The organism is Neobacillus sp. Soil_C_43 (genome assembly GCF_057656715.1).
In genome coordinates, this window is record NZ_JBDGJV010000006.1 from 173,014 (window position 1) to 220,003 (window position 46,990).

The 46,990-nt window shown below is 36.5% G+C and carries 48 protein-coding genes (1 of these 48 cut by a window edge); 22 read left to right on the plus strand and 26 right to left on the minus strand.

What is annotated here, in order from left to right:
• The 3 genes from AC3A54_RS10820 to hmpA form a co-directional block, all read right to left on the minus strand.
• Window positions 1-1,213, minus strand: the 5' portion of a protein-coding gene (locus AC3A54_RS10820) for a sugar phosphate nucleotidyltransferase (RefSeq protein WP_487654472.1). The gene continues 143 nt to the left of window position 1, outside the view; only the first 1,213 of its 1,356 coding nucleotides appear in the window; its start codon is at window positions 1,211-1,213; the stop codon falls past the left edge of the window.
• Between the two features lie 151 nt (window positions 1,214-1,364).
• Window positions 1,365-2,828 carry a SulP family inorganic anion transporter gene (locus AC3A54_RS10825; RefSeq protein WP_487654473.1) on the minus strand — a complete coding sequence of 488 codons (1,464 nt, stop codon included), beginning with the start codon at window positions 2,826-2,828 and terminating at the stop codon, window positions 1,365-1,367.
• 257 nt (window positions 2,829-3,085) lie between these two features.
• Complete coding sequence (gene hmpA / locus AC3A54_RS10830) at window positions 3,086-4,366, minus strand: NO-inducible flavohemoprotein (RefSeq protein WP_487654474.1); 1,281 nt, start codon at window positions 4,364-4,366, stop codon at window positions 3,086-3,088.
• Window positions 4,367-4,552: 186 nt separating this feature from the next.
• Here hmpA and AC3A54_RS10835 point away from each other — a divergent pair, with 186 nt between their 5' ends.
• Both AC3A54_RS10835 and AC3A54_RS10840 read left to right on the plus strand, forming a co-directional pair.
• Window positions 4,553-5,176 carry a DUF421 domain-containing protein gene (locus AC3A54_RS10835; protein ID WP_487654475.1) on the plus strand — a complete coding sequence of 208 codons (624 nt, stop codon included), beginning with the start codon at window positions 4,553-4,555 and terminating at the stop codon, window positions 5,174-5,176.
• Between the two features lie 114 nt (window positions 5,177-5,290).
• A complete protein-coding gene (locus AC3A54_RS10840) occupies window positions 5,291-5,467 on the plus strand; it encodes a hypothetical protein (protein WP_308079256.1) in 177 nt (58 codons plus the stop codon).
• A 78-nt stretch (window positions 5,468-5,545) separates the two neighbouring features.
• On the opposite strand, the gene AC3A54_RS10845 is transcribed toward AC3A54_RS10840, so the two are convergent.
• The 3 genes from AC3A54_RS10845 to map form a co-directional block, all read right to left on the minus strand.
• The gene (locus tag AC3A54_RS10845; RefSeq protein ID WP_335533852.1) at window positions 5,546-6,895 is read right to left on the minus strand and encodes a TrkH family potassium uptake protein; all 1,350 of its coding nucleotides are present in this window, start codon (window positions 6,893-6,895) and stop codon (window positions 5,546-5,548) included.
• Window positions 6,896-7,130: 235 nt separating this feature from the next.
• Complete coding sequence (locus AC3A54_RS10850) at window positions 7,131-8,438, minus strand: hemolysin family protein (RefSeq protein WP_335549006.1); 1,308 nt, start codon at window positions 8,436-8,438, stop codon at window positions 7,131-7,133.
• Between the two features lie 244 nt (window positions 8,439-8,682).
• Window positions 8,683-9,423: a type I methionyl aminopeptidase gene (gene map / locus AC3A54_RS10855; protein WP_487654476.1), complete on the minus strand. Its 741-nt coding sequence runs from the start codon at window positions 9,421-9,423 to the stop codon at window positions 8,683-8,685.
• A gap of 394 nt (window positions 9,424-9,817) precedes the next feature.
• Between map and hemQ the strand changes: the two genes are divergently transcribed.
• On the plus strand, window positions 9,818-10,561 hold the full coding sequence (hemQ, locus tag AC3A54_RS10860) for a hydrogen peroxide-dependent heme synthase (RefSeq protein WP_487654477.1): 744 nt from the start codon (window positions 9,818-9,820) through the stop codon (window positions 10,559-10,561).
• A gap of 63 nt (window positions 10,562-10,624) precedes the next feature.
• Here hemQ and AC3A54_RS10865 read toward each other — a convergent pair whose 3' ends face one another.
• From AC3A54_RS10865 to AC3A54_RS10875, 3 genes are all read right to left on the minus strand, one after another.
• Entirely contained in the window at window positions 10,625-11,845 is a 1,221-nt protein-coding gene (locus AC3A54_RS10865; protein WP_487654478.1) for an MFS transporter, read from the minus strand.
• Window positions 11,846-12,157: 312 nt separating this feature from the next.
• Complete coding sequence (locus AC3A54_RS10870; RefSeq protein WP_487654479.1) at window positions 12,158-13,972, minus strand: ABC transporter substrate-binding protein; 1,815 nt, start codon at window positions 13,970-13,972, stop codon at window positions 12,158-12,160.
• A gap of 121 nt (window positions 13,973-14,093) precedes the next feature.
• Window positions 14,094-15,590 (minus strand): pyruvate kinase, encoded by a 1,497-nt coding sequence (locus AC3A54_RS10875; RefSeq protein ID WP_487654480.1) that lies wholly within the window; start codon window positions 15,588-15,590, stop codon window positions 14,094-14,096.
• Between the two features lie 370 nt (window positions 15,591-15,960).
• Here AC3A54_RS10875 and AC3A54_RS10880 point away from each other — a divergent pair, with 370 nt between their 5' ends.
• Window positions 15,961-16,548 (plus strand): VanZ family protein, encoded by a 588-nt coding sequence (locus tag AC3A54_RS10880; RefSeq protein WP_487654481.1) that lies wholly within the window; start codon window positions 15,961-15,963, stop codon window positions 16,546-16,548.
• 20 nt (window positions 16,549-16,568) lie between these two features.
• Here the strand turns inward: AC3A54_RS10880 and AC3A54_RS10885 are convergent, their stop codons facing one another.
• Both AC3A54_RS10885 and AC3A54_RS10890 read right to left on the minus strand, forming a co-directional pair.
• Window positions 16,569-17,927 (minus strand): arsenic transporter, encoded by a 1,359-nt coding sequence (locus AC3A54_RS10885; protein WP_487654482.1) that lies wholly within the window; start codon window positions 17,925-17,927, stop codon window positions 16,569-16,571.
• A 222-nt stretch (window positions 17,928-18,149) separates the two neighbouring features.
• Complete coding sequence (locus AC3A54_RS10890) at window positions 18,150-19,124, minus strand: hypothetical protein (RefSeq protein ID WP_487654483.1); 975 nt, start codon at window positions 19,122-19,124, stop codon at window positions 18,150-18,152.
• 300 nt (window positions 19,125-19,424) lie between these two features.
• On the opposite strand from AC3A54_RS10890, the gene AC3A54_RS10895 reads away from it, so the two are divergent.
• The 4 genes from AC3A54_RS10895 (at window position 19,425) to AC3A54_RS10910 (ending at window position 23,264) form a co-directional block, all read left to right on the plus strand.
• Window positions 19,425-20,495, plus strand: a complete 1,071-nt coding sequence (locus AC3A54_RS10895; protein ID WP_487654484.1) for a CotH kinase family protein — start codon at window positions 19,425-19,427, stop codon at window positions 20,493-20,495.
• A 153-nt stretch (window positions 20,496-20,648) separates the two neighbouring features.
• A complete protein-coding gene (locus AC3A54_RS10900) occupies window positions 20,649-21,161 on the plus strand; it encodes an LOTUS domain-containing protein (protein ID WP_487654485.1) in 513 nt (170 codons plus the stop codon).
• Between the two features lie 59 nt (window positions 21,162-21,220).
• A complete protein-coding gene (locus AC3A54_RS10905) occupies window positions 21,221-22,405 on the plus strand; it encodes a hypothetical protein (protein ID WP_487654486.1) in 1,185 nt (394 codons plus the stop codon).
• Between the two features lie 190 nt (window positions 22,406-22,595).
• Window positions 22,596-23,264 carry a DUF2642 domain-containing protein gene (locus AC3A54_RS10910; protein WP_487654487.1) on the plus strand — a complete coding sequence of 223 codons (669 nt, stop codon included), beginning with the start codon at window positions 22,596-22,598 and terminating at the stop codon, window positions 23,262-23,264.
• A 78-nt stretch (window positions 23,265-23,342) separates the two neighbouring features.
• Here the strand turns inward: AC3A54_RS10910 and AC3A54_RS10915 are convergent, their stop codons facing one another.
• The 3 genes from AC3A54_RS10915 to AC3A54_RS10925 form a co-directional block, all read right to left on the minus strand.
• The gene (locus tag AC3A54_RS10915; RefSeq protein ID WP_487654488.1) at window positions 23,343-23,990 is read right to left on the minus strand and encodes a phosphatase PAP2 family protein; all 648 of its coding nucleotides are present in this window, start codon (window positions 23,988-23,990) and stop codon (window positions 23,343-23,345) included.
• Between the two features lie 138 nt (window positions 23,991-24,128).
• Window positions 24,129-25,211 carry an NAD(P)H-dependent flavin oxidoreductase gene (locus AC3A54_RS10920; RefSeq protein ID WP_487654489.1) on the minus strand — a complete coding sequence of 361 codons (1,083 nt, stop codon included), beginning with the start codon at window positions 25,209-25,211 and terminating at the stop codon, window positions 24,129-24,131.
• Window positions 25,212-25,346: 135 nt separating this feature from the next.
• Entirely contained in the window at window positions 25,347-25,718 is a 372-nt protein-coding gene (locus AC3A54_RS10925) for a DUF2500 domain-containing protein (RefSeq protein ID WP_487654490.1), read from the minus strand.
• Between the two features lie 844 nt (window positions 25,719-26,562).
• Between AC3A54_RS10925 and AC3A54_RS10930 the strand changes: the two genes are divergently transcribed.
• From AC3A54_RS10930 to AC3A54_RS10980, 11 genes are all read left to right on the plus strand, one after another.
• Complete coding sequence (locus AC3A54_RS10930; RefSeq protein ID WP_487654491.1) at window positions 26,563-26,955, plus strand: thiol-disulfide oxidoreductase DCC family protein; 393 nt, start codon at window positions 26,563-26,565, stop codon at window positions 26,953-26,955.
• Between the two features lie 140 nt (window positions 26,956-27,095).
• Window positions 27,096-28,286, plus strand: a complete 1,191-nt coding sequence (locus tag AC3A54_RS10935; protein WP_487654492.1) for a M14 family metallopeptidase — start codon at window positions 27,096-27,098, stop codon at window positions 28,284-28,286.
• 463 nt (window positions 28,287-28,749) lie between these two features.
• Window positions 28,750-30,174 (plus strand): PTS system trehalose-specific EIIBC component, encoded by a 1,425-nt coding sequence (treP, locus tag AC3A54_RS10940; protein ID WP_487654493.1) that lies wholly within the window; start codon window positions 28,750-28,752, stop codon window positions 30,172-30,174.
• An 82-nt stretch (window positions 30,175-30,256) separates the two neighbouring features.
• The gene (gene treC, locus AC3A54_RS10945; protein WP_487654494.1) at window positions 30,257-31,924 is read left to right on the plus strand and encodes an alpha,alpha-phosphotrehalase; all 1,668 of its coding nucleotides are present in this window, start codon (window positions 30,257-30,259) and stop codon (window positions 31,922-31,924) included.
• Between the two features lie 14 nt (window positions 31,925-31,938).
• Window positions 31,939-32,652 carry a trehalose operon repressor gene (treR, locus tag AC3A54_RS10950; protein WP_335531156.1) on the plus strand — a complete coding sequence of 238 codons (714 nt, stop codon included), beginning with the start codon at window positions 31,939-31,941 and terminating at the stop codon, window positions 32,650-32,652.
• A 123-nt stretch (window positions 32,653-32,775) separates the two neighbouring features.
• Complete coding sequence (locus tag AC3A54_RS10955) at window positions 32,776-33,453, plus strand: SOS response-associated peptidase (RefSeq protein WP_487654495.1); 678 nt, start codon at window positions 32,776-32,778, stop codon at window positions 33,451-33,453.
• 228 nt (window positions 33,454-33,681) lie between these two features.
• Window positions 33,682-33,912: a hypothetical protein gene (locus AC3A54_RS10960; RefSeq protein WP_487654496.1), complete on the plus strand. Its 231-nt coding sequence runs from the start codon at window positions 33,682-33,684 to the stop codon at window positions 33,910-33,912.
• Window positions 33,913-33,981: 69 nt separating this feature from the next.
• On the plus strand, window positions 33,982-34,200 hold the full coding sequence (locus tag AC3A54_RS10965; protein WP_487654526.1) for a hypothetical protein: 219 nt from the start codon (window positions 33,982-33,984) through the stop codon (window positions 34,198-34,200).
• A 29-nt stretch (window positions 34,201-34,229) separates the two neighbouring features.
• Window positions 34,230-34,463, plus strand: coding sequence for a hypothetical protein (locus tag AC3A54_RS10970; RefSeq protein WP_308079282.1), 234 nt, complete (start codon window positions 34,230-34,232; stop codon window positions 34,461-34,463).
• 197 nt (window positions 34,464-34,660) lie between these two features.
• Window positions 34,661-34,831 (plus strand): Spo0E family sporulation regulatory protein-aspartic acid phosphatase, encoded by a 171-nt coding sequence (locus tag AC3A54_RS10975; RefSeq protein ID WP_487654497.1) that lies wholly within the window; start codon window positions 34,661-34,663, stop codon window positions 34,829-34,831.
• A gap of 88 nt (window positions 34,832-34,919) precedes the next feature.
• Window positions 34,920-35,543, plus strand: coding sequence for an RraA family protein (locus AC3A54_RS10980; protein ID WP_335549251.1), 624 nt, complete (start codon window positions 34,920-34,922; stop codon window positions 35,541-35,543).
• A gap of 51 nt (window positions 35,544-35,594) precedes the next feature.
• Here AC3A54_RS10980 and AC3A54_RS10985 read toward each other — a convergent pair whose 3' ends face one another.
• From AC3A54_RS10985 to AC3A54_RS11025, 9 genes are all read right to left on the minus strand, one after another.
• Complete coding sequence (locus tag AC3A54_RS10985; protein WP_487654498.1) at window positions 35,595-36,200, minus strand: hypothetical protein; 606 nt, start codon at window positions 36,198-36,200, stop codon at window positions 35,595-35,597.
• Window positions 36,201-36,285: 85 nt separating this feature from the next.
• Entirely contained in the window at window positions 36,286-36,531 is a 246-nt protein-coding gene (locus tag AC3A54_RS10990; protein ID WP_335549249.1) for a hypothetical protein, read from the minus strand.
• Between the two features lie 148 nt (window positions 36,532-36,679).
• On the minus strand, window positions 36,680-37,162 hold the full coding sequence (locus AC3A54_RS10995) for a hypothetical protein (protein ID WP_487654499.1): 483 nt from the start codon (window positions 37,160-37,162) through the stop codon (window positions 36,680-36,682).
• Window positions 37,163-37,205: 43 nt separating this feature from the next.
• The gene (locus tag AC3A54_RS11000; protein ID WP_487654500.1) at window positions 37,206-37,643 is read right to left on the minus strand and encodes an N-acetyltransferase family protein; all 438 of its coding nucleotides are present in this window, start codon (window positions 37,641-37,643) and stop codon (window positions 37,206-37,208) included.
• 403 nt (window positions 37,644-38,046) lie between these two features.
• On the minus strand, window positions 38,047-38,469 hold the full coding sequence (locus tag AC3A54_RS11005; protein ID WP_487654501.1) for a hypothetical protein: 423 nt from the start codon (window positions 38,467-38,469) through the stop codon (window positions 38,047-38,049).
• Between the two features lie 104 nt (window positions 38,470-38,573).
• Window positions 38,574-38,879 carry a replicative helicase loader/inhibitor gene (locus AC3A54_RS11010; protein ID WP_487654502.1) on the minus strand — a complete coding sequence of 102 codons (306 nt, stop codon included), beginning with the start codon at window positions 38,877-38,879 and terminating at the stop codon, window positions 38,574-38,576.
• Between the two features lie 127 nt (window positions 38,880-39,006).
• Complete coding sequence (locus tag AC3A54_RS11015) at window positions 39,007-39,831, minus strand: alpha/beta fold hydrolase (protein ID WP_487654503.1); 825 nt, start codon at window positions 39,829-39,831, stop codon at window positions 39,007-39,009.
• A gap of 24 nt (window positions 39,832-39,855) precedes the next feature.
• Complete coding sequence (locus AC3A54_RS11020; RefSeq protein WP_487654504.1) at window positions 39,856-40,371, minus strand: YcxB family protein; 516 nt, start codon at window positions 40,369-40,371, stop codon at window positions 39,856-39,858.
• Window positions 40,372-40,655: 284 nt separating this feature from the next.
• Window positions 40,656-41,057 carry an SET domain-containing protein gene (locus AC3A54_RS11025; RefSeq protein WP_308079294.1) on the minus strand — a complete coding sequence of 134 codons (402 nt, stop codon included), beginning with the start codon at window positions 41,055-41,057 and terminating at the stop codon, window positions 40,656-40,658.
• Window positions 41,058-41,260: 203 nt separating this feature from the next.
• Between AC3A54_RS11025 and AC3A54_RS11030 the strand changes: the two genes are divergently transcribed.
• On the plus strand, window positions 41,261-41,665 hold the full coding sequence (locus AC3A54_RS11030) for a hypothetical protein (protein ID WP_487654505.1): 405 nt from the start codon (window positions 41,261-41,263) through the stop codon (window positions 41,663-41,665).
• 363 nt (window positions 41,666-42,028) lie between these two features.
• Window positions 42,029-42,919 (plus strand): alpha/beta hydrolase, encoded by an 891-nt coding sequence (locus AC3A54_RS11035; protein WP_487654506.1) that lies wholly within the window; start codon window positions 42,029-42,031, stop codon window positions 42,917-42,919.
• A gap of 157 nt (window positions 42,920-43,076) precedes the next feature.
• On the opposite strand, the gene AC3A54_RS11040 is transcribed toward AC3A54_RS11035, so the two are convergent.
• Both AC3A54_RS11040 and AC3A54_RS11045 read right to left on the minus strand, forming a co-directional pair.
• Window positions 43,077-44,207, minus strand: coding sequence for an acyltransferase family protein (locus AC3A54_RS11040; RefSeq protein ID WP_487654507.1), 1,131 nt, complete (start codon window positions 44,205-44,207; stop codon window positions 43,077-43,079).
• A gap of 123 nt (window positions 44,208-44,330) precedes the next feature.
• Window positions 44,331-45,320, minus strand: a complete 990-nt coding sequence (locus AC3A54_RS11045; protein ID WP_487654508.1) for a quinone oxidoreductase family protein — start codon at window positions 45,318-45,320, stop codon at window positions 44,331-44,333.
• Between the two features lie 303 nt (window positions 45,321-45,623).
• On the opposite strand from AC3A54_RS11045, the gene AC3A54_RS11050 reads away from it, so the two are divergent.
• Window positions 45,624-46,535 (plus strand): DMT family transporter, encoded by a 912-nt coding sequence (locus AC3A54_RS11050; RefSeq protein ID WP_487654509.1) that lies wholly within the window; start codon window positions 45,624-45,626, stop codon window positions 46,533-46,535.
• 235 nt (window positions 46,536-46,770) lie between these two features.
• Here AC3A54_RS11050 and AC3A54_RS11055 read toward each other — a convergent pair.
• The coding region (locus tag AC3A54_RS11055; protein WP_487654510.1) for a hypothetical protein at window positions 46,771-46,990 on the minus strand (220 nt) is incomplete at its 5' end.

A 46,990-nucleotide genomic window follows, 5' to 3' on the forward strand; every position in this document is an offset into this window, starting at 1 on the left:
CTAGAACATCACCACCATTAATAGTAAATAACTGATCATCTAATATAAATTCCGCAGTTCCCGAAATAACGGTCCATGTTTCTTGCCTTAAATTATGTGTTTGATAACTCATATTTTTACCTGGTGTTACTTTGATGAGTTTCGTTTGGCTCTCCTTCCCTTCCTTCGTCGTTGATCGAGATAAAATCCTGTAATCTCCCCATCTTTTTTCTTCATACATCGGTTGGTTGTTTTGTATTACTCGTTTTATATCTACTGATTTATTTTTATCGGCGATAAGAATGCCATCAAGTCCGGCTACGATGATACTATCTGAAATTCCGATTACTTGTATGGGCAATGGAAGTTCATTAACAATGTAAGTTTCAGTTGAATCTTCTGAAATACCACCATTACCAATGATTTTGGTCTTTAATTGTTCAGTAATTGCTGTCCAAGAACCTAAGTCTTTCCACAGTCCGTTATATGGGATAACGATCGAATTAGTTGATTTTTCAACCACCTCATAATCGAAACTATTTATCGATAAATGCTTATAGACATCCAACATTTCCTTAAAATCAGTAGGTAATCCCTTACTCTTTAGATAAGAAAGAATAAATTTTAAATGGAAGGCAAAAACACCACAATTCCAAAGTGCTTTCTTCTTTAACAGGCTTTTTGCTTCAATGCAATTTGGTTTTTCAACAAATTGGCTTATTGGAAAATAGGATTCTTTATTGTTCATTACCGGTACAATATACCCAAATTGATTAGATGGTAGTTGAGGTGGAACACCTAAAAGTGCAAGATTTGCATCAGAATGATTTATGATATCTGGAATTTTTTTTACTAGTTGGTAAAAGGTTAAATCCACAAGAGAATCCACTGGTAACACACAAATCGTTTCATCCTCGGTTACTTGTAAATTGGAATGAAAGAAGGTACATGCTAGAGATACAGATGGAAACGTTCCCCTTTGCCCGGGTTCACATATAATCTTGATTTCATCACCGATTTGATTTCTGATCATTTCTAATTGATTTTGACATGTTACAATATAAGTAGAAGGAAGAAGGCCAACTGATTCTAATTGTCGGCAAACCCTTTGGATCATGGACTCATATATTCCGTTTTCATCTAGTAATAATTTGAGAAATTGCTTTGATCTCACTTGGTTAGATAATGGCCACAGTCTTTTTCCTGAGCCGCCTGATAGCAAAAGTATTTTCATAAATCCCTCCTAACGGAACCAAGAATCCTTAGGTTATCTTATGAAGAACTTATTAAAGGGGGACTTGGTCAAAAGAATCAAATTGCTCACAAAAGGGACCAAAATAAAAAACACGCTGATTTTTCAGCGTGTTATATCTTTTATTAATGGTTTACCACTTTATCCCTGGCTTATTATGAACGGCAATTCTTTCAAGGAGTTTATTACTTTCAGTATTTAAACCTTTTAGAGTTACCTTAACTCCGTTTTGATGATATTTAAGGATAACTTTATCGATAGCACCCACAGCGGAATCGTCCCAAAGATGGGCTTTAGATAGATCTAGATCGATTTCCTGTACATCTTCTTTATAATCAAAGCTATTAACAAAATCTGTTACAGAGGCAAAAAAGAGTTGTCCTGATACTTGATATACTTTTTTATGAGAGCCTTTGGAGGAAATGGTACTTACTTTGACTTTTGAAATCTTCGCTGCGAAGAAAATCGCACTCAATAGGATTCCTACTAAAACACCTTTTGATAAATCATGTGTTTCAATGACAGTTATTACCGTTACAATCATCACAAGTGTATCAGTTATTGGAACCTTTTTCATGGATTTGAAGCATGACCAATCAAAAGTTCCAATGGATACCATGATCATAACACCAACTAAAGCGGCCATAGGAATTTGTACAAGGATTCCTTTTAATAAAACAATTAGAATCATTAAAAATGCACCTGCAGTCAATGTAGAGAAACGGCCTCTTCCCCCAGATTTGACATTGATGCCGGATTGGCCAATCATCGCACAACCAGCCATCCCGCCAAAGAAAGCAGAAACAATATTCGCAATTCCTTGACCGCGTGCTTCTTTATTTTTATCACTTTCCGTGTCTGTCAAATCATCAATAATCTGAGCAGTTAATAATGACTCGACTAATCCCACTATAGCAATGGATAATGAATATGGCAATATGATTTGTAAAGTCTCGAAGTTTACTGGTATGTCAGGAAGTAAAAATACAGGTAGTTTAGAGGTTAATTCTCCCATATCCCCAACGGTACGAACATCACTACCCGTAAAGATTGCAATAGCTGTAATGACTAGAATCGCTACAAGTGGTGATGGAACAGCCTTTGTAAACCGGGGTAAAATGTAAATAATCGCAAGAGCTCCTGCCACCATCGCATACATTTGCCATGATTCGCCTACAAAATGAGGTAATTGGGCAGCAAAAATTAAGATTGCTAAAGCATTAACAAATCCAATCATTACCGAGCGAGGGACAAATTTCATTAGGCTTCCTAATTTTAATGCCCCCATAATGATTTGAATGATACCTGTTAATATGGTCGCTGCAAGTAAGTATTGCAAGCCATGATCTTTCACTAGTGTCGTCATCAATAAAGCTGTTGCACCAGTAGCTGCCGAAATCATTGCAGGACGACCACCTACGAACGCAATCGTAACCGCAATACAAAAAGAAGCGTATAAACCAACCATTGGGTCGACACCAGCGATAATTGAAAAGGAAATAGCTTCTGGAATTAAGGCCATAGCAACAACAATACCAGCCAAAACATCTCCCTTTACATTTCCAAACCATGAATATTTAATTGTACTTAAATTCAATATGTAGTACCTCTCCCTTTATTTGTTTTTTATATGACTTTCAACTCTCATGAAAGTCGGGACCGTTGTGAACAAAAGCAAGTATATAATAATGTGACAACTTTGTGAAATATAATGTAAACGGACCCATTTGCAAATATCTTCGTTTTCCTCCGTTTTTCTTCGGATATCTGCATTACATCACCTTTTTCAGGTACTAGCCAAATAAAGAATGGCAAGATGAAATTATTTCATCTTGCCATTCTTTATCATTCTACCTATTCTAAGCTTCCAAATGATCCGAAGAATTCGTAATGAATGCGTTCTTCAGGGATACCCCACTGGTTTAATGATCTATTTACTACTTTCATAAATGGTTCAGGTCCGCAAAAGTAAAAGTCTGCTTCCTTTGTCGGTATGAATTTTTGAAGTAGTTCAAGGCTAATATATCCTTCTTTATCAAAATTGTTCATTTCTCTATCTTGATCAGTGGGCTTCTCATAAATAACAAAGGATTTTACATTTCTATGCTCTGCAGACATATCATTTACATGTTTTTTAAATGCATGTAGGTTACTATTGATCGCGGCATGTATATAGTAAATTTCCCGATTTGGATTTTCTTTGATCGTCGTATTTAACATACACATCATTGGTGTCAGACCAACCCCACCGCTAATTAACACCAATGGTAGGGTAGATTCCGTATCCAAATAAAAGTCACCAGCAGGTGCAGTAATCGGAATAATGTCTCCTTCCTTTACATGGGTATGCAAATAGGTGGAAACGATTCCTGCTGGGATCGTTTGATCTTTTGAATCTTCCCTTTTCACACTTATCCTATAATAGTCTAAACCTGGGCTATCTGATAAGCTGTATTGACGTAAATGGGTAAATTCCTCTCCAACATGATCCATTTTTACTGTTATGTATTGTCCCGGAATAAAAACGGCAATTTGTTTTCCATCCTTAGGTTTTAAGTAAAAGGAAGTAATGACATCACTTTCCTGTACTTTTTTATCTACAACAAAATCACGAAAACCTGCCCATCCGCCCGGCATGGTTTCAGTAGTTTTATACATTTGATCTTCCATTCGTATGAAAACGTCCGATATTACCTCATAAGCATCAGCCCAAGCATCAATGATATCATTGGTTGCAGCATCTCCGAGAACTTCCTTTATGGCTCCTAGTAAATTCTCTCCTACAATCGGATAGTGTTCTGGCTTTATTTGAAGGCTTCTGTGTTTTTCACCAATTCTCTCCAACACAGGCATGATTTTGCTAAAGTCTTCAATATTCGCTGCTGCACCATATACAGCATCAGCTAATGCTTTAGGCTGGTGACCGGTCATTTGGTGTGTTTGGTTAAAAATATTGAGAAGCTCTGGATGCTGTTTAAACATCCTTTTATAAAAATGTTTAGTTATAGCTTCACCGTGTTCCTTAACAATTGGTAAGGTTGCTTTAATAATTTCTATTTTTTGAGGATCAAGTGTTTTTACGGTCTTTAATACCTCTTGCCAAGAATGTTTATCTTGTAAATTTATCTTCGACATCTTCTATTTACCCCCTTCAATTCTTACAAATTAAGTATCTCCTCATTAAAAAGTTCTATTTAAGGTAAAATTAACTAAAAATCCTTTACGGGATAAAAGCAATTCACATAACTTTCCCGAATTTTTCCTTATAAAAAGCTACATACTATTAAAACTACATGTCTTTTGTTGAAGGGGGTTTTATTGGTGGATTGGAGTTTAGTTTGGAAGGCTGTCCTTATTGTACTTTTTGGTACATTACTATTAAGAATAGCTGGAAGAAAAACAATTTCTCAAATGACCATAGCTGAAACAGTAATTATGATTGCTATTGGTTCTCTTCTTATTCAACCCGTCGCTGGTGAAAAACTAGGAAACACATTTTTGGTCGGTGCGGTTTTAGTAGCAACCCTTATAACATTAGAATTTTTACAAATAAAATCAGATATTTTTGAAAAACTCTTTACAGGCAAATCAAAAATACTCATTGAAAATGGAATCATAAATGAAAGGAATTTAAAGAAGTTGAGATTAACCGTTGACCAACTTGAGATGAATTTACGCCAGAAAAATATTACAAAATTTAGTGATGTTCAATGGGCAACTTTAGAACCAAATGGACAATTAGGTTTTACCCTTATACCAGAAGCACAGCCAGTGACAAAAAAAGATTTGGCTGAGTTAGTAGAAATGATTTCAGCAAACCATTTAAATTTCGTACAACTTAGTAATCAACTTACTAAGTTGGATCCTCAAAATCAGCAACCTAATATTTTTACTGAAGTAAAAAACATAGAACATCCGTTTCCACCCCCTAGACATTTGCAATAATAAGACAAACATACTAATTATTAATCTATTGCGGACTAATCTATTGTAAATTCACGTTAATCATGTATAATTCATAGTATAACTATAGGAATTTAATGAATAGGAGGTCCGCTTATGCGCTTTCTAAAAAATCTCTTTGTTGAACATTGTCCTAAATGTAATAAAGTATTAGAAACTCACCGTTCCAATACCTTAAAAGCAATCGTGATAAAGTCATGCCCGGATCAACATTATCAAAAGGAATTTCATCCTGCCTTTGAAACATATATTGAAAGCGATAGGGTTTCTTAAATTATAAAAATAACATAAAAAAACAGAACGAAAAAAACTTCGTTCTGTTTTTTTATGTTATTTATAATCTCTACAAAGTTACCCAATTAATATTTTTTCTTCGGCATATCTAACTTTTGATTCAGGACGGTTGGACATTAAGGCAAAGGCCATCGTTAATGGTCCAATTCTTCCAATAAACATGAGAATTGTAATTAAAATTCTTCCGAGCGGTGAGAGATCTCCTGTTAATCCTGCAGATAATCCTACAGTACCAAAAGCAGATATGGTCTCAAACAATATTTTATCCATTGGAGCATGCTCCGTAAAGGTTAGTAAAAAGAAAATAGTGAATACAAAAATAATCGCAGTCACCCCAATAGACAAGGACTTATTCACTAATCTCCAAGAAATCCTCCTTCTAAAAACATTAACATCTTCTCTATTGGTCACTACTGACCAAAAAGCCAGCATAATGATAGCAAAAGTTGTTACTTTAATTCCCCCTCCAGTTGATCCTGATGAGGCTCCAATAAACATAAGTGCCATCATAAACACTAAAGATGATTGTGTCATCTGTCCAATATCAATAGTATTGAAGCCAGCTGTTCTGGGTACTACCCCCTGGAAATATGACGCCCAAAGTTTATCATCTAAACTAAGCTTTCCTATGGTGTGTGGATTATTAAATTCAGCCACCAAGATAATTAAAAATCCAACTATATTTAGAATTAAGCTCATTAATAATGCTATTTTTGAATGTAGAGACAATTTCCGTATGGATCTTTTTTGCCATAATTCAAGGATCACTGTAAAGCCGATACCGCCGATCATAAATAACAATGTAATTACTATGTTTACTGTCGGGTCACCCACCCACTTACTCAAACTATCTGATTCAAGTCCAAATCCAGCATTATTAAAAGAAGAAACTGAATGAAAAATACCATAGTAAATAGCTTTTCCCCAAGGCATTTCATTAGACCAGCGGATAGCCAAAACGGAAGCACCGAGAATTTCAACAATTAAGGTAATACGGATAATTTTACGGACAAGTTGTACAACACCAGAAAGGGTAAATAAATTTAAGGAATCCTGCAATAACAGCCTCTCTTTTAAGCCAATTTTCTTACCAAGGATAATGAACATTAAAATTCCAGTCGTCATAAAACCCCAGCCACCTATTTGGATGAGACAGAGAAGAACAATTTGTCCGAATAGTGTAAATGTGGTTCCTGTATCCACAACGGCTAAACCCGTAACACATACCGCAGATGTGGCCTCAAATAAAGCATCTATGAAGTGTAAGCCACGCCCTTCTTCATATGTTGAAAAAGGAAGCATTAACAAAAAAGTACCTATCAAAATTAAGCCGGCAAATCCTATTGCCAAAATTTGTGCAGGGTGTAATTTGATTAAATTACCCCTTTTTTTAAATAAATTCACCATTTCGCCTCCATCCAATCACTGCAGATATAGCTAGTATCCTTTTCTTATAAAAAAGCACGTATACTCTATAATTCCCTGATTTCCAATATGTATCAAACCTTGTAATTTCAAAGTTAATTACGACTCATATCTTACTATTACAAGAATAATTTGTAAATATGATTATTGACTTACAGGAATTTGGGGTAAGAAAAAAGGAGGCTGACTCTTATATTTTGAGTCATCCCCCTATTATTTACGCGTAGGATTCTTGGTTTATTTTTAAGATTTGTAATGACTTAATATGATATCCGTCAATTTCAAGAACTTTAAATTCATAGTCGTTATATTTCAATGTATCACCTTCGACTACATCCATCCTTTCAGACAAGATCCATCCACCAATTGTATCCATATCTGTATTTTCCAGATCTAAACCAAATAAGTCATTAATCTCATCTATAAGAACTTTTCCATCTACAATGGTTTTCGTTTCACTAATTTTATTAATATCAGGTACCTCATCCGCATCAAATTCATCTCGGATTTCCCCAACAATTTCTTCTAATATATCCTCAACCGTCACTAATCCAGCGGTTCCGCCATATTCATCCATCAAGATAGCCATATGCACTCGTTCTTTTTGCATTTTAACTAGTAAGTCATGGATAGGAATGGATTCAATCACTTGTATCACTGGACGAACGTACTCCTCAATTGGTGCTTCTACATTTTTACCTTTGATATATTCAGTAAAGACCTCTTTCATGTTCACCATACCCACGATGTTATCTTTCTCTCCATCAATGACGGGGTATCTTGTATAATTCTCTGTGGTAACAATTTGCAAACATTCATCCAAGGATTGTGAAATATCAAATGCTACAATTTCTGTTCGTGGCACCATAATTTCGTTTGCATGCCGATCATCAAATTCAAAAATGTTATTCACATATTTATATTCAGATTGATTAATTTCACCACTTTTATAACTCTCTGAAATGATTAACTGCAGTTCTTCCTCAGAGTGTGCCACTTCATGTTCAGAAGCAGGCTTTAACCCGAAGATTCCCGTTACTAACCGTGCTGAACCATTCAGCGCTTTGATAAAAGGGTACATTATTTTATAAAACAGAATCATAGGCCTTGCAAAGGTCAGTGTGACAGTTTCAGCTTTTTGAATTGCGAAGGTCTTTGGTGCTAGTTCACCAACCACAACATGAATAAATGTTACAGAAGCAAACGCAAGGATAAATGATAGGACGCCTGAAATTGACTCTGGTAGTTGAAAATGGATAAACAAAGGATGAAGAATATGTTCCACTGTAGGTTCACCCAACCAACCTAACCCCAACGCTGTCACGGTAATCCCTAATTGACAGGCTGATAGATATTCATCTAGATTTGTTACAATCGTCTTCGCAAAGATGGCGTTTTTGTTCCCTTCAGCAACTAACTGATCAATTCGCGACCCGCGTATTTTAACAATAGCAAACTCATAAGATACGAAAAATGCTGTAAAAGCAATTAAAATTGCTATTATTATTAAATTACCAATAATCAATGGTCTCCTTACTTAAAATAAAGTAAGGAATACACCTCCTGTTTATATAAGGAATCTATTTATTTATAAAATTTCTAAGGAACAACGTGTTAAAGGAAACTCCCTTTAACAAATAATTATACCACGATAAACCGTACAGTCAACGTTACGGTATTGAATTGTAAAAAGCGAAAAAGATATAAATCTTCTCCCTAATTTGGAAAAGATCTATATCCATTCTAAATATGATTAGGCATACCTTCCTTTAGAGGGTGGTAATAATTGGCCCGTTTTTTGTAAGAATGAGTGTATGTTCAATTTGAGCAACAAAGCTCTTTTTAGTTACATAAGTCCATCCGTCATCCAATTGAAAGACTTCCTCTTCTTCAGTAGAGATAAACGGTTCAAAGGCGATCACCATACCTTCTTTTAACAGTTCATCATCCCATGGCTCAAAATAATTATACACATGGTCCGGTGCCTCATGGATAGACCGACCAACGCCGTGACCTGTTAAATTTTTAATAACGGTTAAGCCATTTTGTTTAGCAGTTTGAATTACCGCTTTACCGATTCCACTTTTCTTCGAACCTGGTTTAGCTTTCTTCAAACCGGCTTCGAAAGCTTCTTTTGCCACATCACAAATTTTTGTTAAAATCTCTTCACCCTCTCCAACAACAACCGAAATACCAGTATCAGCAAAATATCCGTTCTTTGAACCTGACACATCGATGTTGACGAGGTCTCCTTCCTGAATGACACGCTTCCCAGGAATTCCATGTGCCACTTCTTCATTTACACTGATACATGTATAACCAGGAAAATCATATTCCCCTTTTGGTGCTGAAACGGCTCCTGCCTTTTCGAATAACTCCCCTGCTAATTCATCAAGTTCTAATGTTGTAATGCCTGGCTTCGCCTTCTGTACCAATGCATCTCTAATAGAAGCAACTATTTTTCCAATTTCTTTTAAGCCATTAAAATCCTCTTCGGTTTTTGCAATCATTGTACTTTCCCCAATCATAATAATAATTTAATTATAAGGCTGTGTTAAAGAACATTGTTAATTTTTATACCCTGTTGATTGGAGCGGAAGGCACGAAGACTCCTGTGGGAGTGTGGTTCAGGTGAGACCCCGCAGGCGCAAGCGCCGAGGAGGCTCACCGAAACACCCACGGAAAGCGAAGTGCCTGGAGCGGAAATCAACAGACAAGTTTAACAGAGCCTCTAATAAAAATCTCCATTCTTAGATTGTACCTATACTGCCGCAAAAATCCAAGTAACTAGATCTTTTTGTGAAATCAGTCCATGTAAGTGATATAAATCACGACATTCTCAAATGAAAATATTTATCATTTACACTATGAAGATGTTATTAATTATTACTTGGAGTGATTATAATGAATCAAGCAATGAAAACGATTGAAGGATGGTATTGCTTACATGACTTTAGGATGTTTGACTGGGAGAAATGGAAATCAGCCTCTGAGGAAGAACGTGAGCACGCGATATATGAAATCAAAGAATTAATTAATAAGTGGGATAGAATAGAATCTGAACAAAGAGGAAGTCATTCGGTGTATACAATTGTAGGCCAAAAAGCAGATATTATGTTTATGATTTTGCGCCCTACGATGAAAGAACTTAATATAGTGGAAACAGAATTTAGTAAAACATCATTTGCTAATTTCACAAAACCAGCCTACTCTTATTTATCTGTAATAGAAAAAAGTAGTTACGCTCAAGCAGAAACAAATCCTTACGAAGATCCTGCCATGCTAGCTAAGCTATACCCTGTCATACCAAAAACTGAATATGTTTGTTTTTATCCAATGAGTAAATTACGTGGTGAAAAGACTAATTGGTTTATGCTGCCGATGGAAGAACGAAAAAGATTGATGTTTGAACACATTGATACGGGTAGACCATATACCGATCAGGTAAAACGAATAGTTACGGGCTCTGTAGGATTTGATGACTATGAATGGGGTGTCACATTATTTAGTAATGACGCACTTCAATTTAAAAAATTAATTTATGAAACAAGATTTGACGAAGTAAGTGCCGTTTACGGTATATTTGGTTCCTTCTTTATTGGGAATCTTTTAAAACAAGAAGAAATGGAACAACTTTTTCATATCTAAACTTAAGTGGAACAGGAGGCTGAATCCATTGCTAATGGATCAGCCTTTTATCGTTGTTCCTTTTTACTGCAGCTTCCAAAGTAAAGTTCGTCGGTAAATGAGAAAGATAATTACATTTACTACCGCTGAACTAATAAATATGGAAGAAGTCCCCCACCAGTTAATCATCCACCCTGAGAAAAGCATAGTAATCGGCATGCCTATTCTGAACAAAGAACCTGTTAGTCCTCCAATTCTCCCCATAAATTCAGAAGGTGTTTGCTCATGTCTAAACGTATAAGCACAAATAATATAAATAGTAGTCGAATATCCGTTTAAAAGTAAACAGAGGGCCAATAAATAAAGATGGTTTGTTAAATAAAAACCTACATATGCGATGGAATTTCCAATAATAGCAGCCCCAAATAAAACTCCTAATTTAAACCGAATTCTTAAACGATTGATAGTTAAACTAGCGATTAATCCCCCTACTCCAGTTGTAGCTAAAATAATCGAGAGAACAGAATTAGATAGATGTAAATCTGCTGTTCCAAAAATTAATACAGTATTACTGACAACAATCATGGTGCAATTGATGAATAAAATGAACAAAGTCATGGTTTTGAGTGCTTTATTTTTCGTAAAAACATCCCAACCCTCTTTAAAATCGTACCAGAAAGAGTTTTGACTCCCTTTTTTCACAGGTTCATTTACTGTAAGATTCATGATTAAGAAGTAGGCCAATACGTATAAAATCACTGTTAAAAATAAACCTTGGGCCTTGTTGGCAAATAAAAGGACAAACCCTAAGAAGACTGGACCCATAATCCCAACAAAAGTTTCAATAAATGAAAATTTTGCATTTGCACTTGTTAGCAGTGGAAGAGGCACACTTAATTTAATAAGACTCACTTGGGTATTAAAAAAGCCATAATTTAGTGTCATTAAGATAAATCCAAACAAATAAAAGAGAATTGGTTTGTATAAGTGCGCCCCAAACATACCATACATGATAAGTAGGACGACCGCTTGAATGAGAATCATCCACATAGCCCATTTCTTTTTATTCACTCGGTCTACAATGATCCCGACAACTATTCCAAAGAATAAATTCGGTAATAGTTCAGCCGTCCTCATTGAGGTCATAACGATTGAAGAACCTTGTGATAAATCATACATAATTAACGGTAAAAGAAGTTCATAGATTTTATTTCCAATACTTAATAACAAACTAGCAGCAAGTAGGAAAGTGAATTCCTTGTATTGCCAAATAGTAACCTTTTGATAAGACTGATCAACTGCCATTAGATTTGCTCCTTTGCTTTATTATTCTATTTTCATTGTACGTTGGCATTGACCAGCTAAAAATCGTAAAACTTTTTCTTTTTTTTCATGTTTTCCAACTAGGCTGTGTTAAAGAACATTGTGGATTTTATACCCTGTTGATTGGAGCGGAAGGCGCGAAGACTCCTGTGGGAGTACGGTTCAGGGGAGACCCCGCAGGCGCATGCGCCGAGGAGGCTCGCCGAAACGCCCACGAACCGCTCGCGCCTGGAGCGGAAGTCAACAGACAAGTTTATCAAAGCTTAAAACGAAAAAGAAGCCACTAGGGCTTCTTTATTCATCTGCATTGAACTTGTCGATTTTAGTTTGCTTGTACCACAGGTCCTTAAAGTCAACCCACATTCTTGAGTTAAAGGAAACTCCTTCTAAAGTGGTATCATAGGAAACTTCCACTTGTTTATGAACTAAGAAACCTAAAACGCCCTCCTCAACAAGGAACTTTTCGAGTTCACGATACTTCTTTATTCTTTTAGAAGGATGGATTTCTTTTTTAATTTTTGTTATTCTTTCATTCATTATTTCTTTCATTTGAATCGTTAAAAAAGGATAAATAAACCCTCTTTCAAATAGGAATAACTCAAATAGGGAAATGAAGTTACCATTTGGCGTTCCTTCAAATAAAACCATATCTGCCTCATCTAACATCTGATGATTTTGAATTTTATCCCACTCCACAATCATAACTATCACGTTTAAGCCCTTTTCTATTAATTGTTGTTGTATAAAATAGGCATCATGTGCGTGCCGATTGTAAGTAAGAAGTGTCAATTTTTCTCCGCTATATCCTGTTGAAGTTAAATTCTCTTTAAAAGTAACCTTTGTTTCTTTTTCGAAGATAGGAGAATGTGCGTTCATTTCTTCTGTTATCATAAAGCCATTGGCAACACCCAACCTTGGTTTTCCTAATTGAGTTAGTTTTTCTCGCTCAATATGGGAGAGTATGTATCTCCTTAACCTTAGATTTTGAATTGGACCACTTTTGGCTACATTCATAGTTAAAATGTTCGTTCCAGAAAAGATACTCTGTTTTTCATCCCAGTCCGCCATAGGTGGTGTTGGACTTTCTCCAGTATCAAAAATAAGTTTCTTTCTTTCTTCCATATCTTCTCTTAAGTCTTCTGGTAATCTAATAATCTCTACTTTGTCTAAATGTGGCCGTCCTCCAAAGTAGAATTCAAAGGCAGTTAATACACAATGATCAGAAACAACTGATTCAACTTTAAATGGTCCAGTCCCTATTGGTAATTTTGCAAATCCTTCAGAAGGATCAAAAATATCAATTATAGACATCGGTGCAAACGAAACAAAATTTAAAAACAAAGTATTAGGCTCTTGTAGTTGAAAAAGAATTGAGTATTTTGATAGTATTTTTATCTCTTTTATATCACTAACAAGCCATTTATGAGGAGAATGCCATAATCTCATGATGGAATGTTTGACATCTTCAGCTGTTAATTCTCTTCCGTTATGGAATCGAACTCCCTTTCGCAAATAAAATAACCAGCTTTTTTTATCCTGACTGCATTCCCAATTATGTGCAAGACTTTGACGAAAGGATCTACTTTTATTATCATATTCTACTAATGTATTATAAACCTGCATCACGATATGAGCATCCAAATCGAAAAAAATGTGAATCGGATTGATAGTAGTAAGTGGACGGTAGATTGGGAATCTTAGGATTTCCAATTCCGCGTTATCTTTTGAATTCACTTGTTTATAGCCAAAATAAGTAGACACCCATTCCATAATAAAGGATTCTACCTTGGTGCCTTCCCCAAATTCTTTTACTAACTCCAAAGCTTTCATAATCTCATTTTTATTTAAAAGCGCATGTGTTTGTTGTTGTAAACTTTGCTCAAGATTTTCTAAAAAAATTATGGTAGAGCCGTTTCCTCTTCCCTTTCCCGAATGAAATTCAATTAGTTTTTCATCCTTTAATTTATTTAGAACGAGTTTGACGTTCCTTTGTGTGCAAAAAAGAATTTGGACTAAATCATTCATTGTAGTTCGAATGGGTACATGGTTTTCATACGCTTGAAAGGCACGTCTTAACATTAAAAAATAGTATAAATACTGAGAATTCATTCGAAACCTCCGATCAATTTCTATTTAGTTCTATTTTATAGATTATTTTCATTTGAAGAAACAAAAAAACACGCAGACAAAAAGTCTGCGCGGATGGTGATAATAAAAAAATCCTTATTGATTACCTTAATACACCGTATTGAGCAGTTAGATTCCGTTTACTCTCGTTCGATGTTAGCCTTTCTGCCTCATCGGTAATAAGTACTTTTGTCAGCATGTCTAATGCGTTCAAAATATAGGTCCCCTTATTAAGCATAATACAATTTGCCCGTCTTGCTAAAAATACATCTGTCATTTCGGACCGTGAAGGTATACCCTTTTTTGTTAACCGTTCTAGGACACCTGTTGCCAAAATAACAGGGACATAAGCAGCTGAACAAATGGCCAAAACTTCTTCTTGGACAAAGGAAAGGTTCTCAGGCCCCACCTCTACTGCAAGATCTCCTCTAGCAATCATAATACCAAACCGCTCAAATTGTAATCCGTCTAGGATAATTCTAGCTAAATGATGGACAGCATCTTTGGTTTCAATCTTTGCCACCACCCCCAAATGGGGCACTTCATATTTACTTAATTCAACCCGAAGTTTTTTTAAGTCTAGTGGGGAGTGGACAAAGGAAACTCCCAAAATATCTGCGTACTTAGAAATAAATGCTAAGTCATTAATATCTTTTTCGGTCAAAGCTGGAACATTTAAACTAAGAAGAGAATCAGGTAAATTCAATCCTTTTCCTTCTTTTATTCGGTACGCCTTACCTTCAGGTGATTGTACTTCAATTTCAATGTGTTCTTTTGTAACATGTCGTACAATTCCAAAGATTTTCCCATCATCTATAAAAATACGATCATCGATTCGGACGTTTCGAAATGCCTTTTCAAGTGTAACTGGTACTCCCGCTGGTACATCTGCTGAAGAGGGATGACCCAGTTTATCTGAATCTAATAATAGTCGTAAGGAATCACCCTTCTTGACAATAATATCTTCAAGAGGAAGTTTGCCAATCCGTACCTTTGGACCAGCTAAATCCATATATATCTTGCACGCCCTGTCGTGATAATGTCCTGCATCTCTAAGCCTTTTCTCAGCCATCCTTACCCCTTCAATTAACTGTTTCCATACTTCATGATCATCATGGGCACAATTGATTCTTGCTATATTCATACCCTTTAGTAACAGTTCTCTTATAAGTGGTTGGTTGTTTGCCATTTTAGCATCTAACGTCACCATGATTGTCGAATGCAGCTGATTGTTTCCCTTTCCGAGCAATTCTTCCGACCGATTTTTCATAATCCCTCTTGAATCAGAAGGAGTTGGAATAGCCAGGGTCGTAGGTAAATTCACTTCAACATGTAAATGACTCAAGATTTTTTCTAATGAATATAGCACGTGGCAAAAGGATTTTTCTATTGCTGCAAGCCCCTGCTCCGCTAATGACAGCTGAAAATCAGAAATGTTATGTTTTCTAAGTGCAAGGTAAGCCAGTAAGTTATCCCGATTGTATTCAGCACCTGTTACCGAAACCGTTTCTCGAACCTGCTCAACTTCTTGAATAATTTGTTGAAACATTCTCCCTATTCGTTTCGACCATTCTTGTGGGTTATTGAGAGAATTAACCATATGATTCACATCCTTGGTTGAGCAAAAAGTTATCCATTATCCATATATGCAATAACAACAGATGTGTGCATTTATAATAACCAACAGTTGAACTACGTTGTTCCTTTATTTACATATACTTGTAGGATAAAATAAGTAGGAAAGAGCTAATCCCTTTTTTATAGCTGTGTTAAAGAACATTGTTGAATTTATACCCTGTTGATTGGAGTGGAAGGCGCGAAGACTCCTGTGGGAGTACGGTTCAGGGGAGACCCCGCAGGCGCAAGCGCCGAGGAGACTCGCCGAAACGCCCACGGAAAGCGAAGTGCCTGGAACGGAAATCAACAGACAGTTAACAAAGCTTTTTTTAAAATTTGTCGGTGGTGTGAGCGTGAAAAAAACATACATTTTATCATTATTCCTTTCAATAGGAACGTATCTTATTTTATCTCCTATATTATTCCAATTAACAAGTTATCTACACCCAGTTGTATTAGTGGTTGTCTGGTTTTGTATCTATATGTTCTATTTTACTAGTCTTTTGTTAATTTGGAAGGAATCAATCCAACTCTCATATTCACTTTTTTTAACATTTATCCTTTTTTACACGATTGGATTATTGATATTATTGTTCCTTCGTCCAAATGATCAAAGCTACAATTCTATAAATTTGATTCCCTTTTCCACGATTGCCTTTTATCTATCTGGGAAAGTAAATGTCTTGATTTCAATATATAATTTGGCTGCTAACATAGGCTTATTTCTCCCATATGGTATTTTACTCAGAGTAAATCGGGCTTCTCATTTGAAGATAATTTTTCTCCCATTTGCAGCGATCACTTCTATTGAATTACTACAATTTTTCACCCACCGCGGCAGCTTGGATATTGATGATTTACTATTAAATTTGCTTGGTATTTACGTTGGCTGTTGGTTATTTCCACTCTTTAGAAAAATAGTAAAAATCCCCAGCCATTGAGACTTGGGGATTTTAATCTATTAGTTGACGAAAACAAGTAAGAGCCATAGGTACAAGCTGATTAAAGTAAAAATCAACGTTGGGGGAATTACAATGATTGTAACTTTCATATAATCGAGCCAACTTATATGAATTTTATTTTTCCTCAATATATGCATCCAGATTAATGTAGCAAGTGTTCCAATCGGTAGGATTAATGAGCCGATATCACTACCAATAATGTTCGCCAGGTAGACAGTTTTCATAATCAGCGGGTCTAGTCCCATGTCCGTTAATGCCAGTGTTGAAATCATTAAAGCAGGATGGTTATTAAAGATATTTGATAGTAAAGCTGTGATAGCCCCCATCGTTATACTGGCGTGCAGTAAACTATCATTGACTAGTGTTTGAAGATGTCCAATTAGAAAGTTGGTTAAACCAATATTGTGCAATCCAAAGATGATGACATACATGCTAAAGGCGAATATTAAAATGTGCCATGGAATTTTTCCTAACACGTCCTTTGGATTTACTTTTAGGTGAATCCATCTCCAAATTAATAAAATTATAGAACCTAGCACAGCTACTAAAGTTACAGAGATCCCAATAAATGAGGCGATAAATAGACTGATTCTAACAATGAAAACGAAAATAAGCATATTAATCATGAGTTTCTTTTGTTGTTCAAATAGGCTATCCGCGTTTTTTTGCAGTGGATGATAGAGACGGTTTTTTTGAAGTGGAATGGTGTAGGAATGGAAACGGATCTCTTTTGGAATGTCCTTTTTAAATACGAGAAACAGCAAGTAAGAAAGAAACAACAGTCCGAGTACCCCCGGTATAAACATCATTTCTGTTTGAAGATAAAGATCCATTCCGATAATTTTCAAGGCAATTAGATTAACAATATTACTAACGCCAATTGGTGCACTAGAGGCAGTTGCAATGAGTGCTCCGCTTAATAGGAAAGGTATTTTTTGTCGGGTTTTTAGCTTAAGATTATTTAATATAAGGATGAGGATCGGCGTTGTTATCAAGATACTTCCGTCGTTATTAAAAAATAGGGTCATTAAAAAGCAAAGTAGTAACGTATTCCAAAATAGTCGTACTCCCGACCCTTTCGATAGTTTTAACATTAGCGCAGCCGTCCAGCTAAAAAAACCGAAGCTCTCTAGTACGATTGCCATAACGATCGTGGCTATTATGGTGATGGCTGCACCTGTCACCTTGGAGCTGATGTCAAATAAATCCGCTACAGATACACTACCGCTTAGGAATACTAAAACAGCCCCTATGGTTGCTGGAATGGCCTCATTCATATTTTTGGGACGGATAAAGATCAGAACCATTGTCAGCACGAAAGCTAAAATGGTGATAATCACCGTCGAAAGATGATACATAAAATTTAATTTACTCCCTTCTATAAGTTTCCTTCTTTATTTTCCGTTTATATAACTCTTGTCCTTTGCTTTATAGTACGTGAGGAAATTGAGGCTTGTTCTAAACGAATATCTCGTAAATGAACAAATCAGCGAAAATCTAAATATTTTTTAAAAATACTTAATAGATTTATACCTATTATTTTTGGGGTAGACGAATATCACTGATCCTATTTACTAGGTTTATGTACAGGTTGTTACAAAAAAATAAACCGATACTTTTTGAGTATCGGTTTTGTTTGTTAGTGGGTGACTATTTTTTACCTTTTTTGCCTTTTGGCCCTTTTTTGCCTTTTGGCCCTTTTTTACCTTTTTTACCTTTGCTGCCGTGACTTCCGCTGCTGCCGTGACTTCCGCTACTGCCGTGGCTTCCGCTGCTGCCGTGGCTTCCACTGCTGCCGTGGCTTCCACTGCTGCCGTGGCTTCCACTGCTACCTTGGCTTCCACTGCCACCTTGGCTTCCACTGCTACCTTGGCTTCCACTGCTGCCGTGGCTTCCGCTGCTGCCGTGGCTTCCACTGCCACCTTGGCTTCCGCTGCTGCCGTGGCTTCCACTGCCACCTTGGCTTCCGCTGCTGCCGTGGCTTCCACTGCCACATTGGCTTCCGTTACTGTCGTGGCTTCCACTACTACCATGCCCTTTTTTGCCTTTTGGCCCTTTTTTGCCTTTTTTACCTTTACTTCCGCTACTGCCGTGGCTTCTGTTGCTACCATGACTACCTGACCCGCTGCCTCCATGACTGCCTCCACTTCCGCAAGAGCCGCTGCCTCCATGACTGCCTCCGCTTCCGCAAGAGCCGCTGCCTCCATGACTGCCTTCGCTTCCACATGACCCGCTGCCTCCGTGACTGCCTCCACTTCCGCCTGAACCACTGCCTCCGTGACTACCTCCACTGCCTCCTGAACCACTTCCGCCTGACCCGCTGCCTCCGTGACTACCTCCACTTCCGTCAGAACCACTGCCTCCGTGACTGCTATTACCTTTTTTACCTTTAGGCCCTTTTTTACCTTTGCTTCCACTACCGCCTGAACCGCTACCTTGTGTTCCACCTTGGCCTCCGCTGCCACTTCCACCGTGACTGCCACTTCCACCATGGCTTCCACTGCCTCCGTGACTGCCACTTCCGCCATGGCTGCCGCTGCTTCCATGTGAACCACTTTTACCTGAGCCTCCAGAACCGGACTTATCTCCTTTTTTCATACCTACTGGATTATTATTTAAAAACCCATCTAGCCCGTTTTCCTTAGCTTCTGAAAGTAATTGCTCAATATCAAGCTTTAAAACCATTTTTCCACCACTTTCTAAAAATTTTATATTTTCTATTCCAATTTATGAAATTTTAGCGCATTTGCCATAGACAAACATATATTTTTTAGACCCTTAATATTTTTGGGATTATACACATCCACAACGCTTTACACATATAACTAAAAAAAATACTGTTAAGGGGTATTTACGTGTTAAAATATGAAATTTTTATTAATCCAAAGTGGTTAAGGAAATTGGAAAAGGATATATGGGAGGATGAATTAGTACCAGCAGTATTAAAGATGGGGAATGATCGTCTAAACATAAAGCTCTCCTATAGAGGAAACGTGATAAGAGATAAGAAAAAGAGATCGTATCGGATTGTCTTTCAAAAGCCCAACACCTTTAATGGGGCTCATGAAATACATCTTAATGCTGAGTATTCTGATGTTTCCTTATCTAGAAACAAACTATCACTAGATTTTTTTGATCGTATTGGGGTTATTTCTCCCCACTCTAAGCATGTTCTTCTTTATATAAACGGATTTTGTAAAGGTATATATTTGGAAATAGAATCTTTTGATCAATTTCTTCTTAAAAAAAGGAATTTACCGGAAGGTTCGATTATCTATGCAACGAATAACCGAGCAAACTTTTCACTTTTAACAAAAAAAAATGAGCTAAAAACTCGTTTAGATCAAGGGTATACAATAAAATATGGAAAAAAAGAGGATTTAGAGGAATTAGGACGCTTTATAGCCATGATTAATACCTATAAAAATGAGGATTTTGAGAAAGAAATTCATCATTACCTTGATGTTGATAAATATTTAAAATGGGTTGCAGGGGCCGTTTGCACACAAAATTACGACGGATTTATTCATAATTATGCTTTGTATAAAAATAGCGAGACAAACTTATATGAAATAACACCTTGGGATTATGATGGTACATGGGGAAGAAACCTTCATGGTAAGCTGCTTGACTATGACTATGTGCCTATAACTGGATATAATACGTTAACTGGTCGATTACTCCATTTTTCAAATTTCAAAGAAAAGTATAAAGAAATACTTACAAATATTTTAGAAAATGATTTTTCTATACCAGTACTAAAGCCCATTATTAATAACCTTTTTGAAGAAATAACGGCAAATCTCCATCAAGATCCCTATTTAACTTCTACAATTGAAACCTTCGAAAAAGAAAAACTTGTATTTTTTAATTTTATTAATAAAAGAGGTACGTATCTCAAGAAAAATTTATCAACTCTTATATAACTTTTAGGTATATGGTCATGTATCATATACCTTTTTTTGCCTATTTTTTAGTGGGACTATGAAAAAAAGGCTACTTTATTAGTACAACATCACCCCGTGATACATATAGATGCAGTGTAAATGTTTATTTAATAAAAGGAGGATATAACTTTTATGGATAGAGAATTAATGAATTTATTTGTAGGTAAAACAATTAGGGTTGACCGGGGAGGTCCAGAATCAAGAAAAGGGAAATTACTTGCCGTTTTTGAAGACTATTTTGTCCTTTTAACAGAAAATGATGGTGTTGTTTACTATAAGACTAATCATGTTAGAAGTGTGACAGAAAGCTCAAAAGACGACATGAAATTGGGAATAAATATCCCTGACAAATTAGATTATAAAACTGCTGAAAACTTTCATAAACTTTTAGAAAGTATCAGATTCCAATGGGTAAAAATCAATCGCGGCGGCTCTGAATCATTAGAAGGTGTACTAAGTGACGCCAACAAACACTTTGCTTCACTAATTGTTAAAGAAGAAGTGGTACGTTTCTCCATGAAACACATCCGAAACATTAGCTATGGCTTAATGGTTGAAAGAAAAAAAGATGACTCTGGCAAATCAGATAGTGACAACGATAAGAATAAGAACGAAGATCAAGGAGATCACGAGGATAACGAATAACACATTTGTCGCTTCTCCACAAGAGAAGCGACCCATACTATCTAAAGGAGGATTTTTTCATGGGGTTAGATAAGTTTTCAGCTGCATTGGATTTGCTAAAGGGATTTAATGTAAATCTTTATGTAGGTGAGAATGTATATAAAGGAAAATTAATCGGCGTTGAAAAAGACCATGTTGTACTTGAAACCGAAAAAAAATATATCTTTTATTATAATATCGAAAAAATTCAAGCTATTACAAAAAACACAAAACAATTCCAACCTGATATATCTTCAGTAAACTTCCAAAAAACTCAAAGTTTAAAAGAACTCCTTCATTCCTTTCAAAATACCTGGGTAACCATACTAGCCTTCAACAAACAAAAGTTTACTGGAGTCTTAAGTGAAATTGATGAAGATTTCGTTACTTTAATTAACGGAGAAGAGCGGATTCTAATCAAGGTAGAGCATGTATCGAACATTTTAAAAGGGGTTCTTAAAGAAGAAGATTCCAAACAGGAAGATGAAAAAGAGAGCAAAAATAGCAGCGATAAATCCAACAATAGTGACGACAATAAGAAAGAAGATGAAGATAAAGACTGTCATTCATCCCAGGAAACAGAAGAAAAATCTAATCGAAAGACAAAATCATCATCGAACAAAGGTTCTGAAAAGAAAGCTAAAGCAGCTGAAAAGAAACCGGTCGAAGTGGAAACAGAAGAAAAGATGGTTTGGTCACAACCAATAAAAGGTGAAACAGTTGTTAATCAAATCAAAGAAGTACCTCACAAGAATAAAAAAACTCATTCTGAAGAAACAACACCGAAAGTGGTTGCGGAAACAAAGAAACCACAAATTGAAATGGCTCATAATGACAAAAAGAATGAAGAACCTAAGTCAAATAAATCCAATATTGATGAGCCTTCCAAAGAGATGAAACATGAAAAAGAAGTAGCCACTCTCTTTAAATTGGAACCTAAACCTGCACCGCTATTACCAATGGCAAAGAAGGAAATAATTACAACCAAAACACAGGAAGTTGCACAAAATACACCAAAACCAAGCAAGTCTCAGAATGCTCCCAATAATAAGGTAGAAACTACTACACATGAAATGAATACAAACGATACGAAGAGTGTGTGGAAACAAAAAGATAAAGAAACGCAAGCTTTCCGCTTTGCTGGTGAACCCGTTCGTCGTGATGAAATAAAAGCATTCCCGTTTGCCGGATGGCCAAATAGAAGCAAAAGAACATTTAGATTATAATTACTAACACTCACATGCAATGGACATAGTATACGTTGATTGTTCGGTCAAAAATTTCTTTTTGTGCAATCTCAAATCCTATTACAAATACGAGCTGGGCAGATCTCATAAATGAATTTTTAAATATCCCTTTGCTGCTTCAGCCCTTCTCTATTTGTAAATGGAACGTCTAAGGAAAGGAAGTGAGTAAATGAGCTTGAAAGATAAGATTGGAAAATATATCAAACTAGAGATTTCAGGAAAGAAAGTAATCAGTGGCTTATTAGTCGATATTGGTAGTGATTTATGGGTTGTTTTTAATGGGAATGACTATCTATATATACCTATAATTCATATACAAAACTGGCAATTCTTAAAACATGATGAAATAGCTGAAATTAGTTTTACTGATGAGCCTACACCCATTTACAACCACAATGAGGAGATATCCTTAAGAAAAACACTAACTGCTGCAAAGGGAATATTTACAGAAATCTATGTAACAAGTAAACAAGCATTACATGGGTATATTATTAGTATCATGAATAATTACTTTGTATTTTATTCCCCTATTTATAAAACGATGTTTATCTCCCTTCACCATCTAAAATGGTTAATCCCTTATACCAGTAACCAACGGCCATATGGCCTTAGTAATTCAAGTCTTCCAGTAAATCCAAGTGGCCATACATTTGCACGATCATTCGAAGTCCAAATTGAGAAATGTGTTGGCGAATTAATTGTCTTCAATATTGGGGAAAATGAGAATGTAATTGGAAAAGTGCAAGGAATTAAAAATAATTTCGTAGAATTAATTAGTGCAAAAGAAGACCCTGTTTTTGTAAATATGCAACATATTAAAACGGTTCATATGACTTGAAACCCTATCTTGTGGTTGAATTATAAACAAGCTTTACAAAACAAAAAGAGTGTCTATGCACACTCTTTTTATACGGAACTATTTATTTTTTAATGAAATTGGCTCAGACTTTTCGCCCAAACGAAAGATTAACAGTTCAAAGGTGATTCCATACAGGAAAGTAACAAGGAACATCGAACCCACCATATCAAGAATGACATGTTGTTTAACAAAAAGAGTGGAAATAATAATTAATGATCCTGAAATATGGATACATAAATTGGTAATAAGATGCTTGTTTTTAATGTGGAGTGATGCAAGCATAACGGCAAAGGTTGTAAGTACGTGTATACTCGGAAAACAATTATAGGGTCGATCGTTTTCATATATCCACTGTACAAGCACTTGAAGAAAGTTATCTCCTTGAATGGTTGGTCTTGGAACAGTGGTTTGAAAAAAGAAATAAATTACAAAGCAGATCAGCTCGGCAACCACAATCAAAAGCAATGTTCTTAAATATATCTTCGTATCCTTATACCAAAAGTAAATTAAAAACATAAATATATACACATACCAAAAAATATACGGAATAATAAAAAACGACAAAAATGGGATCACTTGATCCACTGTTGTAGAAATATCAAAGGCTTTATGTGAACGGTTATTTAAAAAACTATAAACAATTGCCAAAGCTGGAAATACTAATAAAAATAATAGGTAGGGAGCTTTTTGTATACTTTTTTTCATGCGAGTCCCTCCCCTTAAATAAATTGGTCACTTTAATCACGAGTTTACTAAATAAATATTTTGTCGAACTATTTTCATATTATCATAAAAACAGTTTGTATACATAAATTTCCCAACTGAACACTGAGTACCAAATAATCATTTGTTATTAATTTCTTTTCCATACCTATCCATTTCCAGTTTTAACTTTTCCATAAGTACCTGAACAGTAATCTTCTTTGCTAAACGTGGGCTCTGTCCTGACCAGAGTGACATACAATCCTTTTTCCCCATGGACGAAGAGGCTTTTCGAATTGCTTTCGATAATTCATTTTGTATAGGATAGTCAGGCAGTTCATCTTCATATGGATTCAACATTTCTATAAAACTATTATTAATTCCTCGAGCCATTTTCCCTGAAAATGCTTTTGTTAGTACAGTTTGTTCTTCTGTTGTCATTAATATAGCTTCCTTATGAAGGGGGTGTGCACCGCTTTCTTCACATACTAGAAAGGCAGTCCCCATTTGGACACCTGACGCTCCAAGTATTTTGGCTGCGCAAATTCCCCTACCATCCATTATTCCTCCAGCAGCGATTATTGGAATACGAATAGAATCCGCGGTTTGTGGAATTAGCGACATCAGTCCGACTAAGCCCCTTTTATCTTCATGTTGGAATGTTCCACGGTGCCCACCTGCTTCCGCACCTTGGACAACGACGGCATCCATGCCAGCCTGTTCATTAATTATTGCCTCTTGTACCGTTGTTGCTGTGCCAATTAGTAGTACTGAAGATTCCTTAAGTATTTTGATTACTTCCTGTGAAGGCAAGCCAAAGGTAAAAGAACAAATCGAAACTTTTTCTTCAATGATTATACTTATATGTTCCTGAAAAGTCTTGCAGTCTTGTTCAAATGTAGGAATTGTGAGTTGATCGGCAATATCGAATTGATCCTTTATAGGCTGTAATAGAGCCATGGCTCCTTCCAGTTTATCAACATCAGTTGAATAGGTTGAAGGAACAAATAAATTTATCCCAAATGGTTTATCGGTCAATTTTCGAATAGCCTTAATTTGAATCTGTAGCTGCTCCGGGCTCAAATAACCAGCCCCTACCATTCCAAGACCACCTGCATTCGATACAGCAGATACTAGTTCAGAAGATGTTGGACCGCCAGCCATAGGTGCTTGAATGATTGGATAGTTAACATTTAATAATTCACTTAATTCGTTTTTCCACATATTTATATACCCCATTTCCGACCGAGTATCCTTCCTTCGCTCCCCTGCCATCTACCTAATACAAATAAAGACGAAAAATCTAAGTTCAAAGTTTCGAGATTTTACAATATGTTTGAAAATGTTCCCTTTTATACTTTACAGCCCTGTTTGTCTTCGAGTAAAACCATGATAGCGTGTACCTTGGAAGACGAGTTCTCCTCGATCCCCTTCAACTAACTGACCGTATTCTCGACCATTTACACCAAACTCCATCCGATCACCACTATCTACTTGGAAAGTAACATAATACCAGGTACTAGAATGATGGTCATTTCCGCCATGGCGTACCTGTGTTCGCTTGGAAACCACAACCGCATCAACGTTTAGGCGCGGTTGGCTATTATTATTACTCCATTCTCTTATGCCCCTAAAAATAGAAAAAAGAATGATTCCAGCTACAATGATAAAAAATATCGGGAAAATAGTTTGCATAATTGAAAACATATCAAATCCTGTGTAAATATCCATCTCCCTGCCCCCTTTTTGTTGTTAAATATTAATACGTAAAACCTGAGGATTCGTTTCGAATATATTTTATAAGTTTGCTACTTTCACAAAGTTCGTTGTTATTAGTTGCTTTGCCTTCTGACAGTGTTTCTGTTTTTTCTGCTTACTCTGTTCGAAGTTGCACTACCTTCTGACAATGTTTCTGTTTTTCCCGCTTACTCTGTCCGAAGTTGCCTTGCCTTCTGACAATGTTTCTGTTTTTTCCGCTTACTCTGTCCGAAGTTGCCTTGTCTTCTGACAATGTTTCTCTTTTTTCCGCTTACTCTGTCCGAAGTTGCCTTGTCTTCTGACAATGTTTCTGTTTTTTCCGCTTACTCTGTCCGAAGTTGCCTTGCCTTCTGACAATGTTTCTCCTTTTTCCGCTTACTCTGTCCGAAGTTGCCTTGTCTTCTGACAATGTTTCTGTTTTTTCCGCTTACTCTGTCTGAAGTTGCCTTGTCTTCTGACAATGTTTCTGTTTTTTCCGCTTACTCTGTCCGAAGTTGCCTTGTCTTCTGACAATGTTTCTCTTTTTACTGCCTAAACTGTCCGAAGTTTCTTTTGAATCAGGAAACAATAAATACAGAAAGTAACAAACTTTAAGAAAAGAGCTAATAAGTTCTATCACTGCTTTTTGTGATTCGCTAATAAATCGTTATACACTCTTACAAAGTGTAATTATACACCAAAATAATCCTTTTTTGAGATTAATTGTAGTTGATACCAAATCTTTTTAATAGCCGACAATACAACAGCATTTTATATTTATTCATTTTTTCTTTTCATATGGTAAGCTAAAAAAAATGAAAAATAGTTGGTGAAACCCATGGAACGAATAATATTATTCGACGGTGTCTGCAATCTTTGCAATAAAAGTGTACAATTTATTATCAAACGAGATCCGTCTGGAACCTTTAAATTTGCCTCCCTTCAAAGCAAAACTGGTCAAAACCTCTTAAAAACGTACGGATTAACAACCGATATAAACAGCTTTGTTTTAATTGAAGATAAAAAATTATATGTAAAATCCACTGCCGCTTTACGAGTTTGTACCCATTTGAATGGTCTTTGGAAAATGCTACTCGTATTCCTGGTAGTACCTCCTTTTATTAGAGACCGACTTTACGAATGGATTGCAAATAATCGATATAAATGGTTTGGAAAAAAAGATCACTGCCTGCTGCCATTACCGGAGTGGAAAAGCAGATTCCTAGAATAAAGACAATATCGATTACCAAATACAATTCTACAATGTAATGGAATCAATCCATTTAGTGCCTGACACCATAAAAGGCTAATAATTTATCCTCTAAAGCATAACTTTTACTAATATGTCTAATTTCATCTGGAGGTGCTTCCATGGATATCATTGTTAGGCAAGGGGATTCTTTATGGCACTATAGTCAATTATTTAAATTAGATGTGCAATTAATTAATGATTCCAATCGGGACGTGCAACCAAATGCTCTTTCCATTGGGCAAAAGATTCGGATTCCAGGTTTTGTCGCTCAGGAATATCAAATACGCCAAGGGGACACTTTATGGAAAATAGCTCAAAATCGTAATCTCCCACTAGAAACTCTGCAACTGGTTAACCCAAACATAAATCCAACTAACATAAAAGTGGGCCAAACAATTAAAGTTCCATTAAGGATAACCTGGAGATTAGTGAACGGCGGACAAAGATACGACTATCAAACCTTGATCACTGATATCAACCGATTACAAAGTGTTTACCCATTTGTACAGATACCTTCAATAGGAAAAACCGTTTTGGGAAAAAATATTCCTGAGCTGGTGATTGGGACTGGCGGGAAAAGGGTTCACTACAATGGATCTTTCCATGCAAATGAATGGATTACTACCCCCATCATTATGACTTTTATAAATGATTACCTATTATCACTGACAAACCACACTGCCATTCGTGGACTTTCAACCAGCAGATTTTACCAGCAAAGCACTTTATCAATTGTACCAATGGTAAACCCAGATGGTGTCGATCTCGTTTTACATGGGCCACCTTCAAGCGAGCCATGGAATACAAGAGTTATTGAATACAATAAAGGCAGTTCGGATTTTTCGGGATGGAAAGCCAATATTAGAGGTGTTGACCTTAACGATCAATTCCCTGCGAGATGGGAGCTCGAAAAGGCAAGGAATCCTGACCAGCCAGGACCAAGGGATTATGGTGGCGAAAAGCCCCTCTCTGAGCCTGAAGCCATTGCGATGGCAGATTTGACAAAAAGGCGGGATTTTTCACGAGTGCTAGCGTTCCATACACAAGGTGAAGTAATGTACTGGGGATTTGAAAATCAAGAACCCCCTGAGTCAGAGACAATAGTGACTGAATTTAGTAGAGTCAGTGGATATGAGCCTGTAAAAACGATTGAAAGCTATGCAGGTTATAAAGACTGGTTTATCCAAGATTGGAGAAGGCCAGGATTTACAATAGAGATTGGAAAAGGAATTAACCCTCTCCCCCTTTCCCAATTTGACGAGATATATCAAAAAACACTTGGGATTTTCTTAGCAGGACTTTATATGTGAAAGTTGAGGTTGGAATATTCCAACCTCATTTTTTTGTAAAAAAAGAACCCTTGAACGGTTGTTCAAAGGTTCAAACGAGAACCTAGTGGTCTAGGCTAAGTTCTCAACAATTAGGAGGTCTAAACTCAGAAGAATTTAAACATCTATAGTTTACCATTTTCGCAAAATTCATTCAATGGTTTAATGCTGTAAAGACAAAAAGTGATACAAAAGACATATTAAGATATTACCATTAATGTCATAGAAACTATTACGTGATCCTAAGGTCGTTTACAAAGAAAAAATAAATCTAACATTTCTTTGTTGACTTACATGTATATACAAGTTAGAATGAAAACGTAATCAAAACTTGTATATACAAGAGGAAAACCTCTAATGTAACCGCACACAATACTACTTGTATATATATCAGATACTAAATAGATAATAATGGGACCTATCCCATTTACAGGGGGAAAGAAAAATGTCTAAGTACACAGAACCTTCAAAGGATTTACTAAAGCACATTGGAGGAAGAGAAAACATTGCAGCTGTTACCCATTGTGTAACACGTATGCGATTTGTATTAAATGATCCATCAAAAGCTGATGTTGAAAAAATCGAAGGCATCCAGCTTGTAAAAGGTACATTTACCCAAGCTGGACAATTCCAAGTTATTATCGGAAATGATGTTTCTAGTTTCTACAACGATTTTGTAAAAATTGCTGGTGTTGAAGGCACTTCCAAAGAGGAAGCCAAAGTAGCAGCCAAGCAAAATATGAACTGGATACAGCGAATGATGGGTCACTTAGCTGAAATCTTCACACCATTAATTCCAGCACTCGTAGTCGGAGGTTTAATTCTTGGCTTTCGAAATGTAATCGGTGACATTAAATTACTCGAAGATGGAACAAAAACTATTATTGAAGTTTCACAATTTTGGGCTGGGGTCCACTCATTCCTATGGTTAATCGGAGAAGCTATATTCCACTTCTTACCAGTTGGGATTACATGGTCTGTGGCAAAGAAAATGGGCGCTTCGCAAATTTTGGGTATCGTTTTGGGTATTACCCTAGTGTCTCCTCAATTATTAAATGCTTACGGCGTTGCAGGTGCAAAGGAAATACCAACATGGGATTTTGGTTTTGCTCATATTAAGATGATTGGTTATCAAGCACAAGTAATACCTGCGATATTAGCTGGAATTGTATTAGGGTTCTTGGAAACAAGATTACGTAAAATCGTACCAAACTCAATTTCTATGATTGTTGTTCCATTTTTCGCATTAGTACCAACCGTATTAATTGCACACACCATTTTGGGTCCAATCGGCTGGTCTATCGGTTCTGGTATCTCTCATGTGGTTTACTCAAGTTTAACTTCTGCTTTTGGTTGGTTATTTGCCGCAATCTTTGGGTTTGCTTACGCTCCACTAGTTATTACAGGCTTACACCATATGACAAACGCAATTGACCTTCAATTGATGAGTGAGCTTGGTGGTACAAATCTATGGCCAATGATTGCTTTATCAAATATTGCTCAAGGTTCAGCAGTACTTGCAATGATTTTTATCAATCGTAAAAATGAAGAAGAAAAGCAGGTTTCAATACCAGCAGCAATTTCCTGTTACTTAGGTGTAACAGAGCCAGCGATGTTCGGTATTAACTTAAAATATGGCTTTCCCTTCTTAGCAGCTATGATCGGTTCTATGATTGCTGGTGTTGTATCAGTAGCAACAGGTGTCATGGCTAACTCAATTGGTGTCGGTGGTCTTCCTGGAATCTTATCCATTCAGCCAAAATATATGGCAATGTTTGCAGTATGCATGTTGATTGCAATTGTGGTTCCATTCATTTTAACTAACATCTTTGCAAAAACAGGTGTTAAAAAGTTTAGTCTAAAAAAATAAAATGACACTCCATTTAGGAGGGAGACCATCTCCCTCCTTTTCCACATTAGAAAAATTCAAAAATTATAGGCAGGTGTTTAGTTTGTCAACAGCATGGTGGAAAAAAGCAGTCGTTTATCAAATTTATCCAAAGAGTTTTAATGATACAACCGGAAATGGTACTGGAGATATCCAAGGAATCATTGAAAAATTGGATTATTTAAAAGAACTTGGGGTCGATGTTCTTTGGCTAACACCTATATATCAATCCCCTCAACGTGATAACGGTTATGATATTAGTGATTATTATTCCATTCATGAAGATTACGGAACAATGGCTGATTTTGAACGACTCCTAGAACAAGCTCATAAACGGAATATTAAAATCATTATGGACATCGTAATCAACCATACCTCCACTGAGCATGAGTGGTTTAAACAAGCCAAATCCTCTAAGGATAACCCATACCGTGACTTCTATATTTGGAAAGATGGTAAAAACGGTGAACCGCCAACGAATTGGGAGTCAAAATTTGGGGGATCTGCATGGGAGTACAATGAATCAACTGACCAGTATTACCTTCATTTGTTCGATGTTACACAAGCAGACCTCAATTGGGAAAACAAAAAGTTACGCGAGGCACTATATGAGATGATGCACTTTTGGTTAAAAAAAGGTGTCGATGGGTTCCGCTTGGATGTGATTAATTTAATTTCTAAAGACCAGCACTTCCCTCAAGATGACAGTGATGGGCGTAAATTTTATACAGATGGACCGAGAATTCATGAATTTCTGCATGAAATGAACGAGGAAGTTTTTTCAAAATACAATATTATGACCGTTGGCGAAATGTCTTCTACATCTATTGATAATTGTATTCGTTATACGAATCCTGATCAGGAAGAATTAAATATGACGTTTAGTTTCCATCATCTGAAGGTTGATTATCCAAATGGAGATAAGTGGACAAAAGCAGATTTTGATTTTCAATCATTAAAGCAAATTCTATCTACATGGCAGGTCCAGATGAATCAAGGTGGCGGTTGGAATGCCCTCTTCTGGTGTAATCATGACCAGCCACGTGTGGTTTCACGCTTCGGCAACGACCAAACCTATCATAAAGAATCTGCTAAAATGCTGGCAACAGCTCTGCATTTGATGCAAGGAACCCCTTATATTTATCAAGGGGAGGAATTTGGGATGACCAATCCAAACTTTTCTAAGATTGATGACTATCGTGATGTTGAGTCCTTAAATATTTTTAACATGAAGAAACAGGAAGGGTTAACAGAACAAGAAATTCTTGAAATTCTAAAACAAAAATCTCGAGATAATTCTAGAACTCCTGTTCAATGGAATGCTAGTGTACACGCAGGCTTTACTACTGGTACACCGTGGATTGGTACGGCAAGAAACTACAAAGAAATTAACGCTGCACAAGCTATTTGCGATTCAGACTCTATTTTCTTCCACTACCAAAAGCTAATCCAATTAAGAAAACAATATGATGTGATTACAGACGGTGATTTCAAACTCATTTTGGATGAAGATGAAGAGTTATTTGCGTATATCCGGTCAAGTGGCTCTGAAAAATTAGTGGTGATTAATAATTTTTATGGAAAAGAAAAGACATTCCACCTCCCTTCTCAATTAAATCTTGATGAATTTACAAGTGAGATGTTACTCTCTAATTACAAGGATTCTGCGAAATTTGGCGGAGAAATTCAATTAAGACCATTTGAATCACTTGTGTACCACCTGAAAAAATGAACGGAGATGTCACTATGACAAACAAATACCTAACTATCTATAACAATATTGTGGAGCAAATTAAAAGTGGGGAAATCCCGCCTCAGACGCTGCTTCCCTCAGAAAACGAATTAAAGGACCAATTCGATACATCGAGGGAAACCATTCGGAAAGCGTTAAACCTGCTCTCGCAAAACGGATATATCCAAAAAGTTAGAGGTAAAGGTTCAATTGTCATAGACATTAGCAAATTTGATTTTCCTGTTTCAGGATTGGTCAGCTTTAAAGAACTTGCCAATAAAATGGGGAGCAAACCAAAAACGATAGTGAATGAGCTTTCGTTAATGAAACCCGATGGATTCATTAGACAGCAGCTGCAATTAGGAAGTAAAGAACAGGTTTGGAAGGTCGTACGTACAAGGGAAATGAATGGGGAAAAGATTATTTTAGATAAGGATTTCATAAATAAAAAGTTTGTCCCTCATTTAACGGAAGAGATTTGTGCCGACTCGATCTATCAGTATATTGAAAACGAATTAGAGCTAACAATAAGCTTTGCTAAAAAAGAAATTGTCGTAGTGGAGCCTACGATCGAAGACCGGACCCTTTTAGACTTAGATGGCTTTCATAATGTGGTTGTTATCAAAAACTATGTTTATTTAGATGATGCTACCCTTTTCCAATTTACAGAATCAAGACATAGACCTGATAAATTTCGCTTTGTGGATTTTGCACGTAGAACACATTGAAAAAAGTAATTTAGGAGCCTTCAAATATAATGGAGGCTCCTTTTTCTTCAATCATTGGACAAATTTCACCCTTTTTAATTGTTTTGCTACAATAAACGTAAATTAACGTTGAGGTGACCTAAAATGTGTGGGCGATTTACACTTACTGCTACCTTGGAAGAAATTATGGACCGTTATGAAATTCAATCTTTTCTCGATGAAGAATATTTTTCCCCCAGTTATAATATTGCACCTTCTCAGGGTGTGCTTGCAGTGATTAATGATGGAAAGTCTAACAGAATGGGGTTTTTAAAATGGGGCTTGATTCCCTCGTGGGCAAAGGATGCAACTATTGGCCATAAAATGATTAACGCCCGCGCGGAGACTTTAAATGAAAAGCCCAGCTTCCGAAATGCATTTAAGAAAAAGCGCTGTTTAGTAATTGCTGATAGCTTTTATGAATGGAAAAGGAACGAAGATAAAACAAAAACACCGATGCGAATCAGACTAAAGTCAAATGAATTATTTGCAATGGCAGGAATTTGGGAAGGCTGGAAGTCGCCAGGTGGTCCAACGATCCATACCTGTTCGGTCATTACTACAAAACCAAATGAACTAATGAAGGATATTCATGATCGAATGCCCGTTATATTGAAACCGGAGGATGAGAAAATCTGGCTGGACACATCGATTACAGACCCACATTTTTTAAATCAATTCCTTGTTCCACTGGATGAGAGTTTAATGGAGTCATACGAGGTTTCATCGTTGGTCAATTCGCCCAAAAATAATTCGATTGAGCTTATTCAAGAGCTTTGTTAGCGCCCTTTTTTTAAAAAATTTTTTTCTAATGGACATGTTCACTACATGCACGTACAAGCATGAACATATGCTGTACTAACCCATAAAAGTTTTCCTTCATTTGAAAGTGGTTTACCCCCACTTTCTTTTTTTATGGAATTTTATCACGTTCTGATACTCCCTTCCAACGAATATATTTAAAAAACAATATGTCATCTTCTTTTCTAAAACGAACCTTAGGAGGTAAGGATGTTTTTTATCCCAACAAAAATCAACATTGGTGATTTGAAGATAAACAGTGCTGATCACACAAGTCCTATTTCATTAGGGTCAACCTTCCATATAGGTAACTATGTTGCAGGAAAAAAAAATCAAGGTTTTGGCCAGCAAAGTGCAGACTACTCTTTAACAGCCATACCCATTCACATGATTTTAGATGATGATTGTAGTGACTCGCCTTCTGTAAAAAATGATAAATAACTTGTGCATCTACAAACATGGATATAACAGAAATTATGCATAGGAGTGATTTCATTGAACATTGCACCAATGGCGATTACCTTTTTAGGCTTTAAGGTCAATACTGTAGATAATGGTTCCTTTGTAAACCTAGGACCCTACCAACTTATCGATCAGTTTCAATCTTATAAACGAAACCAGGGCGTTGGAGAACAAAATGGAGACCTCTCTCCTGTAAATATTCCAATTTCTTGGGTAGTAGACCCTGATGTTTCAGATAGTAATTCAGTTAAGAACAGCATTATTTAAAGGCTACAGCACTCGAAGGGGTGAACGAAATGATTTTTGCACCGATGATAGTGAATGTTGGAGGGTTAAAAGTTAACGTATTGGACCATGGTTCCCTGCTTAACACGGGCCCAACACAGTTCATAGACCATTTCATCTCCTACAAACGAAATCAAGGATATGGAGAACAGAATGGAGATTTTGTCCCGATGATCATCCCTATCTCATACATCCAAGACTCAGACTTAAACGATAGCAATGCTGCCAAAAATAGTATTATTTAAAAATTGATTCAACTATCTCTTCAGTGTAGATAATACTACCTTCATATGAAAAATGTACTAGAATGTTCACGAAATGTGAGATGTTTCACTGCTATACCACATCTATTTACCATATAATTGAACTAAAGTTACTTTCCATATTTATTGTTATAAATGTAAATACATGTATTAAACTACTAAATTTGGATGTGGGTATTATGCTAGTGAAGGAACTGACTTTTAGTGAATTAAAAGCTGCCATCGAGGTTCTTCGTAAAGAAATGATTCATTGCGGGCTAAATAATGGTCTTACAAATGAAAGAACCGTTCAAATCAGCCAAATATTAGATAGCCATATTTCCCAATACCATTCCTTAAAAAATCAATAATGATCAGGAGGACTTCATATTAAAAGTCCTCCTTTTTCTGTTTTAAGCTATAATTTATTATAGATGAATTGGAGAAAGGAGAAGGAAAATGGATCAGATTGCAACTAAATTTCGCAATATTCCCACTACATGTATTTCCGATGCGATGGACGGATTAAATAACCTGCATCCTTCCATCAAACCTTTAAAGGAAGAATACAAGCTTGTAGGGAGAGCATTTACTGTCAAAATTCCTGTCGGGGATAATCTTGCAGTCCTAAAAGCGATCAACGAAGCAAAACAAGGTGATGTACTAGTCATTGATGCAAAAGGCGAACAATATCGAGCCATTGCTGGAGACTTTGTTGTTGGAATGGCTCAAACTCTTGGTATTGGTGGATTTGTTGTTGACGGAGTCATTCGTGACATAGTCGGAATAAAAGAATTGAATTTTCCTGTCTTTTGTAAGGGAACGACTGTTGCTGCAAGTGGCAAAGCCGGATTTGGCGAAGTGAATATTCCCATTTCCTGCGGAGGTGCTGCTATCCTTCCTGGGGATTTAATTGTTGGGGATGCAGATGGTGTCGTAGTTATTCCACAAGCCACGGAGCAAGAGGTATTAGTGAAATCACTCGAGAAATGGAGAAAAGATCAACAAAGAGAAGAACAAATTTCCAGAAATCCGGAAGCAATTCGGAAACATTTAGCTGAATTGCTTGGTAAAGTAAAATAATAGGAGTCCCCCCTATATAAAATAAGGGGGGATTTTTATATAGGATTCTGCTCATGAACCAAGATTAATTTGTACTCCATTTGGGTCAATAAGTTCATTTTTATTAACATGAGATAGCTTTACTTCTTTCAACATCACACGTTCTTCTATTATATTTTGTATTTCAAGTACTTTTTTTCCAAAAAGCATCTCCAAGTCCTCCTCCAATCCCTCAATGGGCGTAGAGATGACCATTTTATCAATTTCTGCTTTCTTTCCATCTCCATCTACTGCATCCAAATGTGTTTGTAGTTCAATCAAAAATTGATACGGTGTGGTTATGAAGGTTCTTCTTTCTCCTAATTCCACTTTCCAATTCAAAAGGTTAGCATTTTCACATATTTTGCTTTTCTCTTCTTCTGTCACGAGGAACCCGATATGATCAAACATCACACGTTTTCCAAAACCAAAACTTATATTTACATTCCCTTTCTTCATTTCGATGATACGAAATATGATCCCTTGATCCCTTAACTCATCCCAGGATAATGGAGGATTAAAGGTTTGAAAAGCTCCTTTATATTTCCCTACCCTTTGATTTACCCGAAACCCCTGATCATGATAAAAGGTCTCCATATCCTCTAGGTGTGGTGTCCAAAAATGGTAATGAAAAAGCACAAACCTCTCCCCTTGTTGAAAAAAATTATTTTCTATATATGTATTATTTTAACATATTAGAAAATAATTAGTCTCTTTTAGAAGATTACCTGTTTACTAAAGGATCTTCTTTTTTTCCCTTTGTATCCCACCACTCACGAACCTCAAATATACCAATTACATCAATTTTTGCCTTTTCAAATACTTCTACATTTTCGTTAGTAGAATAAGAAAAAATATAATGGGTTGGTGTCTCGCTTAATACCCGAAAAGAACTAATTTCTCCATCCTGCATTTCAACCATATAAACTTTCCCACACTGAACCTCATCCGTTGACGCTAAATTTTTCATTGTAACATCACCTCATATATACTATATTTTCAATTTAACAGATTTATGGATACTAAAAGTGTAGGAAATTTGAATAATTAACGAATATGAACAGTGATAAAATCATAGGGTTACTAAAAAAAAGGAAGCAGTCATTTTTCTGCTTCCTCTAGTTATTGCGTGAACTCTTTTTTATTAGACTATAACCGATTGAGATCATCACACTTATAATCATACCCAAGCAAAAAGTGATCCAATTAAAATAAAACGTATTGGTATATTGATTATACCAGCCAAAACGGTAGATTCTCGATTCTGGGCTCTCTGGCCCTCCTCCAAGTAAGATAACCAAATTCTGAATATATCTAACTTCCAAGAAGATGAGTACAACAAATACAACTGCTATACACACAAGAAACGTAAGCCGATTTTTCACACTTACTCCGTTTATCGCTTTATAGACCCATCTGCTTAGATAATAAAGAAATATAAGGTAAATTGGTACGGTTGGCATGGTAAATAGAATGGCAAAATTACCATTTCCGGAATATTGTGAGGGATTCATCGTACTCCCAGCGATTAATGCAAAACCAATGAGACTTAAAACCATAAAAATAAAACAAATAACCATAAGTTTCTTTCTCTGGTTCATATTAGCCTCCCCACATACTTTACTATTCTATTTTATGCAGATCTTAAACCGTATAATAATAAAAATAATTCGTTTCCTTCACAAAACCTATTTTTTCATAGAGTCTTTGAGCGTTAATGTTTTCCTTGCCTGTTTCGAGTAATACTCCTTTTGCCCCAGATTCTTTTGCGAAATGAAGCGCCGTGTTGATTAGATTCTCACCTACACCTTTGCCACGCGCCTGCTCTTTTACATACAAATCATTTAGTACCCAAGAGCGTTTCATGCTGACAGATGAATACGATGGATAAAGCTGAACAAACCCAAGTGCTGTATTTTCTTCGAGAGCGACAAAGATAACCGACTCCTCATTAACCATTCTTTCTTTCAAAAACTCTTTAGCTGCGTTAAGATCTGAAACTTGTTCGTAAAACACTCTATACAAATCAAATAGTTCGGTTACGAATTCAATTTCATCTATTGTAGCCTTTTGAATTAACATTTCTATTTCCCCCTTTATTTACCAGAATAGTTCTATATTAATTGTAATTATCAGAAATTGCTAGTCTACTAATAAGTAATTATCATTGTTTTTCGGTTAATTAAAGAAGGATTATTTAGTATAGATGAAGAATATTGTAGCATCTATTATGTACAGAACTGGCAATATCAAGAATAATATTGTGAGGTGTATGCATTCCTATAATTCCTTTTCTATGTAATTCATAAGAAAAAGCCCTGATTGAACAAGGCTTTTTCATTTTTGTTTGAGGGCATACCTAATTCTATATTTCTAAACAATTTAAGATAAGCATTTATATTTTATTTATAGCCTAAAAAAACATCATTCATTGATGAATGGTGGTTCGTCACAAGCCTCCATATCAATCATTAACTGGAGAACTTCAAAAGCCGCTAAATCCTCCATGCCCGAAGTGACCTCCCCAACCCCCATACCATGGATGGCCGTGGTGACCTCCCCAGCCGCCATGCCATGGCTGACCGTGGTGTCCTCCCCAACCGCCATGCCAACCATGGCCTGGAAATCCTCCCATGCCCATGCCGCCCATACCAGGAAATCCTCCCATGCCCATGCCTGGGAATCCTCCCATACTCATGCCACCCATGCCTGGAAATCCTCCCATTGCTCCTGTTCCACCCATGCCTGGGAATCCACCCATTGTTCCTGCTCCACCCATGCCTGGAAATCCACCCATTGTTCCTGTTCCACCCATGCCTGGGAAACCACCCATTGTTCCTGCTCCACCCATGCCTGGGAAACCACCCATTGTTCTCATTTCACCTGTAAATTGCGTAAGATCATTCATTAGAGCAACTCTCCTTTGTGTAGGTTACAGTCTAGACTATGTTAAATTTTCAAAAAGGCATGGGCGGGTACCCTGTTTTTCTTAAACAAGGTCAACCCTAAAACCTATCTAATGGAGTACTCACACATCCACGCTGAAAAAGAATCTTTCATGTTACCTCTAAATGCCCTTTCTCCTGCAGCATAAGAAAATGAAGGCATTAACATCTCTCCTGAAAAATCAATCAGATCCTCAACGCTAGGAGGATACGGGCTTTTTCTAATGTGGCTTCGAACTTTTGCCAATACTTTTTCACAGTCCAAATACGGACCTATCTTAAACCAAAAAAGGACCATTTCATCCTTTGTCACAAAGTTAGTGTAGACCGACTCAATCAATACTAATAAATTTAAAATCTCTGCCCTTGTCAATGTTTAAGCTCCTTCATTATCATACCGACAAAATGGTTTGTTTTATTAGTTTTGACTTAATTACCTTACAAAAACAAGATCAACCGGAATTTTTCTTCCGATTGACCTTTTCTCTAGCTTTAATCAATTATTTACTGATAGAATTCGACCTAGTTAACCAATCTTTAATTAAACCCTGAACAATTTCACGTTTTTCGATATGTAACATATGACCCGCTTGATCTAATACAGCAAACGTAGCATGAGAAAATTTTTCAAAAAGATTAAAGTGATCTTTGTACCCACAGATTGAATCTTGTTTTCCTAAGATAAGGAGAACGGGAAGTGAAACCATATCAGCGTCCTGTAATGGTTCTTCCGAAAAGTAATAGCCTTTTTCTCGCCAATTTGACAGTAAAAAATTCCGATTAGCTAATAAGCGACCAGGTTGAATTTCTCGTAAAAAAATTTCAAGGTTTTCTTTATTTTGGATATTCATTAATGTTTCAAACGCTATTCTTATATCTGAATCCAATTCAATTAATGCATCAGTATCTTGATCCTGGATTACTTTTTCAGGGAGGATTCTTTTTTCTTTTAGATGGAGTGCTGTAGCCAATAAACAAATGCTTTTCACTAGGCTTCTCCTCTGGTGTAAGATTCCTTGCGCTAAATACCCACCATACGAAAAACCTATTAGAGAAAATTCTTGATTTGGAATAATCCGATCAATAAAATCTAAGATATTCACAAGCATGTCGTCAGAAGATGCAAAATGATCATCAATCAAACTTTTACCGTGTGCAGGGATATCGATATATATCCTTTGAAACCCTTCAATATCATTAAAAACAGGCTCTAACCAAGCCTTCATCGACCGGTAGTCAGTCCCCATCGAATGCAAAATTAGAATCGGAAAACCACTACCTGAAATTTCATAATTAATACATCCCTTTGTAACCATGCATTTCATACTACTTCCCTGCCCCTCCCTATCTTATATAGTTGAAACCTTCCCCTTAAGAAAATTCTCAACTTTCTCACTGTTATTTAAATCTCTTTTTGGAATAATATAAGCACTGACAGAACTGTTATATAAATAAAAGTACTGCTCGTCCTTTTTAAAATCAGTGATGCCAGACCAGTTCACTTTTATTTGACCATTTGCAGATGATTCCACCAAACCTTCTTCATTCAATGTCAGTACATGTTCACCGAGTAAACCTACATTCTTACCTTCTTTGAACATTTTCTTCATTCTTCTTGTGACCGTGTTATAGAAGTACCATGGGTAAAAGATAATCCACAAGATACTCGTGATCGAAAAAACTATAAATAGCTCAAGAAATGGTATGTTTCCAAATTCAGATAAAAGAAAAGCCATAAGAATAAAAAATACTGGCGTTAAAAATCGTTGTACATTTAATGATTGAATGGCGGATTTAGAATGTTTTAGATGGAACATATTAAAGTGCAAGAAATCCTCTTCTGTTAAATTGTAAGTAATCTCCATAAAAGTCTCCTTATTCAATAAATTACATCTAAATTTTATCTTATTCCAGCTGAACTATAAACAAATTGTTGTAACATCTATATAGGCGTGATTTATTAAGCAAATAATTTTTTTATGAGTGTACAGTTCAGGGGAGACCCCGCAGGCGTAAGCGCCGAGGAGACTCGCCGAAACGCCCACGAACCGCTCGCGCCTGAAGCGGAAATCAACTGGTAAATTTAACATAGACAAAAACAAAAGGATAGAAAGGGCGAATATAATCGCACACTTTCTATCCTCTTTCATTACTCATCTTGACTATCTGTTTTTTCCTCTTTATTAAACCAAAGCGGCTCATCATCATCCACATCGCCATTATAATTGATAAGAATTTCTTCTCCTGCTTTTATATCCCGATATGCATAAAAGTCAAACGTGTGATTGGGAAAGTTAATTTCATAAATGGCATTAGGCTGATAAGAATGATTAAACAGCATACCATATCCTAACAAAAGGGCTGTATGGTTCTGTCCATACTCAAAAGCATAATCAGCTAGCAATGTTTTTTCGATATGAACATGCTCTCTGTTCGGATAAGGAATAACCGGTGCCTCATGAAACAATTCACCTTTTGCTATATCCTGTGTCGCAAATACCCCTCTATTTAATTCTCCATCACTAAGTTTCGATGTCTTTACTTCAATCATTTAATCACCTATTTGTCTTTCCGAGAAGATTTTAATACTACTTACATAAGATTGCCAGTAATTCGACAAGAATGCAAATATTTTTTCTTATTTCTGTTTTAAGAACAATATCCTCCTCCCTCCTTTGAGAATTTTTTTCGGTAGTACTTTTTTTGGCAGGATAATCATAATATAGAATATACGTTCGTAAGGAGGCGAGGAGATTGTTAAATAACAATGATTCCTTAATTACAGGTGAGATGTTAAACAAGTATTACGAGCTTAATAAAAAGAAAAAAGAAATTGATATGGAAATGAATACACTGAAGGATGCTTTCCAAGCATATTTTAATAATCTGGTAGGGTGCAACCATAAAGGGGAAATTACAATAAGTGGATTCAAACTTCAAAGACAGATTCGTAAAACTGAAAAATATCATGAAGTGGACACCGTTAGAAGACTAGAAGAATTACAGTTGCATGATCTCATCCAAGTGGTTAAGAAACCAGATGATAGTAAAATAAAATCAGCCTTTAATTTAGGGTTGTTAAGTCCAGAGCAATTAGAGGGCTGCATAGTTACCTCCTTCTCCCCTGCTATCTCGGTAAAACCATTGATCCCAAGGTGAGAACTTGAGTAAAATGGTACACATAGAATCTATATGGGGTTCTTGTTTAAAACGGTCAAGTAGTTCTACTACGTGACCGTTTTTGTTTTTAAATAGTTATGTAGGTATCCCTACGTTACTGGTTTCATTTTTTTGAATAGTTCCAGTCACGTAGAACCTTCCTACGTTACCGGTTTCAGTTTTTTCCATCGGTTTCGGTCACGTAGAGGCTTCCTACGTTATCGATTTCAGTTTTTCCCAATGTTTTCGGTCACATAGAACCTACATTCATAACGATAGTTGTTAAATTATGGAGGAAATCGGTAAATGAGGGAGAATTACATATGTGTAAGCACTACTCTCAAATTGAAAGGGGAAATTTTGATGGCCAGTCAAGAAAGTCTCTTAGTAAGGCAGTATTTACAGATGTCAAAGGCAAACCAATCACCTGAAGCAAATATTGAAACAGCTAGACAAGGATTAGAAGCTTTATCCGCTTTAACTCCGGTAGCACAAGATATTACCGTAGAAAAAGTAGAAATTGAAGGAATAGCAGCTGAATGGGTAACCGCACCAAATGCAGTAGAAGACCGTGTTTTCCTTTACCTTCATGGTGGTGCCTACATAATGGGTAGCTGTAATACACACCGATACTTAGCATCAAAGCTGTCTCGTTCCACTTCCGCACGAGTACTGGTACCAGAATACAGACTCGCTCCTGAACATCCTTTTCCAGCTGCAATTGAAGATGCCGTCAGTGTCTACCGATGGCTTCTCAACTCAGGTATATCTTCAAAAAATATCGTCATTGGTGGTGATTCAGCAGGTGGTGGACTAACATTAGCCACACTTTTATCTCTTAAGGATGCGGGAGACCCACTACCTGCTTTAGCTGTGCTATTATCCCCTTGGACAGACATGGAAGGCACCGGGGAATCCATGGTAACACGTGCAGAAGTGGACCCATGGTTATCACCAGATGCCACTCGTTTAACCCCAGCGTTGTATATTCGCGATCTAGATCCGCGTCATCCGCTTGTTTCACCAATATATGCTGATTTAACAGGGCTTCCTTCTCTGTTAGTCCACGTTGGAAATGATGAAATCTTGTTAAGTGATGCTGCCCGCCTAGTGGACCGCGCTCGATCAGCTGGAGTAGAAGTTAGCTTTAAGGTTTGGGATGATATGTGGCATGTTTTTCAAACGTTCGCCATCCCTGAGGGACAACAGGCAATTGATGAAATTGGAGAGTTCGTCACCAAACATTTCGAATAAATCTCTATCTAAAGTGAGCTTCGACTTCTTACAGGTTAACAAACTCTCGCAAACATATAAAATAAAACCAAAAATGACTATCAAATTTAAACAAATTTGATAGTCATTTTTTTGTTTAAAATTATTCTTTTAGGATGTTTAATGCTTTTTACACATTTTATGAACCAACTATTTTAACATCTGGGCTAGACTTTGGTTTCTTAACCCCTTTGATACCAAACAGAATCCGTAAAATAGATACCTTGAAAATGATAAATTGATAAAGGAGCATGATGATAAAAAAAGCAACAACCATTAAAAAGATGAGTTTTACAGGAATGGACCATGCCTCATTAGCGATAAAAAATCCTAACGTAACAATAACAGGCTGATGGAGAACATAGAACGGCATAGATGCTTGTGAACTGTATGATAACCACTTATTAGAAAAAGATAAATGCCTTTCCGCAACAGCAAAAATGACAAGAATCCAAGTCCAACAATTCATTGCCTTAATGGAGGCAAACACCATTGCTGCTATAAAACCAGTTGAAGTCATACCTGAAATGAATCCATATACAAAAAAGATAGTTGTACAAACTGAAATAACTAGATTAATAGGAAGCAGTTTTTGAATCACCTTTTTGAAAGATTCTTTGGTTAGAATATAATAACCAAATAAAAATAAGACCAAGTAGAAAGTAATGTCCCAACCTCCTAGACGAACAACATCCACGAAAGTGGATATAATCATTAAAGGAATTGTCATCAGATATAACTGGTATGATTTCAATTCTTTCGTAATAGTTGGGTTCTTTTTTAGAAAAAGTGGAAGTGTAATAATGCTAAATAGCATAAGAATGAACAAATACCATAAATGTAAACCTACAAAAGCAAAATTCCCCGCACCACCAATATCTAAATAAACACCATTAAAATACTGCGGGAACCATGAAAAAAAGGATCCGGAAAATTGATCATGACTAACACGTTCCATATATACCTGTGGAGGCGTTAGAATCATAACACCGAACAAAAGCGGAATCCCTAACCTAGCAAGCCGTTCCTTCACATATTCGTTCCCAGACCTTTTCTGGAGGGCATAATAGGAGCACATCCCCGATACAGTGAAAAAAATCGGCATCAACCAGGAACTCATAAACAAGGAGACCGCTGTAATATAGGTCGGGTCGGTCTCATTATTTTTTACATGCCAAGGCCAGGGATTAAAAAACATGAAACAGTGATAAATGAAAACGGCTAATGTTGCGAGGACACGGATCCAATCGAGATCGTACTGTCTTTTCATATCTTTAAAAAATTCCCCCTAAAATATTAAATGGTATATCTAACTATAGTATTCATCATATACCATTTACCTAAATTATGGGTAAGTTATTTTTACAATAATATCCATAAATAAATATAATTTTTAGGATAGAGAATCTCTTACATCTAATATGATTTTTCCAGTACTTAGTCTACTTTCAATTAGCTTGTGAGCAGTAATAGCAGCCTCCAAGGGATAGTGATGACCAACCTCCATATTTAATTTTCCTTCACTAAATAATGTGAGCACTTCCTTGGCTGTGGACTGTAAGGTCTCAGGTCTTCTTTTTCTTGTTGTCCCTAAGCTAAAACCTAGCACCGACCGACAGCTAGAGTGTAGATCACTGGTTTTAAAGCTTCCAACTGCCCCACTTGAATTTCCAAATTGAACCAACCTTCCATATGGTGCAAGACAGGTTAGACTTTGCCCAGATATCTCACCAGCAATAGAATCGAGGACAATATCGACCCCTTGATTATCTGTTAATTCATTTACTCTACTTGAAAAATCATTATTTTTATAGCAAATAACATGATCTGCACCAGCCTTTAGTGCAATAGACACTTTATTTTCGTCACCGACCGTTCCGATAATTTTACTTGCACCTAACAGTTTTGCCATCTTAATAGCCGTAGTTCCCACTCCACCTGCAGCGGAATGAATGAGGATGGTTTCCCCCGATTCGATCCGTGCAATATCTGCTAATAGTTTATAAGAAAGGAAAGAAACAGTAGGACAGGCAGCGGCAGTGGTAAAATCCATTGAATCGGGAATTTCATATGTAAGAATACCTTCCGCGACTACAAATTCTGCGTAAGATCCATTAGCTGGAAATGCTATGACTCTTTGTCCATGTTGTAAATGCTTTACCTCTGCCCCAACTTCCACAATTACCCCCGACGTATCAAGTCCAGGAATAAAAGGGAAGTTCCCTTTTCCTTTATGACCATATCTCGCTTTCACATCTGCATAATTCACACTCGTTTTCTCTACTCTAATTAACACCTGACTAGGATTTATTTTTGGTGTCTCAACCTCTACATATTGCATAACCTCTGGTGCCCCAAATTCAGGAACGATAATTGCTTTCAATGGTATCCCCCCTTGTTGACTGATAGTTCTATTTTATGGTAAAAATTTCATAACGTATAGAATGAATCTCTTATCAATTTTCATAATAATTTCTTATACATATCTTTAATGGACATCGGTTAGCAAGAGTTATCAATTTGCTAGCAATCTGATAATGATATGATAGTGCCAGCCTTCTTATGCTCTATCAGTAAAAATTGTACCATCGCATATTATACCTATCTATTAGCAAATAACTTACATAACTACCGTAAACTTTGCTATATTTATATATAATTAGTTTGTATCATTCGGAGGGATAAAATGAATTCGCGCGGTGTCATCTTGGCGTATCCAAGGGCAAAAGGGATGATATTAGTTATAATTGCAGCTACCCTTTGGGGCATCTCCGGGACGGTTGCACAATACTTATTTCATCAACAAGGCTTCAATACCAGTTGGCTTGTCGTAACTCGATTGATTTTTTCAGGAGTGGGGTTACTCTGGTATTCTCAAACGGTTGGAAAGCAAAATATTTGGGCAATTTGGAAAAACAAACAAGATGTTGTTATGCTTATTGTTTTTGGCATCTTCGGGATGTTTGGTGTTCAATTTACCTATTTTGCAGCTATAGAACATGCAAATGCAGCAACTGCCACTGTCTTGCAATACCTTGCACCTGTAATTATTGCTGGATATTTAAGCATCCTGGGGAAAAAGCTACCTGCTAAACATGAGGGGATTGCGATAATTTTTGCTCTGTTGGGAACATTTCTTCTAGTTACTCAAGGAAATATCCATTCACTTTCCATTACGGTTCCGGCTTTATTTTGGGGAATCTTGTCTGCTTTTTCACTTGCTTTCTATACACTTTATCCGAGAGATTTATTATCAAGATGGGGTTCATTAATTACGGTTGGATGGGGCATGACAGTCGGAGGAATTAGCTTTAGCTTTATTCATCCACCATGGGTGTTTAAAGGAAACTGGAGCCTGACTTCTTTTTTAGCCGTTATTTTTGTAGTTATTTTTGGCACGTTAATTGCCTTCTTCTGCTACATGGAAAGTATGAAATACATAAACGCATCTGAGGCTAGTCTTTTAGCCTGTGTCGAACCGTTATCAGCCGCCTTTTTAGCAGTTGCTTGGCTCCATGTTTCCTTTGGAGCAGCAGAATGGATTGGTTCATTATTAATTATCGCTACGATATTTATCCTGTCTGCTGTAAAAAAATAATTATCTTTTTATTTAGCAGTTTTTGCAAAGATTGTTGTTTTTCCTACTTATGTTTTCCAGTGAAGACTCACATCTTTGGAATTGATTACTATTAATTCATTTACTCTGGACAATGTTACTGTTTTTTCTGCCTACTCTGTCCGAAGTTCTCTTGCCTTCTGACAATGTTTCTGTATTTTTCGCAGACTCTGTCCAAAGTTCCTTTGTCTTCTGACAATGTTGCTGTCTTTTCCGCTTACTCTGTCCAAAGTTCCTTTGCCTTCTGACAATGTTTCGGCCTTTTTCGCTTACTCTGTCCAAAGTTCCTTTGTCTTCTGACAATGTTTTTGTTTTCCCCACCAACTCTGTCCAAAGTTCCTTTGCCTTCTGACAATGTTTCTGTCTTTTCCACCAACTCTGTCCAAAGTTCCTTTGCCTTCTGACAATGTTTCGGCCTTTTTCGCTTACTCTGTCCA

Coding starts and splice junctions, on each gene's coding strand:
- AC3A54_RS10845 (WP_335533852.1), bottom strand. CDS start 6,895: ATGGTGAATTTATTTAAAAAAAGGGGTAATTTAATCAAATTACACCCT.
- AC3A54_RS10970 (WP_308079282.1), top strand. CDS start 34,230: ATGATTTTTGCACCGATGATAGTGAATGTTGGAGGGTTAAAAGTTAAC.
- AC3A54_RS10980 (WP_335549251.1), top strand. CDS start 34,920: ATGGATCAGATTGCAACTAAATTTCGCAATATTCCCACTACATGTATT.
- AC3A54_RS10905 (WP_487654486.1), top strand. CDS start 21,221: ATGGGGTTAGATAAGTTTTCAGCTGCATTGGATTTGCTAAAGGGATTT.
- AC3A54_RS10995 (WP_487654499.1), bottom strand. CDS start 37,162: ATGAACCAGAGAAAGAAACTTATGGTTATTTGTTTTATTTTTATGGTT.
- AC3A54_RS11050 (WP_487654509.1), top strand. CDS start 45,624: ATGAATTCGCGCGGTGTCATCTTGGCGTATCCAAGGGCAAAAGGGATG.
- AC3A54_RS10910 (WP_487654487.1), top strand. CDS start 22,596: ATGAGCTTGAAAGATAAGATTGGAAAATATATCAAACTAGAGATTTCA.
- AC3A54_RS10920 (WP_487654489.1), bottom strand. CDS start 25,211: ATGTGGAAAAACGAATTAAGTGAATTATTAAATGTTAACTATCCAATC.
- AC3A54_RS10935 (WP_487654492.1), top strand. CDS start 27,096: ATGGATATCATTGTTAGGCAAGGGGATTCTTTATGGCACTATAGTCAA.
- AC3A54_RS10875 (WP_487654480.1), bottom strand. CDS start 15,590: ATGGTTAATTCTCTCAATAACCCACAAGAATGGTCGAAACGAATAGGG.
- treP (WP_487654493.1), top strand. CDS start 28,750: ATGTCTAAGTACACAGAACCTTCAAAGGATTTACTAAAGCACATTGGA.
- AC3A54_RS11005 (WP_487654501.1), bottom strand. CDS start 38,469: ATGAATGATCTTACGCAATTTACAGGTGAAATGAGAACAATGGGTGGT.
- AC3A54_RS10975 (WP_487654497.1), top strand. CDS start 34,661: ATGCTAGTGAAGGAACTGACTTTTAGTGAATTAAAAGCTGCCATCGAG.
- treR (WP_335531156.1), top strand. CDS start 31,939: ATGACAAACAAATACCTAACTATCTATAACAATATTGTGGAGCAAATT.
- hmpA (WP_487654474.1), bottom strand. CDS start 4,366: ATGTCGAAGATAAATTTACAAGATAAACATTCTTGGCAAGAGGTATTA.
- AC3A54_RS11015 (WP_487654503.1), bottom strand. CDS start 39,831: ATGAAATGCATGGTTACAAAGGGATGTATTAATTATGAAATTTCAGGT.
- AC3A54_RS10930 (WP_487654491.1), top strand. CDS start 26,563: ATGGAACGAATAATATTATTCGACGGTGTCTGCAATCTTTGCAATAAA.
- AC3A54_RS10925 (WP_487654490.1), bottom strand. CDS start 25,718: ATGGATATTTACACAGGATTTGATATGTTTTCAATTATGCAAACTATT.
- AC3A54_RS11000 (WP_487654500.1), bottom strand. CDS start 37,643: ATGTTAATTCAAAAGGCTACAATAGATGAAATTGAATTCGTAACCGAA.
- AC3A54_RS10865 (WP_487654478.1), bottom strand. CDS start 11,845: ATGGCAGTTGATCAGTCTTATCAAAAGGTTACTATTTGGCAATACAAG.
- AC3A54_RS10955 (WP_487654495.1), top strand. CDS start 32,776: ATGTGTGGGCGATTTACACTTACTGCTACCTTGGAAGAAATTATGGAC.
- AC3A54_RS10965 (WP_487654526.1), top strand. CDS start 33,982: ATGGCGATTACCTTTTTAGGCTTTAAGGTCAATACTGTAGATAATGGT.
- AC3A54_RS11035 (WP_487654506.1), top strand. CDS start 42,029: ATGGCCAGTCAAGAAAGTCTCTTAGTAAGGCAGTATTTACAGATGTCA.
- AC3A54_RS10915 (WP_487654488.1), bottom strand. CDS start 23,990: ATGAAAAAAAGTATACAAAAAGCTCCCTACCTATTATTTTTATTAGTA.
- AC3A54_RS10885 (WP_487654482.1), bottom strand. CDS start 17,927: ATGTATCATCTTTCGACGGTGATTATCACCATTTTAGCTTTCGTGCTG.
- AC3A54_RS11040 (WP_487654507.1), bottom strand. CDS start 44,207: ATGAAAAGACAGTACGATCTCGATTGGATCCGTGTCCTCGCAACATTA.
- AC3A54_RS10900 (WP_487654485.1), top strand. CDS start 20,649: ATGGATAGAGAATTAATGAATTTATTTGTAGGTAAAACAATTAGGGTT.
- AC3A54_RS10960 (WP_487654496.1), top strand. CDS start 33,682: ATGTTTTTTATCCCAACAAAAATCAACATTGGTGATTTGAAGATAAAC.
- AC3A54_RS10990 (WP_335549249.1), bottom strand. CDS start 36,531: ATGAAAAATTTAGCGTCAACGGATGAGGTTCAGTGTGGGAAAGTTTAT.
- AC3A54_RS11025 (WP_308079294.1), bottom strand. CDS start 41,057: ATGATTGAAGTAAAGACATCGAAACTTAGTGATGGAGAATTAAATAGA.
- hemQ (WP_487654477.1), top strand. CDS start 9,818: ATGAATCAAGCAATGAAAACGATTGAAGGATGGTATTGCTTACATGAC.
- AC3A54_RS10840 (WP_308079256.1), top strand. CDS start 5,291: ATGCGCTTTCTAAAAAATCTCTTTGTTGAACATTGTCCTAAATGTAAT.
- map (WP_487654476.1), bottom strand. CDS start 9,423: ATGATTGCAAAAACCGAAGAGGATTTTAATGGCTTAAAAGAAATTGGA.
- AC3A54_RS11020 (WP_487654504.1), bottom strand. CDS start 40,371: ATGGAGATTACTTACAATTTAACAGAAGAGGATTTCTTGCACTTTAAT.
- AC3A54_RS10870 (WP_487654479.1), bottom strand. CDS start 13,972: ATGAATTCTCAGTATTTATACTATTTTTTAATGTTAAGACGTGCCTTT.